The organism is Paenibacillus mesotrionivorans (assembly GCF_046098205.1).
GTDB lineage: Bacteria > Bacillota > Bacilli > Paenibacillales > NBRC-103111 > Paenibacillus_AR > Paenibacillus_AR mesotrionivorans.
In genome coordinates, this window is sequence record NZ_JBJURJ010000025.1 from 1 (window position 1) to 57,671 (window position 57,671).

The window sequence follows — 57,671 nt, forward strand, 5'->3', positions numbered from 1 at the left end:
CGTTTATTTGCTCCCGCGCCACGTGCTCCGACCCTGCTAAACCGGAGGGCTTGACAAAAACGTTCATAGCAACGAATCTCAGCAGCGCTATTTGTCCGAAAGGACGCCGAAAAGTCCCTCCAACTGGCGAATAGTGTGTAACAGATTCGTTAGATTTTTATATGGCCCATTTTTCGCGAAATAGCATGTGACAGATTCATTAGGTATAAATGAGGTGCTTTTATTGATTCTCGGCAGCACGATAGCGAACCGGCTCCTGCTTTTTTTCCTGGGAGACGCTGTCTTTTAGGATATATAAAGGACGGTTTTTGCTTTCCTCGTAAATCCGTCCCACATATTCTCCCAGAATCCCTATCATCAGCAGGATAACCCCATCCAGCAGCAGGGTTATCCCCATCAGGGAGGTCCAGCCTTTAACCGCCCGGTCCGTAAACATGGCCAGACACAGAATGTAGGCCAGATAAACAAAACCCGCTGCAGACAGCAGCGCTCCCGCATATCCGGCCAGCTTCAGCGGCTTGGCGGAGAAGGAGGTGATTCCGTCCAGGCACAGCTTGATCATTTTGCGAAGGGGATATTTGGTCTCTCCAGCCAGCCGTTCATCCCGTTCATATTCGATGGCGGTCTGTTGAAAGCCTACCCAACTGACCAACCCCCGGACAAAACGGTTCTTCTCGGTCAGACGGCTCATTTCCGCAACAACCTTCCGGTCCATCAGCCTGAAATCCCCGGTGTCTACCGGAATCGGAGTGTCCGTACAAGCACGCAGCACCCGGTAGAAGGCGCTGGCGGTGGCCCGCTTGAACCAGGTTTCCCCCTTGCGTCTGAGCCGCTTTGCATATACAACGTCATATCCTTCCTTCCACTTGGCGATCATTGAGGGAATCAGCTCGGGCGGATCCTGCAGGTCCGCATCAATCAGGATCACCGCATCTCCCGCTGCATGGTCCATTCCGGCGGTGACTGCCACCTGATGCCCGAAATTCCGGGAAAATTCCAGAAGCCGGACGTTGCTGTCCCAGAAGGCGTATTCCCGGATCATCTCCGCACATCTGTCCCGGCTGCCATCATTCACAAACAACAGCTCGTAGGATTCGCCGACTGTGCTCATCGCCATTTTCAAACGGCGGTATGTTTCCTCGATGACCTCCTCCTCGTTATACATGGGAATTACAATGGAATAACGGGGCGTTCCTGCCATACGGCTCATCCTCCTTCAGATTCTAGAGTCACCTCGTACAAGGTTCCGCTGCTGCCGCCATATTTGCTCTCCGGGATGGCCTTGCCGTGGGAGGCAATCCATGCCGTCAAAGCCGAATTCCCTCCTCCCGGCCCGCCGCTATTGGAGATCAGGAAATACTTCACTTTTCCTTCGGCCACCATGGCTCCAAGGGATTCTGCCGTCAGTATGGGGTCTGATCCGGAGTAACCGCCCATGGCCATCACCGCCGCACCTTTTTCGATAATATAGGGAACTGCCGTATTATAACGGGTTGTGGCAAACAGGAAGGTCTCTCCGTTTTGGTGCTGCAAAAGATAGTGATACAGCCCTTCATCCACCGTGGATGTGCCGCCCCCTCTTCCTCCCCCGTCTCCTCCGCCGAAACGGCTGGAGGTGTCCGGTCCCGCTTGGGGCAGCTGGGCGCTCTGGCCGTAGGTGATTGGTGTGGCGGACCAATACAACGGGCCAATGAGGAGCACCATGAAGGCCAGCACGGCTGCTGCCGCCGGCACGGCTTTGCGCAGGAGCTTCGCCAGGATCAGAAAACCGGCTGCTGTTCCTCCGGCGGCGGCAATGACGAAGGACCATCCGCTTCCTATCTGCTTGTCGTACGGATGTACGAAATACCATTGGAGTGCGGCTGTAGACGCTATTGCAGCAGGGAAAAGCCAGGCAGTCCAGCCCGCATTCTCACGGTATCTGCGCCACAGCTCCATCCAGCCTGCCCCGGTCAAGGCTGCAAGAGGCGGCGCCAGCATAATCAGATAATAATGGTGGAAGAATCCGGCAATGCTGAAGAATATCATTCCGGGAAATAGCCACGCCAGCCAGAAGAGGGTTTCCTTGTGGGCGGGAGTCACCTGTTTTCTCCGCACACTAACCAGCACTCCTGCGGCTCCTACGAATGCAAAAGGGATCAGCCAGCTGGCCTGACCGGACAGCTCCTTCTGGAACAGCCGGAACACTCCTTTGGTGCCGGTGCCGAACATGCCACCACCTTGGCCGCCGCCGTCTCCCCGGTTCATCAGGCCATCCTGGGGCAGCTGGCCTCCTGCGTCAGGCGGCGTTTGATCTCCTTGCTGCGGGCGTTGGTTCCCATCCTGACGGAGCTGTCCGTCCTGCTGCGTCCGGGCAGCGTTCGGCTGGGTCCGTCCGTTCTGGGGAGCCTGCCCGGAGCCTTGTCCGGATTGTCCGGTTTGCGGCAGCTGCATACCGTCACCGCCCCGGCCGCCGTTTCCGCCATCTGCGCCGCCTTCTTGGCCCCCGTCGCCGGTCAGCCGGGAAACGCCGTTGTAGCCAAAGGCCAATTCCAGCACGGAGTTCGTTTGACTGCTGCCCACATACGGCCGTTTATCCGCCGGCACCATATCCACGATCAGGGGCCAGGAGAGTGACACCATCACCAGCGCCGCCGTTACCGCAGCCAAACCTGCCAATCTTTTTGGCCAATGGACGCGGTATCCGATCCAATAACACAGATAAAACGCCGGCAGCACCAGATAGGCTTGCAGCATCTTCATATTAAAGCCCAGTCCCACAACGGCAAAGGCTGCCGCCAGCAGCCATAAATTGCTTCTGCGGACGCCGCGAAACAACAGCCAGGCTGCTGCCAAGAGAGTAAACACCAGCATACTGTCGATATTGTTGGTCCGGCTTACTGCCGCGGCGATGGGCGTACACGCCAATGCCAATGCGGCCATCCGGGCTGCCCCTATGCCGAAGGTTGGCTTGACCATTGCATACAGAATAAGCACTGAACCTACCCCCGCCAGCGCTTGCGGCAGGATCACACTCCAGCCATGGACGCCGAACAAGGCGGCACTGGCTGTTTGAAGCCAGAAGACTACCGGAGGTTTGTCCACCGTTACGAATCCGCCGGGGTCGAAGGAGCCGTAGAAGAAATTGTGGAAGCTCTGCAGCATGCTGGCCACAGCAGCCGTGTAGTAGGAGTTGGCGTATTGCTCGTTCCAGATGCCGTAGCCGTTCAGGAAAGCCGCAAGCAAGGCGATAAGCGCCAGCGGAAGATCCCCTTGGGTTTTGCGAAACCACTGCATACCGTCCCCGCCCTTCTTTTTTGAAATAGCCGCAAAAGGTTCTGATATAATGTTGGTGCTGATTGTTTTCTATTCTCCTCTTTTTATCTGAAGCCGTCATGAAGGCAGGCTGAATGTTGCCTGAAAATCCTTTGGGTTCCCCCAATGCCGCGCTGTTCAGCACAGCTTCAGCAGCTCTTCAGACAATCTTCAGCTAATGCTTTTATAATGTAAGAATAATCCCTGCCTATAGGAAAAGATGAGAATTTACGCTTAGGAGAGACCGCCGATGAAAATGACCAAAGGTGTCAAAATACTGCTTGTGGATGATGAGCCGCATATCCTGCAATTTCTTGAGCTGGGGCTGGTGAATGAAGGGTTTGATATCCGGACTGCCCCTGACGGGCTGATGGCGGTGACTACAGCCGCTGATTTTCAGCCCCAGGTGGTGATACTCGATGTGATGATGCCCGGAATGGACGGGTTCGAAGCCTGCCGGATGATGCGCAAAACCGGAATCAATGCCGCCATCATCATGCTCACCGCCAAGGATGAAATCGAAGACCGGGTGAAGGGGCTGGGGCTGGGTGCCGACGATTACCTGGTCAAACCCTTCAGCTTCGAGGAACTGCTGGCCCGGATTCACGCCAGATTGCGCAACCAGTTCCCGAGCCTGCTGGGTGAGGTGAACCAGGGGCCCTTCCGGCTGGACGACCGGCGCAAGGAGATCAGCTACCGGGGACAGGTTCTGGAGCTGTCTCCCACGGAGTATGAGCTGCTGCACTACCTGGTCATTAACCACGGCATTGTGCTGAGCAAAGCGAAGATTTTGGATTCGGTTTGGGGCTATGATTTCGGCGGGGAGGAGAACATTGTAGAGGTGTATATCCGCTCTCTCCGGGAGAAATTGGAGGATAAGGAGCATAAGCTGATCCGGACGCTCCGGGGTTCGGGATACCGGGTTGATCTGCCATGAATACCCTGGCTCAACGGCTGCGCAGGCTGGCTGTCCCCCAATCCCTGCGCTACCAGCTGGTTACCCGTTCCCTATTGATTATGGCGGTGCTGCTTTTGTCCATCGGGGTGTTCCAGTATTGGTTCATGAAGAATTTTCTCTACAAAAATCAGGCGGAGGCCATGTTCACCCAAATGAACTCGGTGCCCCGGGAACTTGTGGGCGCCGATCCCATGCCCGAGCGCAAGGACAGGCAAAACCAGGGCCAGCGGCCGGACAAACAGTCCGGGAGCAGCGGAGGTGGAGCGGTGCAGAACCCGCAGGCCTCACCGGCGGATTCTTCTGCGTCGCCGGAAAGCGGGGAAAATGAAGCCACAGCCAACCAGCCCCGGACTCCGGGTTCTGCGGATGGACGGCGTCCATACTTTTTTTTGCCGGATACAGCCTTGGCTGTGGTAGATGCGAATGGCAATGTGACCAGGCTCTCCGAGGAAGCGGGCCACCCCATGCCCTCTATCTCCAAGGAGCAATATGCGAAGATTCTGGCGGAGGTGCAGGCTCATAACAAACCCCAGTATTGGGTGGTGGACGGCAGCGGCGGCTCAGGCCAGCAGCTGGTGGTATTCCGCTCCACCATGGGTGCGCCGGGACGTGCGGGGGATACCTTCATTCAAATGAGCATGCCTACCGCACCGCTGGATGATACGGTGCTGCAGCAGCTGATGATTTTTGCCGCTTTGTCGGCGGCGGCGCTCCTGGCTGGCATCGGCTTGTATTTGCCGGTGATCCGGCGTACGCTGGTGCCCCTGTCACGGATGGTCAGCGCTGTACAGCGGACGGATGCGGGGACCTTGAAGGAACGACTTCCCACCGGGCAAGGCCAGGAGGAAATTGACCAATTGGCCAATTCCTTCAATGGCATGCTGCACCGCCTGGACGATTCCTTCCGGGCCGAACGGGAGGCCAAGGAGCAGATGGTCCGGTTTATTGCGGATGCCTCCCATGAGCTGCGGACCCCGCTGACCTCCATCCACGGCTTCCTGGAGGTGCTGCTCCGCGGCGCCATGAACAAACCAGAGCAGCTCCAAAGCGCTCTCTCCAGCATGCATGGGGAATCCAAACGCATCAACAAACTGGTGGAGGATCTGCTGCTGTTGGCTAAGCTGGACCGTGCGCCGCAGCTGACCTTCAAGGATACCTCCCTTGATGAATTAATTCGGGAAATGGAACCCCAGCTGCGGATGCTGGCCGGCAAACGGGAGATTCTCATCTCCTTGCAGCCTCAGGTGAGAGGTTTGTATGATCCGGACAAAATAAAGCAGGTGGTGCTGAATCTGTTCCACAACGCGGTCCAGCATACCGATCCGGACACCGGCCGGATTTCGCTGATTCTGGCCGCCCACAAGGACACGGCCGAGCTGAGTGTGCGCGACAATGGCTCCGGCATTCCGGAGGAGCATCTGCCCCATGTATTCGACCGGTTCTACCGGAGCGAATCCTCCCGTACCCGCCGCTCTGGCGGCGCTGGCTTGGGGCTGTCCATCTCCAAATCCCTGATCGAGGCCCATGGCGGCGACATTCGGGTGGAGAGCACCCTTGGGGAAGGCACCACCTTCGCCTTCCGGCTGCCGCGCAAGCAGGGCTGAGTTTTTTTGCAGGATGGAAGCAGATGAATTGGGCTTGCGGTAAGCAGCAGTTGAATCTGTATTTAGCTTAGCAACAGCTGTATCTAACTCGGCTTAGTAACAGCTGAATCAATTCGGATTAGCAACAGCTGAATCTATTTGCGGCATAAAAAAGCAGCTGGACGCGACAAAACCCGCTGGAGACAAAGCTCCGGCGGGTTTTGCTGTGTTATCAGGGTTGTAGGTATGTTTCTCGACTGAAAGTGTGTGTCTAGAGTGAATGTGTGTTCTCAGCTGTACGTGTGTTTTCTTATCTGAACGAATACTTCGAGGCTGCAATCCACTTGCTTACTAAAGTGTATGCAGACATCACGAAGCCCGCTATCCTGCAAAAGTGCAGTTATTTTCAGCCAATACGCTGCGTTGGACGAGTTATCCTGCAAAAGTGCAGTTATTTAGGGGTGTGACCTCCCCGGAAGGGCTGAATCCGCAAAATAAATGTATTCTTGCAGGATAAGCCCTGCCGGATAGCCTTGCCCGCGGAAATAACTGCACTTTTGCATTTCGCGCTCCCGGAAGCCTAGCTCATCAGCTTTGGAAGTCCCCGCCCCAACTCCAGCTTTACTTCAAAAACGCCTCGATTTCCTCCAGCACCCGGCCATAGGAATGCTTCACAACCTTCTGGTGCTGGGGCTTCTCGAACAGTCCGGCAATCTCCGGCGGGAAGCTCTGCTCAATGCCGCACAGCCGCACGGACTCGTCGAACTTGGCCGGATGGGCGGTGGCCAGAGCCACACAAATCTCATCGGTGCCCTTGCCCACCGCTTCATAGGCCGCTACGCCGCAGGCGGTGTGGGGATCCAGCAGATAGGCATATTTCTCCCAGGCGCCGCGGATAGTGTCCAGACACTCGGAGCCGCCTACGCCATAAGCTGCAAAATCCGCCTGGGCCTGCTCCAGATCCTTGCCGCTGACCCGGATCGCCCCTTCCTTCTGGAAGGCGGTCATCAGGAAGCGCACGGTCTCCGGGCTTTCTTTGTACATATAATACAGGTACCGCTCGAAATTGCTGGCAATCTGGATATCCATGGAAGGGCTGTAGGTGGTGCGGAACGCACCCGGCTCATAAATCCCTTCATTCACGAAACGGGCCAGGATATTGTTCTCGTTAGTGGCAATCAGCAGCCGCCCAACGGGCAAGCCCATTCTTTTGGCCAAATAACCGGCGAAGATATCCCCGAAGTTGCCTGTGGGTACGCTGAAGCTGACGGTTTTGCCAGAGCCGGCGCCAACCGTGCGGAAATACGCATAGAAGTAGTACACCGTTTGAGCCAGAATACGCACAAAGTTAATGGAATTGATGGCCCGCAGATGGTACTTGCCCTTCAGCTCCAGATCGGAGAACATCTCCTTGATGATCCGCTGACAGTCGTCGAAGTTGCCCTCCACGGAGAGATTCAGCACATTCTGATCGTCTACCGTGGTCATCTGCAGCTCCTGTACCTTGCTGACCTTGCCGTGGGGATGCAGGATACAGATACGGATACCTTCCTTGCCCCGGACGCCGGCAATGGCCGAAGCCCCCGTGTCCCCTGAGGTGGCGCCGAGAATATGGATGATTTCGCCGCGGGTTTTGGACACATACGCATAGAGATTGCCCATCAGCTGCAGGGCGATATCCTTAAACGCAAAGGTAGGGCCGTGGAACAGCTCCAGCACATACAAGCTGTCATCCAGCTTCTTCACCGGCGTAACCTCCGGGTGGCGGAAGGTGCTGTAGCTGTCGTTTATGATCGTTTTCAGGTCCTCCCGGGGGATTTCACCATTGGTGAACAGGCCGAAGATTTCCAGCATCAGCTCCTGAAAAGAAAGCTTCTCCCAACCTTTCAGAGTATCCGCGCTTACGGACGGTATGGCGTCAGGCACCATCAGGCCGCCGTCATCGCCAAGCCCCATCAGAAAGGTCTCGATGAAGCCCGCTTTCTTCACATTTCCTCTTGTACTGACAAAATGCATGGTGATTGCTCCCCGCTGTTTTTTCCCTATTATATCAGAACTCGCCGGTTACACAACCTTTGAAACCGCCCGTTCAAACACATTTCGCCATTTGTCCGCGGATGGCGGACAGGACAGCCGGAACAGGGGGTTTTCCCGGACTCTGCCCAGGAAAGCCGCTTTATTCCTGCTTCACGAACTTCACTGCATCGGCGATCACATAGGTGCCGTTGGCCTGGTCCGTCAGCTCCACATATCCCTGGGTCCCCGCCTGAAACTCATAACTTCCCAAGGAAAGCCAGCTTCCTCCCGGCACCGTCTGCTGATTAATCCGGACCTGAGTGCTTCCCCCGTTATGAAAAACGGTGAAGGGGGCATTGGTGGAACGGCCCGTATTGCCGTCCGGCAGCCGGTAATAAACGGTATAACGTCCCGCCTCCGGCAGCACCGGAGTCCATCTGACCGTATCTGCTCCAGTCCCCGAATTGCTGTAGAGATAGTCGGAGCCGTAATAATGGGGCAGCACTGAGGAGGCCGTCCATGCGCCTGTAATCTGTGCCTCCGTGTTGTCCACAATGACCTCCGCAGGTCCGTTCAGATTAAAGGCCGCCTTGAAACTCCGGCCTTTGGCTCCGTTCACATTCACCTCAAGCTTAATGTTGGGAGACAGTTGGGTAACGGTTACTCCCGGGTCCGCTGCAGCCAGGCTTGCCGCGCTGCGGTTGATCTCAATGCTCACGGTGCCGGTGTTCAGTTGCGTCGGATCGGAAACCGCCACTTCGACACTGCCTGCTGTCTCCTGGAGCATCACGGATGACTTTTGACTGCTGGAGAGAAGGTTAACCCCGTCCTTCTGAATCCATTTCAGCCCGTCCGTCCAAAACACCGCCCCCGTCACCCCAAGCTGCTTCTCATATACAGCCTGGGCAGTGTTGGAGTTCTCCAGCACCAACATATCCGGATCTGCAGCATAGCTGCTTGTCTGGGCCGGCGTTTTGCCCGGAAGCAGCACATAAGCGTAGCTGCTTCCTGTAGGATTGGTGCCGTGGTCAAACCACAGCTGCTGATAATGATTCGTCGCACCAGCCGTGGAGCCGTTCACATTGATGGAGCTCCAACTTCCTGTGCGCACCTCCCGCAGCCCCTTCACCACCGCTCCTCCCGGGAAAAAGTAGCCGATATCCGCCCCGGCCCCGCTCCCCGCCAGATGGGCCCAGCTGACGCCGGATTGGCTCCAGCTGGGTGTGGCGGTTTTATTGCTGCCGTTGACCAGAAGGGAATTGCTGCCGCTTGCGTTCAGCTTGCGGTTCTCAACGACCGTCTCCACCCTGCGCGGCGTGCCGTCCCAGCCGTTGCCCGTTTGACCGGAATCGGTGATGCCGGCACCCAGGGCCACTACCTCGTCATCGAACATAAACCAGGCCTTTCGGGCCCACAGATTATTGCTCCAGCCGTCCAGCGACATGGCGGCGGTGCCGTAGAGTCCCTGGATCTCCGTCCCTCCCACCAGGGTGGCGGAGCTGCGGTAGCCTTGCCCGGAGCTGTCCGCCCGGGTCATGGTATCCACCGTGGTGCCCGGCAGTCGGTACGGATTGACCGTAGGCCAATAATCCCCGCTGTACTGGGCCAGGTCCCCGTTGTAGAGATACGTCATTCACTCGCCGGTATACCAGCCCTTTTTGTTCTCCCCGTTGATAGATTCATAATTGGCGATGCGGCTGGAGGACATGCTCACCGCAAAGCCGAAGCCGGGCCGGAGATGGACGGCTCGGTCCATACTGTTGAAGGGTTTGTTGGCAACCAGTTCCCCCCGGGGTGTGACGGCAGGATCATTCATGATACTCTTGGCCAAAACGAGAATAGGCAGAGGGCATTCCTCATAGAAGCTTCTGTAGGTATCCTCTTGAATCCAATACTTAACCATCCTTTTGTAGGCTGCCGCATCGGCAGCGGGAGCGAAGCTGGACAGCCGGACAATAAACTGGATCAGACGTGCTCCCTTCTCGTGATCCTGGCCCGCCTCCCGGGCAATTTCCCGCCCGCGGGTCATATCCATCAAGGCCCCTTTATACACGAAGGGCTCGTAGGAATCGTACACCCACTTGTACACATTGGACACATCCGGATCGGTTACCGCCCAAGTGGATCCGTTCAGCAGATAAATCAGGTTGGCCGTATCCCCCAGAAGCGCACTGCCGTACCCGCCGTTATAGGAGTAATATTTATGCTGAATAAAGGAGCCATCCTCATAATACCCGTCACCGGAGGTGACATAATCGAATACCTGGCTGAGGGCGTTGCGGGCGGCGGCTACCTTGGTGCTGTTCTTCACAATCACTCCCCGCACCCCTACAACCGTTGCCATCCACACCCGGTTAGCGCCTGTGGAGTTGCCTACGGAGGGCGTGAACTTTTCCACGGCGTTCATATAATTGGTGATTTGAGCGGCAGTCAGCTCCGGGTAAACAAGCACCACCGTCTCCAGCAGCCGGAGCGGGGCGCCGATCTGCCAATCCCACCAGTTGCCGGATTGAGCCTTGGTCTGGTTGTAGCGGTTCTGGTGCATCCAATCCAGTCCCAGGATGATATCCTCCTTTAACGCTGCGCTGTTATATAGCGATGAAGTATGGGTGGCATAAGCAAGCGCCATTTCCTTCAGCCGTGTATAGGCGCTGGTTATTTGGGCGGAGGCGGTAGGGTTGGCCAAATCGCTCCACAGGTAGTCCCCGGGAGTTTTGCTCATACTGTACCAATTGGCTTGAGCCTTGGCGGTAATCGCCGCCACCTGAGCGGCAATATCCGGGTCTGCGCTGCTGTAGGACGAATCTCCGGCAAGCAGCTCCTTCCATTTCACTCTGAGAGTATCAAACTCATCTGCCGCATAAGCCAGCTTTGATTGTATGGGTGCAAGCAGCGCCACCAATAAAGCAACAATCAATAAAACGCTTACATATTTCCAGGAAAGAGCAAACATAATCAATCCCCCTATTCAATAATGGAATCCATCCGGCACCCGCATCCGGAACTGCAACACCAAAGAAGCCCCGCCGGTCCGGGCAGGAAACTGCGGGAAAACGGACTCCTTTCCTCGCAGTTCCCAAGTCTCCAGATCCGGCAGAGCTGTCACTTCGCCTTTATGAGGTGCCTGCTATACCTCCAAATACGCTCCCTGCTCCTGCAGAAGCGCCTGCACCGCCTTCACATCCAAAGCGGTAAAATCCGCCTCCTGCCGGGCTGCCAGTCCTGCCGCCGCCCCGCCTGCATGGCCGATGGCTCCGGCAATGGGGGTCACCCGAATGGCGCCCTGTGCTTCGAAGGTGGTGGAAATGCAGCGTCCCACCGTAATCAGATTTTTTACCTGGCGGTTTATCAGGGAGCGGAAGGGAATACTATAGGTTTCCCCTTTGCGGAAATGCCCGATGCCGGAAATTTGCGCCCGCAGCTTCTTGTGGGCCTCATCCTCCTTGGGGGGATGAATATCTACCGGATACCCGCCATGTGCAATCACATCGTCAAACCTCACGCAATGTACGAGATCCTCCAGGGTGAGCACATATTCCCCTTGAATATGACGGGAGCTGCGGACGCCGATTTTTGGCCCTGAATAATCAATAATACACTCCTCGAAGCCGGCGACCCGCTTCTTCAGGAAGGTTTCTATCTCCCGTACCTGCCGCCTGCCCTCGATCTCCGCGTAGGACAAATCCCAAGGGTCCGTACCGTCACGGCCCACTACCCGGGTGGAATTAACAATCACCTCGCCGGGATTGTTGGTTTCGAACAGAAGCAGCTCCTTGCGTTCAAAATTCAGCTCCCCCTTATCCAGCGCCTCCTGAAAGGTCACCACAAAACCGCCAATAGACAGCCGGGGAGAGCGGTCCACGATCTCCAAATCCCCTTTGAGCCGGGGAAATTCCTCATTATGGGCTTTAATATAGTCCTTTACCTTGGCTATATCCACATTGCGAACCTTCACATTCATGGTCATGGGCTGGCAGGCTCCGTCCAGCTGGCGGCCCTTGATAAACTCCACCCCCGCCCAAGCGGACAAGTCAGCATCGCCGCTGCCGTCCACAAACACCTTGGCCTGCAGCTCGCTGATGCCCGCTTTATTGCAGATCCGGATGGCCGTAATCCGGCCGTTCTCCGTCTCCACCCCCGCCAGCATGGTATGGTACAGGATGCGGCCGCCGCTTTCCAGGAGCATCATCTCCAGCTCATGCTTCATCCCTTCCGCGTCGAAGGGGGTCACGGAGTAGGTGTAGCCGGTGGTATCATAGATATGGCCGGGGCTTTTGCCATGCTCCTGCATCCTGCGGATCAGCTCATCGGTAATGCCCTGCACCGCCAGCTTTTCCCCGGCATGGAAGGTCATCATTGGCCCCACACCCGCTGTGGTCAGCTGTCCGCCCAAAAATCCGTATTGCTCCACCAGGAGCGTATTGGCTCCGGTCCGGGCAGAGGCGATGGCGGCAACCGCTCCCGCGATCCCACCTCCGACTACAATGACATCATAGATCATGGCAATCTCTCCTTTGCAAAATAGCTGGGTCCAAGCGGCAGGCGGCTACTTGGCCGCTTTGATGGCTTCGTCGGCCCGCTTCTTCATATTTTCCAGCGCTTTATCAACAGACTGGGCGTTCAGGAAGTACCTTTCCGCCTCCTCCATAAAGGCCTTGCGGATTTCTGGCTGGGCGGTGGTTTTGCTGAACACCCGGTAAGTCACATCTGCCTTCAAAGTGCTGACCAAGGATTCCTTGTCAAAATATTTGCCTGCATCTCCGATCAGCTGGTCGGCGATTTTGTTCATATCGGCCTTTTTGTTGGAGGGAATCCGTCCGCCGGGAATCATATCCTGGTTGCCCTCGGTCAGATACCAAGCCAGGAACTTCATGGCCGCTTCCTTATTGGCGCTTTTCGGGTTGATGGACATGAAGTCTCCGGGGCCGCCGGAATTCACCTTGGTTCCCCGCTCATACTGCGGAATCGGAGCGAAGGAAACCTGGAAGTTGCGGTTGGGATACGCCTTGTCATCCTTGACGTACCGGATCAAATACGTGCCGGTGAAGACCATGGCGGCCTTTCCGTTAAGCAGCTCATCCTGCGGCTGCAGCTTGTTGGTGGCTGCTTCCGCATACGGATAGGTAGCTTTGGCATCGATCAGGGATTTTTGCAGCTCCAGCCCCTTCTTGAAGGAGGGCAGCGACATAAAGGTGGACAAGCCGTCATCGCCGTAATACACATCCGTAGGTTTGGCGGTGATGGACATATCATACGCAATCGGCTCCCAGCCGGGGATAAAGAAGGCGCCGTATTGGCCGGGTTTGTTCATCTTTTTGGCAAGGGCGGCAAAATCATCCCACGTCCAGCCTGTAGTGGGCACCTTCTCTCCCACCGCATCCAGAGAGGCCTTGTTGAACAGGACAATCTGCGGGCTGACCGCCGCCGGCAGGTAATGGATTTTGCCGCCGGACTTCATGATATTGCCGGTTCCAATAACCTCTTCTACGTTAAAATTGGCCTTCGCCATCAGTTCCTCCAGCGGCTCGGCCATACCTGCCTTGGTGCGGCGGTCCACATTGGCAGCGCTGTAGGATACATAGAGATCAGGGGCATCGTTGGTGGACAGGAGAGCGGTATCCAGCTTGGTATTGCCCTGCTCGTCATTGACGAAGCGGATATATTCCACCTGAATGTCCTTGTTGGCCTGGTTCCACTTGTCGATTACGGTCTGCGGTCCGGATTCCGGCGGCACCCCTCCCCAGAAGCGGAGCTTCACCGGCTCCGAGGGTTTGGCGGCGGAGCTGGCGGCGGGCGAGCCGGCAGGAGCTGCGCTGCCATTGCTCTGTGCCCCGCCTTCATCCTTGCCGCAGGCGCCCAGTATAGCCGACGACACCAGAAGTGTGGCCAGGGTGAACGGTACAAACTTTTTCATACATAATCCCCCTCAAAATATATTTGATGAATGTCTGTGAAACCGTTGGAAGCAACTCAGCCCTTCAGCCCGGTGCTGGCGATCCCCTCCACAAACCAGCGCTGGCAGATGGAGACGATGGCGATAAGAGGCAGCAGCGCCGAGCAGGAGGCTGCCATGATCAAGGGATAGTTTGTGCCGTTTTCATCCATATAACTGGTGAGTCCCAGGGGAATCGTAAATAATTTCTGGTCCCGGAGCAAAATCAACGGATTCTCGTATTCGTTCCAGTGCCAGGTGAAGGTCAGGATCAGGAGGGTAACCAGCGCGGGTTTGGTCAGCGGCAGACAGATCTGCCAGTACATCCGCCAGTAGCCCGCACCGTCCACCTTGCTGGCCTCCAGCAGCTCATTGGGCAGGGTGCTGAAGAATTGCCGCATAATAAAGGTGCCCAATACCGTAAACATCCCCGGCAGAATAATCGCCAGATGGGTGTTCACCAGCCCCAATTGGTCGAACAGGATAAAACGCGGAACAAACAGCACCTGTGGCGGAATAATCATGGTGGCCAGGTAAAGGAGGAAGATACCTTCCTTAAACTTGAAGTTCAGCTTGGCGAAGGCGAAACCCGCCAGAGAGCTGGTTACCAGGGAGCCCAGCACCTGGAAGAAGGTGATTTTGATCGAATTCTGATAAAAGATGGCAAAGGACGCCCTGCCCGTCCACACCTGCTGGTAGTTGGTCCAGTTCCAGCTTTTCGGAATCCACTCTATGGGATACTTGAAAATATCCGCCGAGTTTTTGAAGGAGGCGGAGATCATCCACAGGAAGGGAAGCACCATCAGAATGCCCACACCGAGGAAGACAAGGGTCAACACGAGCTTGACGAGACGCTGCCGCTCCGGCTGGGAAATGGCCCGGACCAGCGGCCTTTTTTCGGTCAGAACTGATCCTGCCATTTTTTCTGCCCCCTCCACTGGATCATGGTTACTACAAAAATCATCAGGAACAGCACCCAGGATACCGTCGCCGCATAGCTCATATGCTTAAATTCAAACGCCTCCGTATAAATGTGGAGAGCCAGGACGAAGGTGGATTTCATCGGTCCGCCGTTGGTCATCACCTGTACGGAGGCGAATACCTGGAAGGAGGCGATGATCAGGGTGATGGCAATCAGGAAGCTGGTGGGCTTCAGAAGCGGAACGGTAATGGAGAGAAACCGCTGCAGCCCGGTGGCCCCGTCGATCTCCGAGGCTTCGTACAAATCCTTGGAGATGCCCTGAAGCCCTGCCAGATATAGCACCATGGCGTAGCCGATGTACGTCCAGACAGCCATGACGATAACGGCGAACAGGGCGTATTGGGGACTGGACAGCCAGCCCGGCGGATTCTCCCAACCGATGGATCGCAGGAAGGCGTTGATCGGACCCTGGGAAGGGTTGTACAGCACCCGCCAGACAACGGAAACGGCCACCAGACTGCTCATATACGGCAGAAAAATCAGCGTCCGCACCAGGCTTTTCATATACACATATTTGTTCAACGCTGTGGCGAATACAAGCCCCAGGAGCATGGCCAGCGGTACGCTGACGGCGGAGAAAATCACATTGTTCTTCAGTGATTTCAGCACCAGCTCATCCTGCAGCACCCTCTTGATGTTGTCCAAGCCGGTAAAAACCAGTCCCTCCAGCCCCTTCAGATAGTTCCAGTCCGTAAAAACCAGAATCAGGCTGAATACCAGGGGCAATAATATAAAAACTGCAAAACCCAGAAGATTGGGCAGGATAAACAAATACCCCGCCATGTTTTCTTTCGAACGGTACGTCCAATTCACTAGTCTCATCTCCCCTCATTACCAGTATAGGGGAGGTTGACCGCCGTCACGATGGCATAATCTCAGCAAAAGCCGTGAATTCCTTCGAAAAAAACAGAAAAGCGGCACTGCAGGACCTTCCGTCCGCCGCCCCGCTTTCCTGTATCCGGGTTGCCCGGATTATTTGCCCAACGCCATTTTCCGAAATTCCAGAGGAAAGACCCCTTCGATTTTCTTAAAATATTTGCTGAAATGGGTGGAATCCGTATATCCCACCATTTCCGATATTTCGTAGATTTTGAGTCCGGGATCCAGCAGGAGCGCCCGGGCTTTTTTCATACGGACGGCAGTCAGCGTGTCCACAATCTTCTCCCCGGTTTCCTTGCGGAACAGCACACTCAGATAGTTCTCGGCAAACCCCACCCGCCGGGCAATGTCGGACACCTTCAGCTGGGTGTGGTACTCCTCGTGGATGATGTCCAGCACCGCCTGGATTTCCGGGCGCAGCCTAGCCCCGGCGGCTTCCTTCACATAGGCCATGGTTTGCGCGAGCCAGCCTGCGAACCATTCATAAATGCCGGAGAGGGTTTCGCTGGTGCGGATCACCTCGAAGGGGTACTGGTCCAGATAGGCGGGCACCGAATAAATATCCTTGCCGGCGGATTCCAGGGAGCTGTTCAGCAGCACCAGCAGATGGAGCCATTCATCCCGCACCTCCGCAGGCGTCAGCTCCTCCGCTTCTACCCATTGGCTGTGCCAAACGGCAAGCTCCTGCAGAATTGCATCCGTCTGCCGGACTTCAAACAGCTTCAGCCAGCCTGCCGCATTGGCTGCTCCCAGCCGGACCGGCTCCGATGTGGCCCGGCGGGGCGGGGCATCGGCGGTTAATATCGTTCCGCCGCCCCGGAAAAACCGCTTCTCCAGCATCTCTCCCGCCTCCGCAAAGGCATGGTGCAGCCCCTGCATCTCCCTGCACTCCCGGGAAACCCCAAAGCTCAGGGTGACCTTGGCATAGGTCTCCGCCACCTGCTGCAGCTGCTTTAACAGACCCTCCGTCACAGCCGAGGACAGCAGGGCAAAGCGCCCGCCTCCTACCTCCACCAGCTCACCACCGCCATTTTTGCGGACCATTTCGTTCAAAATGTTGACGACCGTGTAATTCAGCAGCTGCTCACTCTGGTAACGGTCCTCCTCCAGCACCTGCTCGTACCGGTCAATAGCCACCGCCGCCACCCGGAAGCGGGAGGTGTCGAAGCCGAATTCAAGCCCCTTCAGGGCATTGGCCAATTCCAGCCTGCTGGTATATTTGGTCAGCAAATCCCGCAGCAGCTTCTCCCGGGCTTCCCGGGAAAGCCGCTCCAGCCGGAAGGCGGTCCGATGCTTCTCCTCCTCTTCCTGGCGGAATTCGGATTGCAGCCGTTTGCACTTCGCAAGAAGCTCCTCCGGCACCCAGGCCAGCTTCAGCAGATAATCCACTGCCCCCAGCCGCAGCGCCTTCTGCACATACTCAAAGTCGTTGTGATTGGACAAAATCAGGCAGCGGGTAAACGGCCATTTTTCGCGGATGCGGGAAATCAGCTCCAGCCCGTCCATATCGGGCATGCGGATATCCGTCAGAACGATGTGGCAGGGATCCTTTTCCAGCAGCTCCAGCGCCTCCTTCCCATCCCTGGCCTCGCCCACAATCTCAAAGCCGTGCTCCTGCCAGGGGATCAGGGTTTTCAGGGACAGCCGGACTAGCATTTCGTCGTCCACAATCAAAATTCGTGTCATCAGGGTGCCTCCTTCCGCAGGGGAAATGTGATGATGGCCTCCAGGCCTCCGCTGTCCACCCGGCGCAGGGTGACGCCGTAGCCTGTCCCGAAGTACAGCCTGATCCGCCGGTCCACATTGGAAATGCCGATGCCGCTGTATTGGGCATGGGATTGCTCCAGCCTGTCCATGATCTCAGCCAGCTGCTCCTCTGTGACTCCGTTACCGTCATCCCGGATGAATACCCGGAGCTCTCCGTCCTCGGCTTCCGCATGGATGGCAATATGCAAGGGCAGCTTGCCTCCGTGGACAATGCTGTTCTCCACCAGCGGCTGGAGGCTGAATTTCAGCACGTACATCTCCTTTAATTCCTCCGGAACCCGGGCTTCAATGTCGATCTGGTCCTGGAAGCGAATTTTCTGGAGGGCCATATACAGCTCCAGATACTCCAGCTCCTGTCCCAGGGTCACAAACCGCTGGTTGAACTTCATGGAGAATTCCAGCAGCTTGCCCAAGGCGGTTATCATATTGCTGACATTGCGGTTGGTGTTGGACAGCATGGCCATCAGCTTGATGGAGTTCAGTGTGTTAAACAAAAAATGGGGGTTGATCTGGGCCTGCAGAGACTGGAAGTTGGCCTCCTCCTTCAGCCTTTGCTCCTCCTCCAGCCGCTTAACGAGCTCTGACAAGCGGGTAACCATGCGGTTAAAATTATTGCCCAGAAGGGCGATTTCGTCGTTCCCCTTCACCTGCACCGACGTGCGGAAATCTCCGGCCCCCACCTGCTTCATGGAGCGGAGCAAAGCGGCGATGGGGCTGGTGAACCGGATCAGGAACAGCACGAAGATTAGAATACCCACACTGAATACGGCCAAAATGGAAAAGACCGAGCGGTTCATCCGCTTCTCCAGATCCTCGAGAAATTGCTTCTCCGGGACCGGACGCAGAATGGACATGCCCAGCTCGGGGATTTCCGACACATTGACCATATACAGCTGGCCGTTTGCGTCGCGCAGATGCTTAATGGTCTGGGGGTCCCCTTGCAGCTCGGTCAATTCGGCGCCGCTCAGCTCGATGACCTTGTTTCCCTGGGAATCGCTGACCGTATGGCGGCCGTCCCAGAGCAGCAGTTGGGGAAGCAGTCCGTCCTGTCTGGCAGAGGATTGGGCAAAGGCGGTTTCCACGGGTACGCCGATGAGGGCCACGCCAAAATCGTAGGTGACCTTGGGATCATGGATGGAACGGGACAGAGCCAGATACCCACCCTCCTGACCGGTTCCCGTATACCCGATCTTGCGGTCCAGCAGGAACGGGAGGAACCATTGGGGAAAACCCTTGTTTTCCTTTCCCTGAAGATACCAGGATTCTTCCTGGAAAACTGTAAAATTTTGTATCATATCAAAGGTATTCAGCGTGGAAACGGCCAGCTCCTTAAAATCGGAGAAAATAAGAAAGGAACCGGAATCCAGGAGCAGGTCGCGGATGGTGGACATCCGTTTTTGCAAGGTGGCAACCTTGTAATAGTTCCCGTAATCGGTGGTCCAATCGGAAATGCCGTCTCCATAATATTCCTGCAAATCCAGCTCCAATAATGAGAGCGCTTTAATCATTCGGCCGGCCACATCGTTAGCGGATTGGGCGGAACGGTCCACCAGCTCCTGGTTGGCGGAGTAGACACCTTTGGCTACCGCCTCCTTGGACGAGCGGGCGTAGCTCCAGAAGATGAGCAGGGTGGGGATGATCACAAAAAACAAAAACGCCACCATCAGCTTTCCGCGGATGGACGTAAATGGTTTGGTGCGCAGCGCCATCGTATCCCCCCTTCAAGCAACATTGCGGAGCTCTAAGGTGAAGTCTATCAAATCTGCCGCAGAAATCAAGGCAGATTTGCAGGGAACATCCCCCTGGCGCTAACGGAACTCTGCGACTCTTAGAGCAGGAAAATGGGCTTGCTGGGCCGCTAACGGAACGGAGCGACTCTTAGAGTAAAAAATTCGGCTCAAAGGGCCGTTCTGCTCCGGCTAACGGTCTCCTGGTTCCGTTAGAACGGAAACCATCCGGATTTTGGGCGCTAAGCGTCGCATATTTCCGTTACACCTACACGCGGCGAATTCTCCGTCCCAATTTGCGTCTTCCCAACCGTTCGCCAGACTGGTACTAAACTTGCCACCCAGACTGGTCGCCTGGGCTTCTCCGGGTTGGGTTAATACAAAAAAGCTCCAGTCCCTTCCCGCAGGAAAAGGCTGGAGCCGGAGCATGTACCTTGTCGCACGAACCTGCGCTTACTTACCCTGCACCTGCCGCGCCAGGATCCGCACGCCGTATGCGGAAAGCTCCAGGCTGCCGCCGCGGAGCGTCTCCCCACTTTCTACATCCCGGTAGGTCTGCTGGTCCAGCATAACCTGACGGACCGTGCCGTTGAAGTTCATCACAAACAGGTACTCCTCCGTTTCGCTGGAACGGGCCTGAACGGAGACACCTTCGGGCAGAGCCGGCAGCAGCGGCTCCACCCCCGCCTCACGGCACAGCGCCTGGTAGTAGTCACGGTAGAAGGGGTCAGCAGCCCGGGTCGCCAGGTAATAAGCCCGGCCTTGACCTAACTTGTTCACCGTCAGCGCAGGCCGTCCGGCATAAAAATCATCCCGGTACACCCCCAGCACCTCCGCGGTTTCTGCGTGGACCAGCTCGCACAGCTGCACGGAATCGTATTCCTCCGCCAGTCCAGGCAAGACTCCCGCCGAGGAAGGCTGCAGCACAATTCCATTTTGCTCCCCGTCATAAAGAGCGTCCATTTCCTCCGCCCAGATGCCCAGCACTTTCCGTAGCGGACCCGGGAAACCTCCCAGATGGCACAGATCATGCTCATCCACAATGCCCGACCAGTAGGTGGACGCCAACATCCCCCCATCCCGGACAAAACGCTCCAGCTTTTCCCCCGTTTCCTGCGTGCAAAGATACAACATGGGAGCGGCCACAAGCTTGTAGCCCGTTAGATCATCCTCCGGTCCCACGATGTCCGCTGGAATCCCCAGCTCCCAGAAGGCACGGTAATGCTGGATCACGGTGTTTTCGTAGTGGATGCCCATATTCCGCGGCCCTTGTGCATCCTTCACCGCCCACCGGTTATCCCAATCGAACATTATCGCCACCTTGGCGTCAGTGCTTGTGCCCAGCACCTCGTGGAGCCCCTCCAGAGTTTCGCCCAGCTCCGCCACATCCCGGAACACCCGGGTATGCTCATGCCCTACATGGTCGACAACGGCACCATGGAACTTTTCGCTGGAGCCGCGGCTTTTGCGCCATTGGAAATATTGAACCGTTTCCGAGCCATGCGCAACCGCCTGAAGAGAGGACAGCCGGTGCATCCCCGGCTTCTTCAGCTTGCTCACCGCCTGCCAGTTGGTCAGGGAAGGCGTGCTTTCCATCAGCATAAAGGGTTTATGCTTGAGGCTGCGGAACAGATCGTGGTTAAAAGCGAAATGGACCGCCTGCCCCAGCTCATCCGGCGGCTGATGCCAGGTGGGGTACGCATCCCAGGAGACCACGTCCAGCACCTTGGCCAGCTTGCGGTAATCCAGCCCCTCGAACAGATCCATCAGATTGGCTGTGGCAGGCAGCTCCGGGTTCACCTTACGCAAAGGCTCAAGCTCATGCATATAAAATTTGATCGTCTGATCGGTGACAAACCGCTTCCAGTCCAGATTCTGTCCGTGCACCATCCGCTCTCCGTGGGGTGCTGGGGATTCCACCTGGGCCCAATCCGTATAGGTATGGGACCAGAAGCTGGTCCACCAGGCTAGATTCAGAGCCTCAAGCGAGCCGTATTTCTTTTGGAGCCAAAGCCGGAAAGCCTCCTGGCAATACGGACAGTGGCAATCGCCGCCCAGTTCGTTGGAGATATGCCAGCCCACAACAGCAGGATGATGCGCGTAGCGTTCCGCCAATTTGGCGTTCATGATGGCCGTTTTTTCCCGATAGACAGGTGAGCTATAGCAGTGGTTATGACGCATGCCGTGGAGGTTGCGCACCCGGTTGGCGCCTACCCGCAGCACCTCGGGATACTGATGGGACATCCAAGTGGGACGGGCGCCTGTGGGCGTGGCCAGCCAAGCGAAGATTCCCTCCTCGGCAAAACGGTCCAGCACCCGGTCCAGCCAGCCAAAATCAAAACGGCCCTCCTCCGGCTCCAAGGCGCTCCAGGCAAAAATGGCAACGGACATCACATTGCAATGGGCCAGCTTCATCAGCCGGATGTCCTCCTCCAGCACGTGGGGGTCATGCTGCCATTGGTCCGGGTTATAATCGGCTCCGTGCATAAAAACCGGGAGCTTGTCACTGATAGGGGGAAAACGCTTGCGCATCGGATTACCACTCCTCCAAAAATTATACTATACTCGTATTATAACTCTCGCCCAAGCTAAAACCGTATAAGGATTGAAGTATTGTTATAGCATATAATGAACATTTTCTTGTAAAAGGAGCTCCCTATACATGGGTCACCTGCCCGATTTTCTTACTTTTCTGCTGGCCCCCGGTACGCCGGATTCGCTGCCGCTCCGGCTGCAATCCCTGGGCCGCCATGACCAGACCTATATTCACCGTCCGGAAGGGTTCCCCCACAGCCAGCTGCTATGGTCGTCAGCGGGCGACGGGCGCTTTGAATTTGCGGAGGCAGGCAGCTTCAGCTTGCCCGAAGGCTGCGCCCTTTATCTTCCCGGCGGTGTCCCCCACGAATATGGCCCCCGGTCCGGCCCGTGGCAACTCTCCTTTCTCAGCTTCGACGGACCAGCGGCGGAGACCATCGCCACAAGCTGCGGTATGGCGCCTTGTACGCCTTTTCCGCTGGAAGGAGCCGGTGAAATTCTCCGGCAGGGACTGGAGGAGCTGTGGCAGGACATCCACCATGGTGCGGAAGGCGGCGAACGCCGCTATTCGGGCCAGCTCTACTCCCTGCTGCTGGCAGCCGGGGAAGCGGCTTCCGCCAACCAGCCCACGCCCAGGCAAACCAGTCCGGGTCCGGCCGGCAGCACCATACCCCTGGCCGCCTCTCCCGCGGAGTTGGCCTTCCGCCAGGCGCTGCGCCTCATGGAGCAGCATTATACCGAGCAATTGGACATGTCCAACCTGGCCAGGACCGTCGGGTATTCCGTGCAGCATTTCCAGCGGATTTTCAAACAAGCCTGCGGCATGCCTCCCCATGTTTATCTGCAGCGGCTGCGCCTTCACCGCTCCCTGGAATGGCTGATGGAGGAATCCTCGCCCTCCGTCAGGGATGTAGCTGCCCGGCTGGGCTGGGAGGCTAACTACTACATCCGGGTGTTCCGGGAGCATTACGGCATGGCGCCCGGACAATACCGCCGCTCTGCCGGGCCCGGCAGGCAAACCAAAAACCCTTCGCAGCTCCCGGACGTGGAAGAGTGAAGGGTTCGGTTTCGAATGTGAATTTGGATGCAAGTTTTGATACAGAAATATATTTACAGCTCCCCTGGCGGCTCAAACTCCGTTGCCAGACTGCTCCTTCAGGAAGGCTTCAATATCGGCAAGCTGCGGAATAGCCGGGATGGCTCCCTTGCGGAGTGTGATCAGTGCTCCTGCCGCGTTGGCGAAGGCCGCCATGGACTGGGCCGCAGCGGCGTCCAACCGCTCCACCGCCCCTCCCCATTCCATTAGCTTTAGCAAAAAGCCGGCCAGATAGCAGTCTCCCGCACCTGTAGTGTCCACCGCTTGGACAGCACGGCCGGGCACCCGGCGGCATTCCCCACCTAGCCGGAAGAAGGAGCCCTCCGCCCCAAGGGTGACCAGGATAATCGGAGTCTTAAACTCCCGGTACAGCTGCTCCGTGCCTGCCTCCAGGTTCTGTTCGCCGGTGAGGAATTCCAGTTCTTCCTCGGAAAGCTTGACGATATGGGCCAGCTCCAAACCCTCCCGAATCCGCAGCTTGGCCTCGTCCAGGCTCCTCCACAGCGCCGGCCGGAGATTCGGGTCGTAGCTCACCAGCTTGCCCAAGCTCCGGGCCAGCCGGACCGCATGCAGCGTGGCCGAAGCGGAGGGTTCATCCGTCAGGGAAACAGAGCCAAAATGAAGCAGGCCGGCCTCGGCCACAAGGTCTTCCTGTACTTCCTCCGGGGTAAGCATCATATCCGCTCCGGGACTGCGGTAAAAGCTGAAGGAGCGGTCCCCGTCCGGCTGCAAATGGACAAAAGCCAGGGTAGTCCGGTATGGCTCCGAAAGCACCAGCCCCCGGGTATCCACTCCCGCCTGCTCCAGCACCTGCTGCAGAAATTCCCCGAAGGTGTCCTTCCCCACCTTTCCGATAAATCCGCTTTTGCGGCCCCACTTGGCCAACGCCGCCATCACATTGGCAGGGGCTCCGCCGGGATTGGCCGAAAAGCTTTGAAACCCGTATTCATTGGACCCTGCGGGTGTAAAATCGATCAGTACCTCGCCTACAGTGATAGCATCCAACATCCCCATCTCCTCCTTAGAATTAGGTAATCGATTACGTCATTATGCTGCCCGGGCTACATTCTATCCGGACATGGTGGTTCCAGCCACTGCAGCTCCCAGTCAGTCTCCTTCTCAGCGCGCGGCTTGGTCCGCATGAGGCTGTCAAACGCCTGATGCGGCCAGAGCAGAGTCCCCTTGCTACACCGAAGCCCGCAGCACCAGACGGGTGGGCAGGCGTACCAGCTCCGGTTCTTTGTCAGGCTGCACGATCCGGTCCAGCACCATCCGTGCCGCTGTTTGGCCCAGCTTAAATGCCGGCTGCTTCACCACCGTCAGGGCAGGTGTGGTAATCCGCGACCAGTCATAATCGTCGAACCCCACCAAGGCCATTTTGCCCGGAAGAGAGACTCCCGCCTCCTGAAAAAAGCACAAGGCCCCCATGGCCATCTGGTTATCCCCTGCGAACAGCGCCGTAACGCCACCTTCCTCATAAAGCCGACGCGCCAGACGATAACCGCTGTCGAAGCCGTTCTCTCCGGGTGAAAGGGCAGCCGCCAGCTCCGGGAGGAAGGGTACACCCGCCTCCTCCAGCCCCTGCCGGTAACCCTGGAGCCGTTCCTCCGTGGAGGAGATGCCCGGCACCGGCGACAGAAACCCGATCCTGCGGTGGCCCTGCCTAATCAACAGCCGGGTAGTCTCCAAGGCTCCACCCATGCCATCCGCCAGCACACAATCCCCGCTGAGGCCTTCGGGACGGCGGTCCACACAGACCACAGGAATTGCATGGCCTACCGTTCCGTCCACGAAGGTATGGTCCCCGGGAGCCGGGGCCAGAATCAACCCGTCAATCTGCTGCGCCAGGAAGAGGCGGAGCTGCTCCTTTTCCACCTGCACACTTTCCTTGGTATTCCCCAGAACCAGATTGTATCCGTTCTCCATCAGGACGCTTTCAATCCCCTGGGCCACGGACATAAAAAAATAATTGGAGGAATCCCCCGGCAGCATCGGCACCAAAAGCCCGATAATCCCGGATTTTTTGCTGCGCAAATTCCGGGCGACGAAGTTGGGGGTATAATGCAGCTCTGCCATGGCCTCCTGCACACGGAGGCGGGTTTCCTCGCTGACAAAACGGGTGCCGTTAATCACATGCGAGACTGTAGCGGTGGACACCTGGGCCGCTTTGGCCACATCCTTAATATTGGGCATACAGGCTCCCCTTTTTCACGTAAACGATTACGTATCCGGTATTACATTCATTCTACTGTTCTCTGTATATCGCAGTCAATATGGAAAAATTCGCCGGAACCTAAAAAAAGCCGGCCGGATATTTGTCCGGCCAGCTTTCTTTGAAGCAGCAGTACACCGCTGTATAAGCGACTCATTTTCAACCAACTGTCATATGCCGGTAGCTGTTGCCCACGAACATCGGCTCCAGCCCCTGTTCAACCCGTTCAATATTGGCAAAAGCCTGGGTGTATACGTGGATCAGCGTATCCCGTGTGCCACCGCCGATATGCGGAGTGGCAATCACCTGCTCCAATTGCAGCAGCGGATGGTCTGCCGGAACAGGCTCCTGTTCCCAAACATCCAGTCCCGCACCTTTGATTTCGCCTGCCACCAATGCCTCGTATAGGGCCTTTTCATCCACAACTCCGCCCCTGGCCACGTTAATCAGCACCGCATTGGATTTCATCAATTGCAGACGCTGCCGGTTGATCAGATGGCGTGTGCCGGGAACCAGCGGAACGTGGACGCTGACAATGTCAGATTGGCACAGAAGCTCCTCCAGCCCGACAAACCGGGCTCCCAGCTCCTTTTCCTTTTGCTCCGGAAGAGGCCGTTGATCATAATACAATATATCGGTACCCATCGCCTTGGAGCGCACAGCTGTTTCCCAGCCTACATAGCCCATCCCGATGAGACCGTGGGTTTTGCCCTTCATCTCGTAGGAATCCGGCCGCAGGGCCCAGGTCAGCCACTCTCCCTGCTTAGTGCGGGTGTTGGCATACGGAAGCTTGCGGTACAGGGACAGGATGAGCATCAGGGTCAGCTCTGCCACACAGACTGCATTGCAGCCGGGTATGTTAGAAACGGAAATTCCTCTTTCCGAAGCGGCCGCCATATCGATATTATCCAGGCCCACACCGCATTTTTGAATATGTTTGGCCTTCTTGGCTTGAGAGATCAGCGCTGCCGTAACGGGAAATACCGTCGCCATCAGATAGGAGGCCTGGCCCAGCTCCTTTTCCTTGGCTGCTTCGTCGCACTGGTCCCAGAATACCAGCTCATACCCTCTCGGCATCCGTGAACGGAGAAGCTCCTTCATATCCGCTGTCATCGTATCGAAGTATAAAATCCTTTGGCCTGTCATGCTGTGCGCCTCCTAAGAACATGGGTAATGATTCCCTCGGTCAAGATTACTGTATTAAGGTACCACCCCGGAGGTAGAGCGTCAATCGGGTATGTGATGTTTTCTGACATTTTGCGTGATGGAACTTTTTTCGAGTTTTTTCTTGTCTGATAAAATATAATTATGCATCAATAAAATTTGCATATAAAAGTGTGTCTGACCATCTGATCCCACTCCGGATGCAGCCAAACCGTTATAATAAAAGGAGTTCTTATGTAACCAATAGGAGGGGTTTTCTTTGAAGCTCCCTTGCCAAACGGTCGGCTTCCGGTTCGGGGAAACATCCAGCCGGACGGAGTTGTTCCAGCTATTCGCCTTGGGCTACGATCAGGTTACCTCTACCGGCTACCAGTGGGACGGGCTGACCCGAATCGACGGGCCCTTGTGCCTGTTCCAATACACCGTTTCCGGCTCCGGCTGCATTGATATTGGCGGCAGCGTCAGGACCGTGGGACCCGGAGAGGCCTTTCTTGTGGATATCCCTGGCCAGCACCGGTATTTTTTGCCCGAATCCAGCCCGTACTGGGAGTTCTGCTTCATTCTGTTCCGTCCGTGGGGCTTGGAAAAACAATGGGAGCAGGCCTGCCGGAGATTATCTCCGGTGTGCACTATTCCCGCTGAAAGCCCGCTGCTCCTGGTGCTGGAGGATATGGTCCGTTCGGGACTGTACAACCAGATCGGGGATGGGTATACCGCCTCGGCGCTGGTTTACCGGTTTATGATGGAGCTTCTCCGTTACGCTTCGGGAGGGGGAACTCGGCAGGAAAACTGGCCTGCTGGTGTAGTATTGGCGGTGAAGGAGATGGAGGCCAATGCGGCACGCATTGCCGGTGTGGAGCAGTTGGCCGAGATGGCGGGGCTATCCAAGTATCATTTTATCCGGCTGTTCAAGCGGCATACGGGCGTGACCCCTCTGGAGTTTCTCACCAAGGTGCGGATGAGGCAGGCAGTTGCCCTTTTGCGGGAAACGGAGCTGACTGTGGATGAGGTGGCCAAAGAGGTGGGTTATGCCGGCAGCAGCTATTTCATTAAGGTGTTTCACAAATGGGTGGGCTTCACACCCGGAGAGCTCCGCCAGCACCGGAGTGTGGTTGGAATGGAGCGGATCACCTTTTAATGCGCAATATTTTACAACCAGGGGCAATTAATTGTCGTAGACCTTGGGCCGGACATTGCCTATGATACCTGTATAAAGCCACAAAGTTGACTAAAAGGAGATTAGGAATATGTCCGGTATAGGTGTACACAAGGCGGCACATAAGCAATATGCGGCAACGCCTCCAATGGGCTGGAACAGCTGGGATTGTTACGGGGCCAGCGTTACGGAGGAGGAGGTGCTGGGCAATGCCCGGTATATGGCGGAGCATTTGAAGCCCTTTGGCTGGGAATACGTGGTGGTGGATATCCAGTGGTATGAGCCGGGTGCCCTCTCCTCATCTTACCGCCCCTTTGTCCCGTTGGAAATGGACGGATATTCCCGGCTGGTTCCCGCAGTCAACCGGTTTCCCTCCTCGGCAGGAGGCAAGGGCTTTAAGCCCCTGGCGGATGTGATTCATGGTTTGGGCCTTCAGTTCGGCATCCATATCATGAGAGGCATCCCCCGGCAGGCTGTACACGCCAACACTCCGATTCAGGGCACGGAGCGCCGGGCACGGGAGATCGCCGCCAACAATATCTGCCCCTGGAACTCGGATATGTATGGGGTGAATCCCGATGCGGAGGGGGCCCAGGCCTATTACGATTCCCTGTTCCGGCTTTATGCGGAATGGGAAGTGGATTTTGTGAAGGTGGATGATATTGCCGCCTCCCGGCTGTACCACATCCACCATCGGGAAATTGAAATGATCCGAACGGCCATTGATCGCTGCGGGCGCCCTATGGTGCTGAGCCTGTCGCCGGGAGCGGCTCCCCTGGAATATGGCGGCTTGCTGGCGGGTAACGCCAATATGTGGCGGATGACCGACGATTTCTGGGATGTATGGCCGCTTCTGAAGGACATGTTCGGACGCTGCGAGCAGTGGTACCCCTTCGTTGGCAACGGCTCCTGGCCGGATTGCGATATGCTGCCCTTGGGCCATATCGGGCTGCGCTCCGTGGACGGTGGCGCCAGCAACCGCCAAACCCGGTTTACCCCGGAGGAGCAGCAGACGATGATGACCCTGTGGAACCTTTTCCGCTCCCCTCTAATGTTCGGCGGTGAGCTGCGGGACAATGATGCGTGGACCTTATCGTTGTTAACCAACGAGGAGGTGCTGGCGGTCCACCGGGACGGCCGGGGTGCCCGGCCTCTATACCGGCGGGAGGATCGGACGGTATGGACCTCGTTGGCTCCAGACGGCGGCGTGTATGTGGCGCTGTTCAATCTGGGGGATGCGCCGGCTGAGGTGAGCGCTGAGCTGGCGGAGCTGGGTCTGGCCCCCGGGACGCGGGAGGCCCGGGATCTGTGGGCACGGCGCAGCCTGGGCCGGGTGGAGGACGGGCTGCGGTTTACGCTGCCGCCCCACGGCAGCAAGCTGGTGAAGCTGGCGCCGGAGGGTTAAGGGGCGGCACTCGTAACGCCCGTTAACATGAACAGTTGGGATGACCTCCTGCTGGTGGGTGAATTGGTTTAACTAGCTAATATTACTGGAAGGCGCACCTCGAGATGTACCGATGGGATGACCTCCTGCTGGTGGGGGAGCTGGTTGAACTAACTAATGTTACTTGAAGGCGCACCTTGAGATGTACCGATGGGATGACCTCATCCTGATGATGGAGCGGGTTGGATTAGCTGGTTTTTCGATCACCATCCAAGCTGCGGTGTGCGGATAGCGGTTTAACGTTGAGCAAACGCGGATAGGGGAAGGCAGTTGTCCGCTATCGTCTGCGCTGTAGACTAAAAAGAGGAATAACGGAAGGCAAGTTTCCGTTATTCCTCTTTTTGCGCCTCTGTGGTGTCCTGCAGCGGGCAAATAGCGGAACCCAAGCTGCCGCTATAGCCCGAAATGCGGCAATGCAGGCCCAATAGCGGACATTAGGCTTCCGCTAACCGAGCAGCTGATGCCTTGGCTGTGGCCGGCCGCGGAATAGCGGAAGCTTTTTTCCGCTATAGGCTGCGCAGGACTGCTAACGGATGGATTAGCGGAAGCCATTTTCCGCTAATCCGGCAGCCTGCCCGTATTGGCTGGGGGTAGAGGCTGGATAGCGGAAAACTCTTTCCGCTATCGCCTCCTGCACCGCCGCGGCGAGCCAATAACGGAAGTTTACTTCCGTTATTCCGTTCCCTTTACCCACACCTGCCCCTTTTACCCCCATCCCCATCACCCACCCTCCTGCTCTTCAGGAGCACTCCGCACCTGTCGTCTTCAGCAGCACACCGTATCTGTTACTCCTCAACAGCACCCTCCCCTCCTCTTCTGCCGCCCAAACGCAAAAAACCGGGACCCAAGGCCCCGGCTACGCAATCCATTGTCCACAAACTAATGTGGCCACCCTACTACCTTAAAGCAAATTCCCCTGCCGCTTCATCACACGGTACATATACAGGCAGGTAACTGCGCACAGCAGCGCCATTGCCGCGATAAAGCCGTACCCGGCCTGCAGGCCCAGCAGCTGCGCATCCCCGCCACCGGCAAGGGCGGCCACTCCGTCGATGATCCACCCGATCAGCGCATTGCCGATAACACAGGCTACCCCCATGGCCGTAACCGTAAAGGTAATGGCCGTCTCTGTGCCCTGGGGATACCGCTTGGCCAACAACGCCATCACCGTAGGATAAACCGGGGCAATTCCCGCTCCTGCAACGGCAAACAGCCACGCGGCGGGTTCCCCCAGCAGGATAGCGGCTAGGCTGCATAACCCGGAAAAACCGGCGAAGATCATAACGGACAGGGTATATCCGATGCGGTCCGTAACCGGTCCCAGCACCAGTCTCGCCAGCATAAAACACAGGAAGAATAAAGACAGCATGCCGGATGCGCGTTCTGTAGTCCAGCCATAGGCTTTTTCCAGGAAATTCACCAGCCAGCCGCCTACTGCCAACTCCGAAATCACCCCGAAGGAAAGCACCGCCACTATCAGCCATGCCACCTTATCGCGCATCAGCAGCCGGAACGGCACCCCTTCTTGGCCGCCCTCCTCCTCCCCCCGGGGGAAGGAAGCAAGCAAAGAGGGAATCACAGGGAGCAGCGACAGGGAGAGCATAAACAGATACATCCCCCGCCAGCCCCATTCTCCTCCTCCGCTAAAATGCCAGCCCATCATCGAAGCCCCGATAATCGGCGCCACTGTCGAGCTGAGCCCATAGAAAAAATGGGCCAGATTCATCATAAAGCCGGTATTTTTAGTGAAAATCCGCGCGGCCATAATGGCCAGACCGATCTCCAGCATCCCGTTGCCGATATACATCAAAAAATAGGACGCCGATAAAAATTGGTAATTGGCCGCCAAATACATCAGTACCCCGGAAGCCGCCATCAGCACAAAGGCGAGAATCCCCGTCAGCTTGATGCCGATCCGGCGGGACAAGGCGCCCGTAAACGAGCAAGCCACCAGATATCCCAGAGAATTAAGAGCAAGAAGCAGTCCCAGTTGCGTGTCTCCCAGGAAAAAATCCCCCTGAATCCGGGGGATGGCGGGTCCTTTGACATTTTCCGAAAAGCCGAAAACCAGAAACCCGCCGAATACGATGGCCAGCAAAAAAAACCTGTTCATTCTGCCCCGCATGTGGGTTACAGGTCCGTGTCCTTCACCACAGTTTGGGTACGGGCCGCTTCAAATACCGTCTCAATCAGCCGGAGCACACGCAGCACCTGCTCATTCTTCACCGCTTGGGCGGAGCGTCCGTCCAGGAGGGCGGCGAAATTTTCATAGAAGCTTTGCGCAGGGGGAGTAGCCTTCTCCACAGGCAGGCGCAGGGTTGATTTCTCCGAGGGAGGGGCCATGGTTTTGGTCAAGCCGACTCCTGCCTGGATCGGGGTCGGCTCTACCTTGGCCACGTCCGGGTTGGTGCGGACAATCTCACCCTCCAGGCTCCAGTCGCGGATCACCGCCGTACCCTCCGTACCCTTCACATACCAGCGGGGTAGCTTGATGTAATTGGTGGTTCCCACTTCAATGACCGCAGTGAGTCCGTCCTTAAACCGGATGGTGGCCGTAAAGCCGTCATCCACCTCAGTGCCGAGAATAGTGCTGAGATCCGCCTTTACACTTTCAATCTTACTGTCCGTCAGCAAAAGCAGCTGGTCTAAGAGATGCACGCCCCAATCCAGCAGCATGCCGCCACCGTACGCCGCAAGCTGCCGCCAATCGCCGGGGATGCCGTTGGCCCCGTGTACCCGGGATTCCACATGGAAGACCTCGCCGGCTTTTTTCTTCTCCACAATCTCTTTGACAATCAGGAAATCCGGATCCCACCGGCGGTTCTGGTGGACCGTAAATACGCGTTTTGCCGCTTCCGCACTCGCTGTAATCTCCAGGAAATCCGTCGAGTTCATCGTCACCGGCTTTTCGCAAATCACATGTTTGCCCGCTTGGAGGGCCCGGATGGCAATCTCCTTATGGGAATCATTGGGTGTGGCAATCAGCACCACATCCACCTCCGCATCCTCCAACACATCCTCGAGACTGCTGTAACCCCGGAGCCCCTGGGTTGAAGCCAATTCCATACGGTAGGGCAGAATGTCGTAGACTCCGCGGACCTGAAGCTGGGCTACCGGCTGGATCAGTTGGGTATGGTAGCTGCCCATTCCGCCAAAGCCGATAATGGCGATTTGATAGATAGTTTGATCCATATGCTCATTTCTTCCCCTTTCGGTAAAGACGGCTGTGTGGAAAATATTGCTCTTTCTCTATTTTACACGCGATTTCCCGATTGCGGAATATGAAGTGCGGGTTCTGTGTTTCCATCGGACAAACGCCTAGAAAAGCGGCTTCAGCACAAAGCGGTTGGTGTACGTCCGGTCAGCCGTCAGGGTGAACTCCGGGTGGACATGGGCGCCCCAGCTGTCGTCGCCGCCGACACCCATTTGCCGGGCGTTAATCCGGACCACCGTACGGGTTTGCCGCGGGAGTTTGTAAGCATGATCAGCCTGCTCCAGCTCCTCCGGTGTAAAGGGCAGCACGGAGAGCTCTACGGCAGGTGCGCCTTCAATGCGCAGCCCATGTCCGCCTTCATCGCGGATTTCCGCCCAACGGACGCCTGTTTTGTTGCCGCTCTCCTGGGGACGCAGATACGGGGTGAGCTGCTCCTCCACCTTTCCTTCGTACACGCCCAGTCTGGCTCCTGCCACACGATCGCAGTAATTTTCGTGAGGCCCCATCCCATACCAGTTCAAGTGGCGGAAGGCCGGCTCCATCGTGAACAAAAGGCCAACCACGGGAATCTCCGGCAGATTGGCGCCTGGGGTGAGCACCTGCTCCACGGTAAGGGAACCCGCAGCATCAAGGGTATAACGTACGGTGCAATGGGACCGGGGAGCAGTGGCAATCCGGTATTCCGCTTCCACCGTTACTCCTTCAGCCGCCGCTTCCGCCTTAAAGGACAGCAGCCTCCGGTTCAGCCCTGCCTCCCGCCAGGTTGTACAGCGGACGGGATGTTTGTTGCCACGGTCATTGTCTGTTACTGCCCGCCAGAAGTGAGGGGCCGGGCCGGTGGCCAGAAGCTCCAAGCCGTTTGCCTTGTAGGAGGTAAGTTGGCCGGTTTTTTTAGAGAAGGTTACCGAGAAATTTCCGCCCTCAGCTGTCAATGCCTGCTCTGTTTCCGTTACCCGCAGGCTGACGCCGGGGACATTCCCTGCAGCCGCTGCTTCCGCTACCGGCACAGGCAGGATAAACTGGCCAAAGGCGATTTCATGGCCCGCCGAAGCCCAAACCTCGTCTTTGCGCAGAAGCAGGGTCAAAGTCAGCACCGCCTCCTCCCCATGGAGAAGTGATTGCGGCAAGGTATAAGGAACCTGCAGCGTACCGGAAGCCAGCGGCGCAACTGTTGCAGCCAGAATTCCCTCCTGCTGGGGCTGCCCGTTAACATCCAAACGCCAGTGAAGATCAAACTCCTCCAAGTTGGTGAAAAGGAAGAGGTTCTCCAGCTCCACTGTGCCCCTGCTCAAATCCGCCGCCCGGAAACGCACGCTTTGGTAGCAGCCCTTCACCTCCGCCAGCTTGGGCGTCACCGCACCGTCGGCAAAAATCAGGCCGTTGCCGCTGAAGGTGCCGTCATTGGGGAAATCGCCGAAATCGCCGCCGTAAGCCAAATAGATTTCCCCATCCGCATTCTCCGTCCGGATCGCCTGATCCCGCCAATCCCAGATAAAGCCCCCCTGAAGCACCGGGTACTTGTCGAACATCTCCCAATACTTGTACAGATCGCCGCAGGAATTGCCCATGGCGTGGCTGTATTCACACAGGATAAAAGGCTTGGAGGGCTGGCTCAAGGCATACGTCTCCAGCGTTTCCACCTTGCTGTACATATGGCTTTCGATATCCGAAGCGGCATCCGTGGCGCGGAAATGGAAGATCCCCTCATAGTGGACAACCCGCGTCGGGTCCTGCTCCCGCAGGTAGTCATGCATCCTCTGGAAGTTATCTCCGCCGAAGGACTCGTTGCCCAAGGACCAGATAATAACGGACGGGTGGTTCTTGTCGCGTTGGAGCATGGAGTTGCAGCGGTCCAGCACATTGGCCGTCCATTCCGGCTTGCTGCCCGGCAGCGCCCCCTCCTCCTCCTGCTGGCCGTAACGCCAGCTGCCGTGGGTCTCCAGATTGGTTTCGTCGATGACATACAATCCGTATTCATCGCACAATTTGTACCATTTGCGGTGATTGGGATAATGGGATGTACGCACGGCATTGATGTTGTTTTGCTTCATCAGGAGAATATCATGGAGCATGTCCTCGTCCCGCACGGCCCGTCCGGTATCGCAGCCGAATTCATGGCGGTTTACTCCCCGGAACATGATCCGCTTCCCGTTGATTTTCATGAGACCGCCTTCAATTTCGAAGCGGCGGAAGCCGATTTTGCAGCTTTGGGCCTCGAGCAGCTGTCCTTCCCCGTCGCGCAAGCAGATAACCAGCGTGTATAGATGCGGCGCTTCGGCGCTCCATAAGAGGGGATTGTCCACAGCTGCAGAAGCGGCCAGAACCAGCGAGTCCTCCTCCACGGTGAAAGAGCCTTCCAAGAGAATTGGCTCACCGGTTACAGCCTGGCCGGAAGCATCCAGCAGGATGGCTTCCACGGCGACCTTTTCTCCGGCGGAGGGAAGGTAGCGGGTAACCGTGGTTTTGAGCTTCAGTTGGGCTTTGGTGAAGCTATCGTCCAGCTCCGTAACAGCGGAAGCATCGCGGATATGAAGCATAGGGGTGCTGTACAGATACACCTCGCGGAAGATGCCCGACAGCCGCCAGAAGTCCTGATCCTCCAGCCAGCTGGCGTCGCACCAGCGGTAGACCTCTACGGCCAGCTTATTTTCCCCGTCAATAAGGTAAGGGGTCAGATCAAATTCCGCAGGCGTGAAGGTATCCTCGCTGTAGCCTACCAGATCTCCGTTCACCCATACATAAAAGGCGGACTCTACTCCTTGGAAGCTGATATATACCGGACGCTCCCGCCAATTGTCGGGCACAGTGAAGGTCCGCACATACGAACCCACCGGGTTATAACGCACCGGGGCAAAAGGCGGCTCCAGGTCCTCTTTTCCCTTCCAGGGGTAGGTGACATTGGTGTATTGGGGGTAGTCGTAGCCATGAAATTGCCAATGGGCTGGAACAGGTATGGTGTCCCACTCTGTGGTATCGTAATCCGCACGGTAAAAGTCAGCGGGACGCGCTTCCGGATTATCGGCATAATGGAATTGCCATGTGCCGTTCAGGGACATTTTCCAGGGAGACGCCCCTTCCTGACCGGCTGCGGCTTCTTCGGGAGTGGAGTAAGGAATATACGCGGTGGCAGCGGCCATCCGGTTTACTTGGAAGATGTCCGGGTTATTGTTCCATTCCGGATACCCGTTGGCAGGGGGCGTATAGCGGAATTTAGGTTTCATCAAAGCACCTCTTTTATCGGGAAGTAAGAGCATACTTTGATTATAGGCGATGAAAAACCCAGTGAATATAAGAGAATATTCGGAACGGTATAACAATATGAATGTCCCCATCAACAAAAAAACCGCCGGGACAGCATCGAGCCTCCGGCGGTTCATAATGATCCTATTAGTCCAGCTTGATCTTGTCCTTCAACGGCGTATCCAGCACAGCCAGCTCCTCCGCCACCAGGCGGGCGACGCTTTCCGCACCGTATTCGTTCAGGTGGGTATTGTCCTGGCTGCCTTCCGGATAGTTGGGATTTTCCCCCGGCTTCAGCCAGGTGAACAGCTGCTCGGAATCCACGCTGCCCAATTGGCGGAGCAGAACGGCGCTTTTGGCGGTGAGATCAATGAAGGCCACCTTTTCCCGTTCGGCCAGATCCTCCATGGCCTTGGGGTATTCCCCGTGGGTGTCCACCAGACGGCCGCTGTCATCGAAACGGCGGCGGCAAACGGAGGAAATCAGCACCGGCACCGCTCCTTTTTCCCGGGCAACGGCAATATATTGGGCCAGATGCTCCTGATAGGTACTCCACGGCTCGGTCCGGCGTTCCTCATCCTCCTTGCTGTCATTGTGGCCGAACTGAATCAGAAACACATCCCCTTGGCCGATGGCTTCGCGGATAGGCTCCAGCCGTCCTTCGTTAATGAAGCTTTTGGAGCTGCGGCCGTTCATTGCATGGTTGACGATCTTAACGGTGCCGTCCAAAAAAAGGCCCAGCTTGGCACCCCAGCCCAGCATCGGCAGCTTTTCGGGAGGATAATCCGCCACGGTGGAATCTCCCGCAAGAAATACAGTCAGCTCACTCATTATGCATGTTCCTCCTTCAAGGGGCTCCAGCCATCCTGGCCGGACAGAACCCGGTTCAAATCATATTTACCCGCTTCTTCCTCTGTCAGAATCTTCGCCCACGGCACCCGGCTTTCCCGTTTGCCCGCTCCGGGGCCGGTGCTGCCGAATTCCTCATACCGGGCAGTTTCCTCCCGCTCCGGCTTCCAATAATGCCAGCCCTCCGGCTTGATATGGGCACCCATCCAGCAATTCAGGAAAACCGTATGGCCGTAATCCCGCCAAGGGCGGCCCAGATATACGGTGTGCTCCGGCGCATCACCGGTCAGCCGGCAGTTGGAGAACACATAACCATAAGGAACGTCCTCATCCGTAGAGGCGGCGGTTATGTACCCGTGGATGGTTTTTTCTCCCCCTTCGGGGACAAGGCGCTTCTTCGAGAAAATCTCGCAATCCGTGAAGACCGCAGTAGCGCAGCCGAAAATAAAGTCCACATCTCCCGCAATGTAGCAGCGGTCATACAATTGGCGCAGGTTGCGCCGCGGCGCTGCATCTCGGGGCCCGCCAAAGGTGGCCCGCTCTACCGGCTTGGGAGGCAGAGGCGCGGTAAACAGGGTGTCCTGGCTGGCCGTAAACCGGCAGTTCCGGAACACCAGCCGGTCGCCGTCGGCATAAACCGCCACCGCTTGGCCTACCTTGTCCCCGCTGCCTGCCGTATTGGCAATTGTCAGGTTCTCGGCTTCGAAATCATCGACGCCGATCAAGAAGGATTGGGAGTTGAAGGTGCCGTACTCCCTGCCGTCGGGGAAGGTTTTTTTGGCGTAGTCATCAAACGTGAGGACAGTGCCTTCCACGCTTTCGCCCACCAGCTTCACACGGGGCTTCAGGATTTCCAGCTTTTCCTTGTATTCGCCGTTCTTTATTTGAATGACTGTCCAGCCCTGTGCATTCTCGGGGATGGCGTTCACCGCTTCCTGAATGGTTGTAAAATCGCCGCTTCCGTCTTTGGCCACGATCATGTTGTTTCCTCCTCATCGCTTTGCCCTTATGGCGTGTTTGCAAACACACCCTAGGCAAAGCCGTCGTAAGTATAAATTCCATATGCTTGGCTGCCGGGTCATGCACTCTTCCCTCTAACGGCGGCCAGCGCCGTTATTCGCCTCCAAAACGCCCTTTCCGATTTCTAACGGCGGCAGAAGACGCTATTGGTGACAAATCCGCTGGACCGGACCTAAATGGAGCTTCATAAGGTCGCTCACTTCCGTTAGAATACGCAAGCGGCGGTTTCTGCCAAAATAGAGGCTCCCCTGTCCGTCAGATTCGCCCACCCGCGCTCTAGTCGGTCGTTATCCCCTTCTATTCCAACCGGCGGAGCCACTGGTATGCCTTCGCTCCGCTGATTTCATGCCCGCCGGTGAAATAATCCACGGCAAGCTCCTCTTCCGCGCCGGCCGCTTCATAAATCATGGCCAGCTTTTCCATAGCCTTCATGGCGCCCTCCCGGGGGAACACCCGGTCTGTATCACCGGATTCCACCAGCAGGCTGCGGGGGGCGATCAGGCCGATCAGCTCGGGCATTTCCGCATCCTGGAGGATGCCGGGAATGTAATTGTCCAGGCAATGCATCCGGGACAGGATGCTGCCCTGGAAGGTATTGGCATAGCCGCTGACTACGGTTGCCCCGATACGCTCATCCAGCGCAGCCGTATAAGCCGCCACCAGGCCGCCGCCGGAAATGCCCATACAGCCGATGGCTCCGGCCTTCACATCCGGACGTGACAGCAGGTAGCCTACGGTCTGCATAGTCTCCGCCACCCGGACGCCCCCGATATTGCGGCCCAGCAGCATCAGCTGCGCTGAAATCCTGGCGCAGGAGCTTTGTTTGGGGCCTGCAGCGATATCCTCCGGCAGCCTTCTGTCACCAAAAGCCAATAGCTCCGGCGCAGCCACCACAAACCCCTGTTTAACCAGCGCCACGGCAAAATCCTTATGCAAACCGGGCTCAGCCCCACGCTCAGCGCCGTCCGGCTCCAGTCCGACAATTTCCCTGCTGCCGTAGCCATGGCCGTGAATGGCCACAACACCCGGACGGGGTTCCGTAACGCCGTCCGGAATCAGCACATAAACCGGCATCCGCATGCCGTCCATGGTGGTCCATTCCACCCGTTCCCGCACATATCCCTGACACTGTACCCGCTCCAGCACAACAGGCGGCTCGTCAGAGGCGAAGGAAGCCCCTGCATAAACCGGTTCATCCGGGGTTGTCCGGCTGTAGGCCTGCACCGGGTGAAGCCCCAGTCTCCGAGCCAGACGTTCCTTCAGCCCGCTGCGCCAAATTTTCCAATCGGTATCCGCCGTATAGGCAAAGGCCGGTCTGTTTTCCTCCAGAAGCCTTTGCAAAAAATCGTTTGTTGCCGTCATCGCCATTCCCCCATCGTTCAATCTTGTACCGGGTGATCCTTTAAACACACTCTATCCATTTTAGAATAATAGCGCAGAAAAAACTTTAAAAATACTTGTCATAAGCGCTGAAAATTATATATATTTGATCATTCCGGTTACGCAAAAGCATCGCTGCCAGCAGTTTTGCGGCAGGCTATATAGCGATCATACACCTTCTCTCGAGAAAACGCACACGTTTGCAAAAGACACTGTATAAAAAATCCATCCCCCCTGTTCATAAAGCTTTCCCTCGATGCAATAAAAAAACCGCAGCCATTGCAGCTGCGGTAAACCCTCAACCCATTCCCTATTCTTCGATGTCAATGGACCGGCTGACTGGAGCAGCCTGCTTCTGCCCTGTTCCGGCAGGCTCACAGCATTCCGCTGCCCGCCCGAGAAGCGCCGAAAAACCCAGACGAGCCTCCCGGCGTGAAGCGGCGAAATGCCTCCGTGCTTCTCCCGTACCCGTTAAATCCGCAAGACTGTCCTTCAGCACCGCCAGGTTATCCCATACCTTTTCTACTGCCTGTTTGTCCATACCCATGATCATTCTCCCTCCGGATTCAAATTGCCAAACTGTATCACCAGCGCCTTCCCGGCAAAACGGGCCGACACAATTGGCCTTCCCATCAGCGCGCGGGGCAAAAGCACCTTCCGTTTGTACGGCCCGGCCTGTACGGTCAGTTCCTCTCCCCGCTGGCTCAGCTTCAATTCCTCCTTTTCCACAAAAGGAAGAGTTAGCTCCAGCACATAGCCTTCCCCCTCCCGGCGGATTAACTGGGTCAGGCCACGGTGCAGCACCCCGCCGGCGGCACAGCTGTGAAAAGCGGCGTCACCCAGCCGCTTCAGCATGGACAGCCCGCAAACCTCCTCCGCCATCATCGGAATCCGCAGAATGGGCAGGGGCTGGAAGGAGCTGGCGATCTCCTCCTCGTATTTGCGGTGGATGTCCAGCCAGCCTGCCCAGTACCCTGTTCCCGCCTCCTCGGGCAGCACCCGGTTCACGATTACGGCATCCGTATGAAAGCCGTACAGATTCAGATAGGTAAACGCCCGCCTGGCTTCGGCGATGACCATCTTCTCCGGGTTCACCACCAGCCGGACGGAGGTGACATCAGGGTCTGTCAGCAGCTTTTGCAGCTCCTTCAGCTTATCCGCCAGCTGGCCCACACTGTCCAGCACCCGGTCATCCGGCAGCTCCAAGCCCCCGGCCACCAGCTTGGCGACAGGACGCACCACCTTTAGCAGCCGGCGCTCATGGGGAAAAATTTTCTCCAGCCACCAGTCCAGCAGGTCGGGGTAGCTTAAGAGCCGCAGGGTTTCACCTGTTGGCGCACAATCCACTACAATAGCGTCATACGCATCCGACGATGCGGCTCGGAGAATCTCCAGAAGACAAAACAGCTCCTCCAGACCGGGAAACACCAGCATTTCCTCCGAGGAGATATCGTCCACATCCGCCCAAGTCATCAGCCTGGAAAGCCAGCCCTGCACGGCCCCCCAATGCTTCTCCGTTTCCCGGAGGCTGTCGATTTCCTGGCCCCACAGCCGGTCACTGACCAGTACAGGCTCACTGCCCAGCGGCAGATCGAAGGAATCCGACAAACTGTGGGCCGCGTCCGTGCTCACCACCAGCGTCCGAAGCCCCTCCGCCGCCAGCCGCACCGCCGTAGCTGCAGCCGTGCTGGTTTTGCCAACGCCGCCTTTGCCGGTATAAATAATAATCCGCATGATAATACCCTCCCATTAATACGATTTCGTAATATTAAGCCAAAGATAAACGCCTTACGGCGTCATCTGATTTCGTAACGGCCTCTGACTTCGTAATAGCCTCGCTTCATTCGCCAATCTCAATCTGCCTGAGGGCCGGCTTCTGCGCCGACTGCCCGTTCCCGTCTGCGGTCTGCAGTGCCTTCGCCGCCTTCAGCACCAGCCGGATAAGCTGCTGCAGCTCCTCTGGGGTCAGCGCCTCCCCGATGCGGGACAGCGACTGGTTCAACAGCGCCCTGGCCGCTTGGGCCAGCTCCGTGCCCTCCTCCGTCAGCCGAAGGAGAATAATCCGCTGATCCTGCTCGGACTGCAGCCGCCGGAACAGCTTTTTGGCGGTGAGCCGTTTGGACAGACTGGTCATGGTGCTTAACGGCACACCCAAGGAAGCGGCCAGCTCCGAGGTGGTCATCTCCCCATGATGATGCAGCATCACCACCGCCGCCAGCTCGGAACGGTTCAGCCTCTGCTCCAGCCCCTCCCACTCCGGCACCAGTGTCAATGGCTTCAGACCATGCTTCACAAGTAACTCGAACAATTCATCCATTTTCCCGAAACTCCTCTTGCATAATCACCATCTGCCTTTAGATTACTACGATTTCGTATTAAACGCAAGAGGGGCTGAAGACATTTTTCCAAATATATCAACTCCTATCTATACACATAAGCTTTTTTCCCCTTATAATAAACACATCCATGAGAAAAAGAGGTGAGCGGATGTTGATCCGAACTGTTCGAGGTAGGTAGTTTTCGGGCCGGGCAAAACGCGTACCGGCTGCCAAGGGAGAGCTCTGCCCTTTTTTGGCCAAACGAAAACGAATTACCTGGAACGGTGTTGGAAACAGATCCGCTCTTAGAGCCTGAAGACACCCGTTGTCTTTGGGCTCTTTATTTTTTCTCCGGGAGGCTTAATCTGTATGTTAAAAAAAGCAATGCTCATGTACAAATGGACCATATTCATTTATATCCTCATGGGAGTCACCACCCAGTTTTTGGGCACGGCAGGAATCCGTGTGTTCCAAAAGCTGCTGGACCATATCGCCCAAGCCACTGGACTGCGGGATGGTTTTACTCTACTTTTCCTGTACGGCGCCATGCTGATCGGGGCAACTCTGCTCCATTATCTGCAGGAATATCCCCATACTGTTCTTTCAACAGGCATTTCCGAACAGCTGAAGGTGATGGCGCTTGGCAAAGTGTCCGGAATGGACTATGCCGCTTACCAAAACACCGGCACCGGAGATTTAATCAAGCTCATCGACAATGGCGCGCATGCGGGGAAAAACATCCTTCATTCCTTTTTTCTGCGCATTCTCCATGAGCTGCTGCCCGGTTTGCTGTTCAGCCTGTTTTTCATCAGTCTCTATAATCCACAGCTTATGCTGGTCATCGGCATCGGCTATCTGGCTGTTTTCCTGCTCAGCCAGCTGCTGCTGGGCAGGCTGTACCGGATCAAGTCCAAGCTTCTGGCCAACCAGGAGAAAATGTCCGCCTTGTCCGTCAGGGGATTTATGGAGCTGGCTGTATTCCGGCTGAATAGGAGATACAAAAAAGAGCTGGAGCTGCTCCAGGCTACTGCGGGGGAAATCGTCAGGAACAGCGTCCGGATCAGAATGATCCACGAAGCTTTTTTTGCCCTGTTTGCCCTGCTGGTTATTATGATCAAGCTGGCCGTTCTGGTGTACGGCGCCCGCAGTTTGCTGGCCGGCCATTCCTCCATCGGCACTCTTGCAGCCATGATCATGTTTGTGGATCAAATTTATTCGCCCATTGCCATCTTCAACGTGCTTTATGTGGAATACAAGCTGAACGCAGTGGCTTACCGGAGGTTTGAGGAAACTTTGAACGGGCCGGAGGACGCCAATTTGCATGTGGGAAAAGAAGTGGATCTTCTGCGGGGAAAAGTGGATTTTCAGGATGTCTCCTTCGGTTATGAGGGCCGCGGGGTTCTGAACCATGTGACGTTCTCCATCGAACCCGGCTGCTCTACCGCGATTATCGGAGCCAGCGGCAGCGGCAAATCCACCATCATCAAGCTGATGCTGGGGCTTCTGAAGAAATCCTCCGGGCACATTCTGGTGGATGGGACCGACATTGACAGCCTGAAGCTGGACAGTCTGTACCGCCATCTGTCGTACATCTCCCAGGAGGCTCCGGTATTCGACACCTGTATCCGGGAAAATATCCTGTTCGATGAAGAGCGGCCGGATGAGGAGATTTATCGCATGTTGGAGCAGGTGCAGCTTAAGGAGAAGGTGCAGGCTCTTCCCGAAGGGCTGGAAACTAAGATCGGAGAAAAAGGCATGAAGCTGTCCGGGGGCGAAAAGCAGCGGCTGGCCTTTGCCAGAGTGCTAGCCCAACAGCGGAATCTGGTCATTCTGGACGAACCCGTCTCTGCCTTGGACAACAAAACAGAAAAAAGCCTGATGGACACCATCCTGAACCAGCTTGCAGGCAAAACCCTGGTCATCGTCACCCACCGCCTCCGCTCCATCCGGCATGTGGATACCATTATTCTGGTCCGTAACGGAGAAATTGCCGGAATCGGGAGCTTCGAATCCCTGATGGCAGGCAGCCCCTACTTCCGGGAGCTGTGGAGCCTGGAGGAGCCGGCATCATCGTCAGATGCCGGGTAGCGGTTGATTCAATGTCCTGTTCACTCGTGCTCGCGCATATATTCCCGTTTAAAATCTTCATAGATTACAAATACATCCGTTAATAATGCTTTCAATTCTTCGTAATTACGGAATACCGGCTTTCGTAATTGACCGTTTTCAAGACCATCCAGCTGTCTTTTTATGATTCCCCATGTCCCGCCAACCGTAAGCTCAGAATGCTTCCATACCGACCATATCAATTCGGCTGCACCGTATCTTAACGAGATCACAAATTGAAATTTATATGGATTCTGCGTTTCTACAATCTTAAAGAACCTTTCCTTCTTATTTACTTTACCGTCCCCTTATCCTTTATTACTCCGCCCCCTGGGCGCAGGCCTCCCGGTACTGGGAGGGGGTCTGGCCGAATTTTTTGCGGAACTGCTGGGTGAAATGGCGCATGTCCTGGTAGCCTACCCGCTCGGAAATTTCCGCCAGCTTGAGCTTCGGGTCCAACAGCATCCGTTTGGCCTGCTCCAGCCGCAGCGTGATGATATATTCCTTGAAGCCGCTGCCTGTTTTTTGCTTGAACAGCTGGCTGAAGTAAACCGGGTTCAGGTAGACCACAGAGGCTACCTTCTCCAGGGACAAATCCTCATGGAACCGGGCCTGGATATACTGGAGGCCCACCTCCACCGCCCGGTCGCTTCCCCCTTCCACGGCGGTATAGGATTGGGTGGCGGAGGCCTGGCGCATCCGCTGCACCTCGCCGGGCACTGCATTGAAGTCCTTCAGCTCCGCCGTATGGAGAATCTGGAAGGGAATTCGCAGGTACTTGGCCAGATGCCGCCTCAGCTCCTCCAGAAGCTCCTCCAGACCGCCTGCCTCGGGAAACTGCACAATGGCCAAAAGGCTCATACTGTCATGGATGGTCACGAAGCCGCTGCCCAACCGGTTGATCAGCTCACCCAGCACATTCTCCACGATGAAATGCTCCAGCCGTACGCTTTGGCTGCTGTCCATCCGCACCATAATCAGATGGAAGGAAGGGTACGATTCCACGAAGGGCCGGATGTCCAGCCCGCCGATGTCGAAGCCCGAGGCCCACCGCTGGAAGACCGCCTCTCTCAGGAATCGCTGGTTTTGCTTCAGCAAAAACGCCTCCTGGGTCTGCTCCAGCTCCCGGTCCACCTCCTCCCCCAGCTGCTCCACCATCCGCACCAGGGCATCCTTGCCGATGGGCTTCAGGAGATAATCCTTGGCTCCCAGCCGGACCGCCTCCTGGGCATAGCTGAATTCGGAATAAGCGGAAATCACCACCCACTTCACGTGGGGATGGGTTTTCTTGGAGAGGGCCATCAGCTCCAGCCCCGTCATACCCGGCATCAGAATATCCGTCAGCACCGCTTGAATAGGGAACTCGCGGAGCATAACCGCTGCTTCCCCCGGCCCTGCAGCCAGATGAATGCGGTATTCGGGAAAATGATGTGCCAGTGTGCGTTTGATGCCGTCGCGGATTACCGCTTCGTCATCCACGATGAGCAGTTCCATGGGCTTCCCTCCTTACCGTCGGAATGGGCAGGGCAATGGTTACCGTGGTGCCCTGTCCTTGAACGCTGTCGATGCGCAGACCGTACTCCTCCCCGTGCTGCAGGGCCAGCCGGCGGTGCACATTAGGCAGGCCGATGCCCTTGCGGCGGGCTGCAGCTGGCAGGACGGGAGTCCCGCCGTCCATTTCCGGAACCGAAGGGGATTCCTGCGCGGGTCTGCTTCCTCCAGCTGCACCGCCCACATGCAAGGCCTCCCGCAGCCGGGCCAAAGTACCTTCATCCATACCGACTCCGTCATCCTCCACCACAATCTGCAGCTCCCGCTCCGTCGTCCGGGTATAAACCCGGATGACTCCGGGTCCGGCTTTGGGCTCCAGTCCGGACTTCACCGCATTTTCGAAGATAGGCTGGAGAGTCATCTTGGGAATAAGGGTGCCGAGCCACTCCTCCCCGATGTCAATCTCCGTGCTAACCCGCCCCGCCAGCCTGTTTTCGATAATGGTCATGTAGTGCTTCATCTGCTCCAATTCATGGCGCAGGGTGGTTTTGGACGCTTCCTCCCAGTCGCTGCTGTAGCGGAACATCTGGGAGAGGGAGAGAATCACCCGGCCCAGCTTCTCACTACCCCGTTCGTCCAGCATCCAATAGATCATATCCAGCGTATTGTACAGAAAATGGGGATTCACCTGGGATTGCAGGGCGGCCAGCTCGGCGTTTTTCTCACTGACGGAGGCCAGGGTAATCCGCTCGATCAGCTCGTCCATCCGGTTCACCATCCGGTTGAAGGAGGTGACCAGGTAGTTGATTTCATCAAAGGAGCGGACATTCACCGAACCATGAAAATCCCCCGTTTCCACACGGCGCATCTCCCGGACCAGAAGGCGCAGAGGCGAGGACAGGGTGCGGGAAATCACCGTGGCGATGGCCGTGGACAGCACCACCAGCGCCGCAATGACGGCAATGAGGTACTGCCGGGTCTGGTCGATCCGGGCGCTGATATCCGAGCGCGGCGTCATGCTGATGACGCTCCAGTCCGCCATCCGCGGCTGTGCGGAGACAACCAGGTTGTCCCTGGCAGAGATGGTGTCCGGGTCCAGCACCGGTCCTGTGGCCAGCTCATCGGAGGACATGGCCCAGGAGGCATCCATTTTGGTGGAGGCGATGATCCGTTTGTCCTTGTCGGTAATATACACCTTGCTGTTGGAGCTGATGGAGGCATTGGACAAGGCGGACATAATGGCCTGGGGATACGTCTCGAACATGACGATGCCCACCGAACGGTGGTCCGTCAGATCGTACAGCTGGCGGCCGAAGACAAACACCGGCTCCTCCTGCTGGAGCTCGTTCATGACGGAGCCGCGGTACAGCCCCAGCCAGACCATCTCCCCCGCGGAGGCCTTCAGCTTCCGGTACCATTCCTTGTGGGCGTAATTGGCGTCCACAACGCCGGCGAATTTCCGCTCGTAATTGTACATCACTCCGCCGTTGGTAATGATGTAGATGGCGGCGATATCGTCCCGGGAATAATAGATGGCGCCGATGTTATTGGTGATGGTCCGGTCATTGATGACCTTGACGGCGGGATCGCTGTCCCGCTCCTTCATCAGCCGAAGCATCTCGTAATTGCTGTTGAGGGACTTGGTGATGCTGTCATATCCCTTCAGCAGGAGATCGAACAGATCCACGGTCTGGGAGATATTCTTTTCCGCCATTTCCCGGGTCTGGCTGTGAATGATGCCCGTCAGCTTATGGTAATAAGCCATGCTGAACACCAGAATCAGCACCAGCATACAGGAGAGAATCAACAGAAACAGCCGCATATACAGCGTGTTCAACTTCCGCATGGGAGGTCCTCCGAAAAAGCACTGCTTTGTAGCTCTATTGTAGCATGAACCCCTCGTGCTGCGGGAGAGACGGGACAAGCCGGCCGAACTGACCGGAGGCCTCGCTGTAACGTTCCGGCCGCCTTACCCTTTGACCGCCCCGGCAACCATACCCTTGGTTATTTTATCCGCCAGCAGGAAATAAATGATCACCACCGGCAGCGCCCCCAGCACCAGAAAGGCACCGATGGCCCCGTAGTTGACGGAATACTGGCTGACGAAGCTGTTCACGCCGAAGGGCAGCGTCTTCAAGGCCTGCTTGGAGATAAAAGTGGCGGCCAGAATATATTCATTCCAGACATTAATGAAGGTGAGGATGGACACAGTCATCATCGGCGGCACCGAAACCGGCACGGTGATGTGGAAGAAAATCCGGAAGATGCCTGCTCCGTCCACTACCGCCGATTCCTCGATTTCGTGGGGGATGGTCTTCATGAAGCCGCTTAGAATAAAAACGGCGATGGGCGTCTGAAAGGCAATATACGGCAGAATCAGCGCCCAGTGTGTATTCAGTACCGAAATTTGCTTGAACATTTTCATCAAAGGAAGCAGCGTGGCCTGCATCGGGATCATCATCCCGATGAGGAACAGCACCATTACTGCCTGCCCGTAGCGCCAGCGGAACCGGCTGATGGCGAAGGCCACCATGGAGCTTAACAGGAGTACGCTCCCCATAGTAATGAAGGTAACCTTCACACTGTTGAACAGGTACCGGAAGTAGCTTCCAGCCTCAATGGCATTGCGGAAGTTTTCCCACTGGGGCACATGGGGCAGGGCGAAGAAGCTCCCCGACAGGATTTCCTCGTTGGTTTTCAGCGAATACAGCACCAGCCAAACCAGCGGATACAGCTGGGTAACCAGCAGAATGCCAAACAACAGGTACACAAGCAGCTTAACCGGCGACAAGTGTTTCCTGGTCCGGGAAGCAACAGGCTTCACTGTGGCGGTTGCGGCGGAATTCATAGGCGTTGCCTCCTTTTATCAGGAATATTTCCGCTCGAGGCGGTTGAACAGCATGTTGATAATGACGGTGGCCCCCAGACACAGCACCACCAGGAAGGTGGCAATGGAGCTGCCGTAGCCGTATTTCATGGACAGGAAGGACATGTTGTACATATGGGTGGAGATGACGTCCGTGGCATGGGCCGGTCCTCCTGCGGTCATAACCATAATCATGTCGAAGGCCTGGAGGGAGCCGATAAAGGCCAGGACAATGGATATTTTGAAAATCGGAATATTCATGGGCAGGGTGATATGCCAGTCCGCCTTCCAGCCCTCTGCGCCGTCAATCCGCGCAGCCTCGTAGATATCGGCAGGGATATTCTGGATGCCGGTGAACTGGATTAAGGTGTGGTAGCCGAGATATTGCCACAGGGCCACAAAATAAAGGGCGATCATGGCTACCGACGGGTCGGTCAGCCAGCTCCGGGTCAGGCCCGACAGCCCCACCAGCTCCAGCAGCTGGTTGAGCATGCCTCCCATGGAGGCAGGATTATAGATGGTTTTCCACAATTGGCCGATAATGACCACCGACAGAATAACCGGCATAAAATAGCTGGACACGAGAAAATTCGGCTTCTTCACAAAACGGTTCAGCAAGATGGCCAACAGCAGCGCCACGGGAATTTCCGCCATAGAGAAGAGGGCGAAATTCAGGGTCCGTTTCACCGCCGGCCAAAAGACGGGATCGTGAAACAGCAGGGTCCGGAAATTGTCCAGCCCCACAAAATGCGCCTGGCCGATGCCGTTCCAGTCCAAGAGCCCGCTGTAAATGGACACCCCGATGGGCACAAACACCAGGCAGCTGTATAGGAGCAGACAGGGCAGCACAAACAGTCCGATGGTCAGCTTGGATACGCGCAATACGTTCATATGGTTTCCCTCCTCGAACAGATAGCGGTGGAAGAGGTCCGCTCCCCCCTCCACCGCCTTTTTTTGCTGTCTCTTATTTGTTGTTGGACTGATACGCGGTTTGATGCTCCTTGGCGGTTACCTTGGAATCCATCTTTTGGACAAACAGGTTCTGGATGCTTTGCAGGTGCCCTTGGGCTGTGCCCGGGTTCATGGTGTTATCAAAGGCCAGGTCGCCGCCCTTCACATCCTTGAACAGATTCATCACTTCGATGGCCATGTCCGAATAGCCGTTGGCCTTGAAATCGCCCTCCACCTTTTGCGCCAAACCTACGGCACCCTTCACCTTAAAGGCTTCCTTGGGGAAATTCAGCATGAAATAATTCAGGAAGTCCTTGGTTTCCTTCAGGTGTTTACTGTTGGCGGAGATGGCGAAGGCGCTGCCCGGTGCCAGCATAAATTCATTGGCATTGCCCTTGCCGTTGATGGTCGGGAATTTGAACACCCCTACCTTGCCGTTGACGGAGGAGGTTTCTATGCCGCCGGTAGCCCAGCTGCCCATAAAGTACATGGCCGCTTTCCCGGTTTTGAACAGGTTTTCCCCTGCATTGTAATCAAAGGAGGTGGCGCCCTCCTGGAAGGCCCCTGCCTGCACAAGGGATTGGAAAGCATCGATGGCTTCCACAAACGCCGGGTCCTCGAAGGTTCTTTTGCCGGCAATTACGTCGGAGAGGAAACCCGGTCCGTTATTGGTGCGCAGCAGCATGTTCATGAACAGGAAGGAGCCCGTCCAGGTATCCTTTTCGCCGATGGCCATGGGCGTGATTTTCTTCTCCTTGAGGGTTTTGACCGCACTCACCATTTCCTCAAAGGTGGACGGCACCTTGACTCCAGCTTGAGCGAACAGCTCTTTATTGTAGAAGACGACTGCGATGTTATTTCCGTCCGGCAGGGCGTACAGATTTTTGTCGAAGGTGTAATAATCGAGAATGCCTTCCTGGAAGGTGGCCTTCAGGCCGTTTTGCTCCACCATGTCATTCAGGGGGGCCAGCAGCTTGGCATCCACATACGGCTTCATCTGTGCCGACGGGTTCACGATGGTGATGTCCGGCACCTCGTTGGAGGCTGCCTGGGTTTTCAGCTTCAGCTTCTGCTGGTCGGTATTCAGGGAATCCAGTTCAATCTTGATGTTGGGGTGTTCCGCCTCATAAGCGGCGACGATTTTCTTCATCAGGCCGTTTTTGGGATCGGTGGGATCGGGATAAATGTTCTGGAAGGTAATGGTGATTTTGTCTCCCTTGGACCCGGAGGAGGCTTCCTTGGTGGCAACCGGTGCCTTGGTGGCATCCGGGCTTGCACTGCCTGCGCCGGAGCTGTTGCCGCCGCAAGCGGCCAACCCCAGAGTCAGGGTGCCTGCCAGCGCCAGATTGATCCATTTGAACCGATGTTTCATAAACAAATCCCCCTTATGCTTTGATACGGTCATTATCCCTTTTCTTGTAAGTGTTTACAATGAGGCGGAATTTAGAAAACAGGTTGATTTTTTATAGATGATATATCCTTTTTGCCGAATTCTATATACAATACATATATATCTTTCAAGCTCCCCATCATTATCTTCTGGCAGGTGATCCCCCCATCCATGCTTTCCCTGAGCCGTCCATCTCTTTATCCCTTCAAGCTTAAGCTCGGACTTCTGCTGTTCAGCGTCGTTCTCCTCATGTCCGGTCTGATGGGCGCCTTCCAATATTTCTTTGTGAAACATCTGCTTGAGGATAACTTCAGACAGAACCGGAGGATGATTGAGGAGCGGATCAGGAATACCGTGGCGGATGCCGACCGGATGAACCTGCTGGTGGAGCGTCCCATGGAAGAGGAAGCACGGCCCATACTGGAGGCGGTACGCAGCCACTATTCCAGCACGGGCGGGATCGGCTTTGATCTGCAGCCTTTTATTGCGGACAAGCCGGATATGGATCTGTATATCATTGACCGGAGCTATACGGTTATCGCCTCCACCAATCCCGGGGATATCGGGCTGAACTTCAAGCCGTACAGCGACTTTACCCGCTATCTTGATGGTGTGGTGCGGGAGGGCGGCTTCGCCGGATCGCGGATCAGCCTCTCCTTGAACAAGTCCAATTTGACCAAATTTTGCTATCTTCCCTCCGGGGACGGCCAATACATTTTTGAGACGGGCACCCTCATTGACCCGCGCCTCCTCATGCTAAAAACCAGCACCTTCGATAACTTCGAAACGGCGGTTGTCCAGGAAAATCCGTTTATCGACAGGGTGATCCTCTACGATTATCTGGGGGTTTCCTACAAGAAGGACGGCAACGGGCTGAATTACCGGGTGGAGGGAACGCATCTCCCTGCTTTTGCCCAGGCCAAGGATACCTTGGAGACAGTGGAAACAGAGGCTGTTTACGGGGGAAAAAAGGCCATTCACCAATATGTCCCCTACCGGCTGGTGAATGCCTCAGGGAGCAATGAAATCAACGTTATCGAGATTATCTACAACGAGGACAGCCTCCGGCAATCCCTGTTGAGGAATCTTCTTGTATCGACCATATTGGTGCTTGCAGCGGCTTGTATCGCCGGCAGCTACGGCTTCTACCGGTCCCGTGCCATCACCAAACCTATCCAGGCCATTGCCTCCGGCATCCAGAAAATTTCCCGAGGCGATTATGAGGTGAGCCTGGACATCCGCTCCAATGACGAATTTGCCCTGCTGGGCAGAAAAGTGGAGCAGATGGCCGGCGAAATCCGGGAGCTGCTGGAGGAGCGGGGCCGCATCCAGCATGAGCTGGAGAACAGCCTCCGGGAAAACCAGAGCAGTTATTTTGAAACGGTCCGGGCTCTAGTCAACGCTATTGAAGTCAAGGATGCCTATACCCGGGGCCATTGCGAACGGGTCATGGATTATTCCCTGGCCATCGGACGGGCCATGAATCTGAGCCGCCAGGAGCTTCACGATCTCCGGTTCGGCAGCATTCTCCACGACATCGGCAAAATCGGTATTCCCGAGCATATCCTGAACAACCAAGGCAGCTTTGGCCCCGAGGAGTTCGAAATGATGAAGCGGCATCCCGCCATTGGGGACAAGCTTCTGGAGGGTCTGCATTTTCTGGATAACAGCCGTAAAATTGTCCATGAGCACCACGAACGTGTGGACGGAACCGGTTATCCCCGCGGCCTTAAGGGCAGCGAAATCGGACTCCTGTCCAAAATCGTATCCGTAGCCGACGCTTATGACGCGATGACCAGTGTCCGCCCTTACCGTAAGAAGGTCATGTCACCGGAGGATGCCGTCCGGGAGCTGGAGCGTCAGTCCGGCACCCAGTTCGATGCCCGCGTGGTGCAGGTATTCGTGATGCTGCTGGCCGGCGGGCAGGATCAGCATAACCACGGGGCCGGATAACGGAACACTTAGGACGTGTTTTTCGGCAACATCTGCTCCCTTCGGAGTTTGTAAGCACGCCTTAGAGGAGGATTTGAATTTCCCCTATGACTACCTATACCATCTTCTCCCTCACCGCGTTTGTGGTGTATCTCTTAGCCGGCATTTATCCGGTAGCCAAATATAAACGGAACGCCGTCAGCATTTTGTTTTCGTTGACGTGTTTGAGTCTGGCTGTTTGGTCGTTTGCTTATGCCTTTGTTTACATGGAATCTTCCGTGTTCTGGATCAAGTTGTCCTCCGTGGGCTGGTGTTTTTTCAGCGCGCTGGTGCTCCATAGCGCCCTTCGTTTTGCCCGGAACCCTTTGTTTATGAAGCCGCTCCCTCAAGCGCTGCTTTATGTGGTTCCGGTTGTCCTTCTATATATGCGGGTATTCATGATGGATACCGGATCAGGCACATCCGGAATGACCGGGCTGGTGTTCCAATGGCTGGACAACAGCTACGATGTGGTTTACCAGTTGGCAGCGCTGGGGGTTATCCTCCGTATGCGCCTGCAAAGCGCGAACCGCCGCCAGCGCAAGCAGCTGAATCTGGTGCTGGCCAGTGCCGCCCTGACCTTTGCGGCCAATTTTGTCTCCCAGTTTATTCTGCCGGCCATGGGCTACCCGGAGTGGTCCACCTCCGGCCAGCTTTTTAGTTTGATCCTGATTCTGGGTATAATTGCAGCCAATCAACGCTATGGGCTGTTTTCGTTATCTGAGCATGTTCTGTATGACGAGATTCTGACGGAAATGATGGATTCCTTCTTCCTGCTTTCGACGGAAGGCCGGATCCAACGGATCAACCGCCGGACAGTGGGGCTCCTTGGATACAGCCAAGAGGAGCTGAGCGATCTGCCCTTACGAGATTTATGTGTGGAAAAGGATGTGATCGACACCATTGTGCATGGGCAGACTGCCTCCGATACTACCGCCTATGCAGAGGTCAATCTAATGGGCAGCACCGGGCGGATGATCCCGCTGCGACTCTCCTTCTCCCGGATCAGGGACAAAAGCAGCTGCGATATTCTGGGTATTATGGTGATCGGACAGGATATCGCCGTGAAGAACCGGCTTCAGGAGGAAATCCGCATCCATCAGGAATTCGAGCGGAAGCTCCGGGAAAGTGAGGAGCGCTTCCGGGCCATGTTCGACAAGCATTCCGCGGTTATGTGTCTGGTGGACCCGGAGTCCCTGCAGATTTTATCGGTGAATAACGCAGCGCTGGCATTCTACGGTTATTCCTTCAAGGAGTTCGAATCCATGAAGCTGACCGCTCTGGATGGCACCAGCCTCCAGGAGGGAGTGGCTATGGCCCGCCACATTGTGCAGGAGCAAAGCGCTGTATTGCACATGAAGCATAAACTGGCCGACGGTGATATCCGGGATGTGGAGATCCACTCCTCGGCCGTTCCCTTCGGCAAACGGTCCATTATCTATTCCATTATTCATGACATTACGGAGCGCAAAAAGGCGGAGGATTATATCAGCTTTTTGGCCTACAACGACAGTCTGACGGGTTTGTCCAACCGGAAGCTGTTCTATGAGCGGGTGGAAAAAGCCATCGAAGCCGCCAAGGCCGCCGGTGGAGTATTCGCCGTCATTTATATCGATATGGACGATCTGAAATTTATCAATGACACTTACGGCCATGAGGACGGGGACATTGTGCTCCGGGAGCTGGGCAGGCGGATGAATGAGCTGACCCGGTCGGGTCTCTCCGCCGCGCGGCTGGGCGGGGACGAATTCGCCATGCTGCTGCCGGGCATCGGGACCATGCAGGAGGCTCTGGCGGCGGTGGAGAATATTTCGGAGCATCTGCGCAAAAGCATTCAGATGGGCGCCCGGGAAATTAATGTTCAGGCGAGCATCGGCATTAGCCTGTATCCCTCCGACGGGGAGGATGTGGAGTCGCTTCTGAAGACGGCGGATTTCAAAATGTACGCGGTGAAGAAGGAGCGCAAGTCCTCGAAGCGCTTGTGGGCGGCTTCGGAGAACCGGTAGCGACGGTCTGAAGGCGGCAGCAGCTTGCATCGGGCTAATGATGAGCTTCATGAAAGGGGGTGCTTACGATGAGTGCAAAGGAACAAGTGCTGGATGCCATGAAGGCTGCTGGCAAGCCGGTTACAGCAGGCGAAGTGGAAAAAGCCACCGGCCTGGACCGCAAGGAAGTGGACAAGGCCTTCAAGGAATTGAAGGCGGACAATGCGATTGTTTCTCCAATCCGGTGCAAATGGGAACCGGCTCAATAAGCAGGGGTTGAAAAAAAGAAGCGGCGCGATGCCGCTTCTTTTTTTGTGGGCAGGGGCGGGCTTCGAAAATAGCGTCCCCACACCGGTTGTTGGGTGATGATTCTCAACGGCTGGCGCTAACGGAACTCAGAAGCCGTTACAGGCCAAAAATCACGGGTTTGCATTTCTAACGGAACAGAGAAGCGCTTAGAGGAGAAAATACGTTGTATCATGACGGATTACGCCCGCTAAGCGTCTTTGAGTTCCGTTAAACCAGCAAACCCCTGCTTTTCGGCGGCTAACGGACGCTGAGTTCCGTTACAGCATCCGCCGTTGGCAGACACAGCCGGCTTACTCCCGGAATTCATGGTTCTCCCGCCGGTATTCGCCCGGTGTCATCCCCATGGTGGCGCGAAAGTTGCGCATAAAGGCTTTATACGAGTTAAACCCTGCCTCCACGGCAATATCCATCCCGGTGAGGGAGGTGGACAAAAGCAGCCCGCAGGCATGCTGAATCCGGATGGAATGGAGCAGCGCCAGAAAATTCATGCCGGTTTTCCGCTTGATCTCCGCGCTCAGATAAGGAATACTGAAGCCAAATTCCTTGGCCAGACCTGCCAGGGTCAGTTCCTCCCGGTAGTGGTACTGGATGTGCCGGATAGCCGGCCAGACAGACCCGCGCTCCGGCAGCTCCCCGGTCCGGATAATTCCCCGGGGGCCGCGGAACCGGTCGAAGCGGATCAGGAGCTCCGACAGCTTCAAGCGGACCATCTCCCTGGACCACCTGCCGTTTTCCGCCACCTCCCGCTCCATGCTGCCGAACAGCGCAGCAATCTCCGCTGTTTCCTCCTCCGACAGCTGGACGAAGGCATTCCCGCCTTCCTCCCGGAACAGCAGCTTGCCCAGAAGCCCTCCCCCATTCATGCCGAAGGTCAGCCACTCCCGGTCAAACATGCAGTTATAAAGCCGGAGAACCTGACCGGGAGCAACCCCCAGCTCATGCACCTGGAACGGAAGCAAAAAGGTAAACGTCCCCGGTGACATCTCATGCCGGATGCCATTCACTACCTCCCAGCCTTCTCCCTCCAGCACCAGCGAACATTCCAGAAAGTCATGGCGGTGGGCGGGAAACGGGCGGGTCAGCTCATTTATGCTCAGGAGAAAAGGGAACTCCCCTTGAATTTGCGGGTAATCGGTCAGCTGCTTATTTGCGGGGTAAAGGGTCAATGCCAATCCCTGCCTTCCATCATGCTTTTCTACTTGTACTATAGCATAAAACAGCGGGCCAAGCAGGCAGGGTATTGCGGGCGGGAGGGGAATTTGATATGATAAACATGTAAATTATTTTCTTAAAAATATGTAATTTTCGTAAATAAATTTTCGCAAACGTGAGGGAAGCTTATGAGCGGCATCTTGCATTCGATTCAAGAGCGATTATCGGAGCTCAACCCCAAGGACCGGGAAATCGCCGCTTTTATTCTGGAGCAGCCGGAGCTGATGATCCGTATGGGCATCAAGGAGCTCTCCGAAGCCGCCAATGCCAGCACCGCCTCCATCTCCCGGTTCTGCAAGCTGATCCAGACCAACGGCTTTGCGGACCTGAAGATGAAAATCGCTGCCGAGCTGGCCATGAAGCCTCTGCCGGAAACCTACCAGGACATTGTTGCCGGCAACAGTCTTCCCGGCATCGTATCCGCCATTGAGGCCAATCACATCCACTCCATCTCCGACACCACCCGTCTGGTGGATTACCGTCAGCTGGAGGCCGTATTGGAGCTGCTGCAGACCGCCGAGCGGATCGATCTGTACGGGGTGGCCACCTCGGGGATTGTGGCCTCCGATTTTGCCCAGAAGCTGATCCGCATCGGGAAACGGGCCCAGTGCTTTACGGACCCCCATATGCAGATTACCTCGGCCTCCAACTTGGGACCGGGCGATCTGGTAATCGCCGTCTCCTACTCAGGGGAAACGCCGGAGATCATCGACTCCGTCCGCTGCGCTAAGGAAGGCGGGGCCAAAGCGGTGTCCCTGACCCGTTACGGGCCCAACACCTTGGCCGCCGCGGCTGATATCCCCCTTTTCACCTCATCTCTGGAATCAGGCATGCACCGGGGAGATATGGCATCACGGATCGCCCAGCTTCATATCATTGACATTCTGTTCACGGCTCTCTTGAGCCGGCAGTTTGACGAGCATGTGCCCCATTTGGAGCGTTCCTTCCAAATGGTCAACAAATACCGCCGGGAGAAAGGATCGTACCTATGAACATTTTAACCTTCCGTACCAATCAAGAGCTAAACGCTGCAGGAGCAGGCATTATTACCGGCCTGATCCAGACCAACCCCCGGGCTGTGCTGGGGCTGGCCACAGGCAGCACTCCCATCGGCATTTATGAGGAATTGGTCAGCAGCTTCAAAAAAGGCCTGGTGAGCTTCAAGCTGGCCACCTCCTTCAACCTGGATGAATACGCGGGTTTGCCTCTGGACCATCCCGAAAGCTACCACGCCTATATGGACCAGCATCTGTTCCGCCACATTGATATGCCTGCAGCCCAACGCCATATTCCCAACGGTACGGCAGCCGATTTGGAAGCGGAATGCCGCAGGTATGACCTTCTATTGGAGGAGGCTAAGCAGATTGACCTGCAGATTCTGGGTCTCGGCCATAACGGCCACATTGGCTTCAATGAGCCGGACCAGTCGCTGAACAGCGGCACCCATGTGGTGAAGCTGCGGGAATCCACCCGCCAGGCCAATGCCCGGTTCTTCGATTCCATCGAGCAGGTGCCTACCCATGCTTTGACTATGGGAGTCGGCATGATCCTGAAGGCCAAAACCATCCTCCTGGTGGTCCGTGGAAAAGACAAAGCGGAAATTGTTCACGAGGCTCTGACCGGCCCCATCCGGACGGAAATTCCCGCTTCGCTCTTGCAAACCCATCCCAATCTGGTCGTTCTGCTGGATGAGGAAGCCGGGAGGTGCTTTCATGGCAAACAATAAGTCTGAACCGGGACGTACGGTCCTACAAGGAGCGACCGTAATCACAGAGGAAGCTGTTTTTGAAGATGGCGTCGTCTGCTTTCAAGGAGAGCAGATCGAGTTTGCCGGCACCCGGGAGGCATTCGCTGAAAGTCCTTTTGCCTCCGGTTCTGCCACTGTGATTGAAGCCGCCGGCGGTTATGTGGTGCCCGGTTTTATCGATCTCCATGTGCATGGCGGGCATGGCAGCGACTTTATGGATGCGGAAGCCTCTGCTTACGACAATATAACAGTGCACCATGCCTTGAACGGGACCACCACCATTCTGGCCACCACTGTCACTGCCTCCCGGGAGAGCATCAACCGGGTGCTGGAGACGGCATGGGCCTACCGGAGCGGCCCTATGCCCGGTGCCAAGCTGGGCGGTGTTCACCTGGAGGGGCCGTTCATCAGCCCCAAGTGGCCCGGAGCCCAGAACCCGGCCTATATTATGCCGCCCCGCCGGGATTGGCTGGAGGCCTGGGAGGCCCAGTATCCGGGCCTCATCCGTGTAGTAACCCTGGCCCCTGAACGGGAGGGGGCCCTGGAGATGATCGGCTGGCTGGCCGATCACGGCATCGTGGCATCCGCCGGCCATACGGATGCCACCTATGACGAGATCACCGCCGCTGCCGATCATGGGCTGACCCATGCGGTGCATACCTTCAACGCCATGAAGGGGCTGCACCACCGGGAGCCGGGCACTGTAGGCGCGGTTATGACGGACAGCCGGATTCAGGCGGAGGTTATCGCCGACGGGCACCATGTCCACCACTCCTGTATCCGCCTCCTGGCCCAGGCCAAGGGTCCGGACGGTCTGGTGCTGGTCACCGACTCGATGTCGGCCTGCGGCCTTCCCGCGGGCGACTATAAGCTGGGT

Annotated in this window: 42 protein-coding genes and 1 pseudogene (1 of these 43 running past the window's edge); 12 read left to right on the forward strand and 31 right to left on the reverse strand. The window is 56.4% G+C overall.

Annotation, left to right across the window (positions count from 1 at the left end; genetic code table 11):
• Positions 1-220: 220 nt before the first annotated feature.
• Together ACI1P1_RS27365 and ACI1P1_RS27370 are read right to left on the reverse strand one after the other, a co-directional pair.
• Positions 221-1,201: a glycosyltransferase family 2 protein gene (locus ACI1P1_RS27365; protein ID WP_416219730.1), complete on the reverse strand. Its 981-nt coding sequence runs from the start codon at positions 1,199-1,201 to the stop codon at positions 221-223.
• 5 nt (positions 1,202-1,206) lie between these two features.
• Entirely contained in the window at positions 1,207-3,276 is a 2,070-nt protein-coding gene (locus tag ACI1P1_RS27370; protein WP_416219731.1) for a glycosyltransferase family 39 protein, read from the reverse strand.
• A 268-nt stretch (positions 3,277-3,544) separates the two neighbouring features.
• Here ACI1P1_RS27370 and ACI1P1_RS27375 point away from each other — a divergent pair, with 268 nt between their 5' ends.
• Together ACI1P1_RS27375 and ACI1P1_RS27380 are read left to right on the forward strand one after the other, a co-directional pair.
• Positions 3,545-4,231, forward strand: coding sequence for a response regulator transcription factor (locus ACI1P1_RS27375; protein ID WP_416219732.1), 687 nt, complete (start codon positions 3,545-3,547; stop codon positions 4,229-4,231).
• A complete protein-coding gene (locus ACI1P1_RS27380) occupies positions 4,228-5,856 on the forward strand; it encodes a sensor histidine kinase (RefSeq protein WP_416219733.1) in 1,629 nt (542 codons plus the stop codon). The genes ACI1P1_RS27375 and ACI1P1_RS27380 overlap by 4 nt, the downstream gene beginning before the upstream one ends.
• 600 nt (positions 5,857-6,456) lie before the next feature.
• Here the strand turns inward: ACI1P1_RS27380 and thrC are convergent.
• The 10 genes and pseudogenes from thrC to ACI1P1_RS27430 all read right to left on the reverse strand — a co-directional run bounded on the left by thrC (position 6,457) and on the right by ACI1P1_RS27430 (position 21,670).
• The gene (gene thrC / locus ACI1P1_RS27385; protein ID WP_416219734.1) at positions 6,457-7,851 is read right to left on the reverse strand and encodes a threonine synthase; all 1,395 of its coding nucleotides are present in this window, start codon (positions 7,849-7,851) and stop codon (positions 6,457-6,459) included.
• A 160-nt stretch (positions 7,852-8,011) separates the two neighbouring features.
• A complete protein-coding gene (locus ACI1P1_RS27390; RefSeq protein WP_416219805.1) occupies positions 8,012-8,785 on the reverse strand; it encodes a golvesin C-terminal-like domain-containing protein in 774 nt (257 codons plus the stop codon).
• A 51-nt stretch (positions 8,786-8,836) separates the two neighbouring features.
• Positions 8,837-10,804 (reverse strand): annotated as a pseudogene (locus ACI1P1_RS27395) (polysaccharide lyase 8 family protein); the annotation flags it as partial.
• A 174-nt stretch (positions 10,805-10,978) separates the two neighbouring features.
• Positions 10,979-12,352 (reverse strand): FAD-dependent oxidoreductase, encoded by a 1,374-nt coding sequence (locus ACI1P1_RS27400; protein WP_416219735.1) that lies wholly within the window; start codon positions 12,350-12,352, stop codon positions 10,979-10,981.
• Positions 12,353-12,397: 45 nt separating this feature from the next.
• Positions 12,398-13,765, reverse strand: a complete 1,368-nt coding sequence (locus ACI1P1_RS27405) for an ABC transporter substrate-binding protein (RefSeq protein WP_416219736.1) — start codon at positions 13,763-13,765, stop codon at positions 12,398-12,400.
• Between the two features lie 56 nt (positions 13,766-13,821).
• A complete protein-coding gene (locus ACI1P1_RS27410) occupies positions 13,822-14,703 on the reverse strand; it encodes a carbohydrate ABC transporter permease (protein ID WP_416219737.1) in 882 nt (293 codons plus the stop codon).
• Positions 14,685-15,578: a carbohydrate ABC transporter permease gene (locus ACI1P1_RS27415; RefSeq protein ID WP_416219738.1), complete on the reverse strand. Its 894-nt coding sequence runs from the start codon at positions 15,576-15,578 to the stop codon at positions 14,685-14,687. The genes ACI1P1_RS27410 and ACI1P1_RS27415 overlap by 19 nt, the downstream gene beginning before the upstream one ends.
• Positions 15,579-15,737: 159 nt before the next feature.
• Positions 15,738-17,330: a response regulator transcription factor gene (locus ACI1P1_RS27420; protein WP_416219740.1), complete on the reverse strand. Its 1,593-nt coding sequence runs from the start codon at positions 17,328-17,330 to the stop codon at positions 15,738-15,740.
• Complete coding sequence (locus ACI1P1_RS27425) at positions 17,330-19,120, reverse strand: sensor histidine kinase (protein ID WP_416219741.1); 1,791 nt, start codon at positions 19,118-19,120, stop codon at positions 17,330-17,332. Before ACI1P1_RS27425 ends, ACI1P1_RS27420 begins: the two co-directional genes overlap by 1 nt.
• 471 nt (positions 19,121-19,591) lie before the next feature.
• Positions 19,592-21,670 (reverse strand): beta-galactosidase, encoded by a 2,079-nt coding sequence (locus tag ACI1P1_RS27430; RefSeq protein WP_416219742.1) that lies wholly within the window; start codon positions 21,668-21,670, stop codon positions 19,592-19,594.
• Between the two features lie 130 nt (positions 21,671-21,800).
• Here ACI1P1_RS27430 and ACI1P1_RS27435 point away from each other — a divergent pair, with 130 nt between their 5' ends.
• On the forward strand, positions 21,801-22,730 hold the full coding sequence (locus ACI1P1_RS27435) for an AraC family transcriptional regulator (RefSeq protein ID WP_416219743.1): 930 nt from the start codon (positions 21,801-21,803) through the stop codon (positions 22,728-22,730).
• Positions 22,731-22,802: 72 nt separating this feature from the next.
• Here ACI1P1_RS27435 and ACI1P1_RS27440 read toward each other — a convergent pair whose 3' ends face one another.
• The 3 genes from ACI1P1_RS27440 to ACI1P1_RS27450 form a co-directional block, all read right to left on the reverse strand.
• Positions 22,803-23,777 (reverse strand): carbohydrate kinase family protein, encoded by a 975-nt coding sequence (locus tag ACI1P1_RS27440; RefSeq protein WP_416219744.1) that lies wholly within the window; start codon positions 23,775-23,777, stop codon positions 22,803-22,805.
• Between the two features lie 177 nt (positions 23,778-23,954).
• Entirely contained in the window at positions 23,955-24,962 is a 1,008-nt protein-coding gene (locus ACI1P1_RS27445) for a LacI family DNA-binding transcriptional regulator (protein ID WP_416219745.1), read from the reverse strand.
• A gap of 178 nt (positions 24,963-25,140) precedes the next feature.
• Complete coding sequence (locus ACI1P1_RS27450; RefSeq protein ID WP_416219746.1) at positions 25,141-26,127, reverse strand: 2-hydroxyacid dehydrogenase; 987 nt, start codon at positions 26,125-26,127, stop codon at positions 25,141-25,143.
• 277 nt (positions 26,128-26,404) lie between these two features.
• On the opposite strand from ACI1P1_RS27450, the gene ACI1P1_RS27455 reads away from it, so the two are divergent.
• Both ACI1P1_RS27455 and ACI1P1_RS27460 read left to right on the forward strand, forming a co-directional pair.
• Positions 26,405-27,283: an AraC family transcriptional regulator gene (locus ACI1P1_RS27455; RefSeq protein WP_416219747.1), complete on the forward strand. Its 879-nt coding sequence runs from the start codon at positions 26,405-26,407 to the stop codon at positions 27,281-27,283.
• Positions 27,284-27,392: 109 nt separating this feature from the next.
• Positions 27,393-28,706, forward strand: a complete 1,314-nt coding sequence (locus ACI1P1_RS27460; protein WP_416219748.1) for a glycoside hydrolase family 27 protein — start codon at positions 27,393-27,395, stop codon at positions 28,704-28,706.
• Positions 28,707-29,283: 577 nt separating this feature from the next.
• Here the strand turns inward: ACI1P1_RS27460 and ACI1P1_RS27465 are convergent.
• The 10 genes from ACI1P1_RS27465 to ACI1P1_RS27510 all read right to left on the reverse strand — a co-directional run bounded on the left by ACI1P1_RS27465 (position 29,284) and on the right by ACI1P1_RS27510 (position 40,765).
• On the reverse strand, positions 29,284-29,466 hold the full coding sequence (locus ACI1P1_RS27465; protein ID WP_416219749.1) for a hypothetical protein: 183 nt from the start codon (positions 29,464-29,466) through the stop codon (positions 29,284-29,286).
• A gap of 180 nt (positions 29,467-29,646) precedes the next feature.
• Positions 29,647-30,858: an MFS transporter gene (locus ACI1P1_RS27470; RefSeq protein ID WP_416219750.1), complete on the reverse strand. Its 1,212-nt coding sequence runs from the start codon at positions 30,856-30,858 to the stop codon at positions 29,647-29,649.
• Between the two features lie 17 nt (positions 30,859-30,875).
• Positions 30,876-31,937 (reverse strand): Gfo/Idh/MocA family protein, encoded by a 1,062-nt coding sequence (locus tag ACI1P1_RS27475; RefSeq protein WP_416219751.1) that lies wholly within the window; start codon positions 31,935-31,937, stop codon positions 30,876-30,878.
• A gap of 126 nt (positions 31,938-32,063) precedes the next feature.
• Positions 32,064-35,180 (reverse strand): beta-galactosidase, LacZ type, encoded by a 3,117-nt coding sequence (lacZ, locus tag ACI1P1_RS27480; protein ID WP_416219752.1) that lies wholly within the window; start codon positions 35,178-35,180, stop codon positions 32,064-32,066.
• A gap of 166 nt (positions 35,181-35,346) precedes the next feature.
• A complete protein-coding gene (locus ACI1P1_RS27485; RefSeq protein ID WP_416219753.1) occupies positions 35,347-36,030 on the reverse strand; it encodes a rhamnogalacturonan acetylesterase in 684 nt (227 codons plus the stop codon).
• Positions 36,030-37,028 carry a pectinesterase family protein gene (locus ACI1P1_RS27490; protein ID WP_416219754.1) on the reverse strand — a complete coding sequence of 333 codons (999 nt, stop codon included), beginning with the start codon at positions 37,026-37,028 and terminating at the stop codon, positions 36,030-36,032. The genes ACI1P1_RS27485 and ACI1P1_RS27490 overlap by 1 nt, the downstream gene beginning before the upstream one ends.
• 337 nt (positions 37,029-37,365) lie before the next feature.
• Positions 37,366-38,430, reverse strand: a complete 1,065-nt coding sequence (locus ACI1P1_RS27495; RefSeq protein ID WP_416219755.1) for a dienelactone hydrolase family protein — start codon at positions 38,428-38,430, stop codon at positions 37,366-37,368.
• A 328-nt stretch (positions 38,431-38,758) separates the two neighbouring features.
• Positions 38,759-38,995 carry a hypothetical protein gene (locus tag ACI1P1_RS27500; RefSeq protein ID WP_416219756.1) on the reverse strand — a complete coding sequence of 79 codons (237 nt, stop codon included), beginning with the start codon at positions 38,993-38,995 and terminating at the stop codon, positions 38,759-38,761.
• A gap of 2 nt (positions 38,996-38,997) precedes the next feature.
• Positions 38,998-40,182 carry an ArsA family ATPase gene (locus ACI1P1_RS27505; protein ID WP_416219757.1) on the reverse strand — a complete coding sequence of 395 codons (1,185 nt, stop codon included), beginning with the start codon at positions 40,180-40,182 and terminating at the stop codon, positions 38,998-39,000.
• A gap of 106 nt (positions 40,183-40,288) precedes the next feature.
• Positions 40,289-40,765, reverse strand: a complete 477-nt coding sequence (locus ACI1P1_RS27510) for a MarR family winged helix-turn-helix transcriptional regulator (RefSeq protein ID WP_416219758.1) — start codon at positions 40,763-40,765, stop codon at positions 40,289-40,291.
• A gap of 370 nt (positions 40,766-41,135) precedes the next feature.
• Here ACI1P1_RS27510 and ACI1P1_RS27515 point away from each other — a divergent pair, with 370 nt between their 5' ends.
• On the forward strand, positions 41,136-42,854 hold the full coding sequence (locus ACI1P1_RS27515) for an ABC transporter ATP-binding protein (protein WP_416219759.1): 1,719 nt from the start codon (positions 41,136-41,138) through the stop codon (positions 42,852-42,854).
• A 336-nt stretch (positions 42,855-43,190) separates the two neighbouring features.
• On the opposite strand, the gene ACI1P1_RS27520 is transcribed toward ACI1P1_RS27515, so the two are convergent.
• The 5 genes from ACI1P1_RS27520 to ACI1P1_RS27540 form a co-directional block, all read right to left on the reverse strand.
• The gene (locus tag ACI1P1_RS27520) at positions 43,191-44,366 is read right to left on the reverse strand and encodes a response regulator transcription factor (protein ID WP_416219760.1); all 1,176 of its coding nucleotides are present in this window, start codon (positions 44,364-44,366) and stop codon (positions 43,191-43,193) included.
• Complete coding sequence (locus ACI1P1_RS27525; protein WP_416219762.1) at positions 44,344-46,209, reverse strand: sensor histidine kinase; 1,866 nt, start codon at positions 46,207-46,209, stop codon at positions 44,344-44,346. Before ACI1P1_RS27525 ends, ACI1P1_RS27520 begins: the two co-directional genes overlap by 23 nt.
• Positions 46,210-46,332: 123 nt before the next feature.
• Positions 46,333-47,211, reverse strand: a complete 879-nt coding sequence (locus ACI1P1_RS27530; protein WP_416219763.1) for a carbohydrate ABC transporter permease — start codon at positions 47,209-47,211, stop codon at positions 46,333-46,335.
• Between the two features lie 18 nt (positions 47,212-47,229).
• Positions 47,230-48,120 (reverse strand): carbohydrate ABC transporter permease, encoded by an 891-nt coding sequence (locus ACI1P1_RS27535; protein ID WP_416219764.1) that lies wholly within the window; start codon positions 48,118-48,120, stop codon positions 47,230-47,232.
• Positions 48,121-48,193: 73 nt separating this feature from the next.
• Positions 48,194-49,552, reverse strand: a complete 1,359-nt coding sequence (locus ACI1P1_RS27540; protein WP_416219765.1) for an extracellular solute-binding protein — start codon at positions 49,550-49,552, stop codon at positions 48,194-48,196.
• A gap of 189 nt (positions 49,553-49,741) precedes the next feature.
• Between ACI1P1_RS27540 and ACI1P1_RS27545 the strand changes: the two genes are divergently transcribed.
• The 3 genes from ACI1P1_RS27545 to ACI1P1_RS27555 all read left to right on the forward strand — a co-directional run bounded on the left by ACI1P1_RS27545 (position 49,742) and on the right by ACI1P1_RS27555 (position 53,795).
• Positions 49,742-51,523: an HD domain-containing phosphohydrolase gene (locus tag ACI1P1_RS27545; RefSeq protein WP_416219766.1), complete on the forward strand. Its 1,782-nt coding sequence runs from the start codon at positions 49,742-49,744 to the stop codon at positions 51,521-51,523.
• An 86-nt stretch (positions 51,524-51,609) separates the two neighbouring features.
• Complete coding sequence (locus ACI1P1_RS27550) at positions 51,610-53,547, forward strand: diguanylate cyclase domain-containing protein (protein WP_416219767.1); 1,938 nt, start codon at positions 51,610-51,612, stop codon at positions 53,545-53,547.
• Positions 53,548-53,615: 68 nt separating this feature from the next.
• Complete coding sequence (locus ACI1P1_RS27555; protein ID WP_416219769.1) at positions 53,616-53,795, forward strand: transcriptional regulator; 180 nt, start codon at positions 53,616-53,618, stop codon at positions 53,793-53,795.
• Positions 53,796-54,125: 330 nt separating this feature from the next.
• On the opposite strand, the gene ACI1P1_RS27560 is transcribed toward ACI1P1_RS27555, so the two are convergent.
• Positions 54,126-55,007: a helix-turn-helix domain-containing protein gene (locus ACI1P1_RS27560; protein WP_416219771.1), complete on the reverse strand. Its 882-nt coding sequence runs from the start codon at positions 55,005-55,007 to the stop codon at positions 54,126-54,128.
• A 168-nt stretch (positions 55,008-55,175) separates the two neighbouring features.
• Here ACI1P1_RS27560 and ACI1P1_RS27565 point away from each other — a divergent pair, with 168 nt between their 5' ends.
• The 3 genes in view from ACI1P1_RS27565 to nagA are tightly spaced (each overlapping or abutting the next) and all read left to right on the forward strand, a layout consistent with a single transcriptional unit that may run on beyond the window.
• Positions 55,176-56,039, forward strand: coding sequence for a MurR/RpiR family transcriptional regulator (locus ACI1P1_RS27565; RefSeq protein WP_416219772.1), 864 nt, complete (start codon positions 55,176-55,178; stop codon positions 56,037-56,039).
• Positions 56,036-56,773: a glucosamine-6-phosphate deaminase gene (nagB, locus tag ACI1P1_RS27570; protein WP_416219773.1), complete on the forward strand. Its 738-nt coding sequence runs from the start codon at positions 56,036-56,038 to the stop codon at positions 56,771-56,773. Before ACI1P1_RS27565 ends, nagB begins: the two co-directional genes overlap by 4 nt.
• Positions 56,760-57,671: the 5' portion of an N-acetylglucosamine-6-phosphate deacetylase gene (gene nagA / locus ACI1P1_RS27575; RefSeq protein WP_416219774.1), read on the forward strand. Its footprint extends 291 nt past the window's final position; the window shows 912 of its 1,203 coding nt (coding positions 1-912); it begins with the start codon at positions 56,760-56,762; its stop codon lies beyond the right edge, outside the window. Before nagB ends, nagA begins: the two co-directional genes overlap by 14 nt.

What these genes read in the sequence shown, in the direction of transcription:
- ACI1P1_RS27375 (WP_416219732.1), top strand. Translation starts at nt 3,545, where the DNA reads ATGAAAATGACCAAAGGTGTCAAAATACTGCTTGTGGATGATGAGCCG.
- ACI1P1_RS27465 (WP_416219749.1), bottom strand. Translation starts at nt 29,466, where the DNA reads ATGGGGATGGGGGTAAAAGGGGCAGGTGTGGGTAAAGGGAACGGAATA.
- ACI1P1_RS27440 (WP_416219744.1), bottom strand. Translation starts at nt 23,777, where the DNA reads ATGTTGGATGCTATCACTGTAGGCGAGGTACTGATCGATTTTACACCC.
- ACI1P1_RS27365 (WP_416219730.1), bottom strand. Translation starts at nt 1,201, where the DNA reads ATGGCAGGAACGCCCCGTTATTCCATTGTAATTCCCATGTATAACGAG.
- ACI1P1_RS27525 (WP_416219762.1), bottom strand. Translation starts at nt 46,209, where the DNA reads ATGCGGAAGTTGAACACGCTGTATATGCGGCTGTTTCTGTTGATTCTC.
- thrC (WP_416219734.1), bottom strand. Translation starts at nt 7,851, where the DNA reads ATGCATTTTGTCAGTACAAGAGGAAATGTGAAGAAAGCGGGCTTCATC.
- nagB (WP_416219773.1), top strand. Translation starts at nt 56,036, where the DNA reads ATGAACATTTTAACCTTCCGTACCAATCAAGAGCTAAACGCTGCAGGA.
- ACI1P1_RS27520 (WP_416219760.1), bottom strand. Translation starts at nt 44,366, where the DNA reads ATGGAACTGCTCATCGTGGATGACGAAGCGGTAATCCGCGACGGCATC.
- ACI1P1_RS27530 (WP_416219763.1), bottom strand. Translation starts at nt 47,211, where the DNA reads ATGAATTCCGCCGCAACCGCCACAGTGAAGCCTGTTGCTTCCCGGACC.
- ACI1P1_RS27420 (WP_416219740.1), bottom strand. Translation starts at nt 17,330, where the DNA reads ATGACACGAATTTTGATTGTGGACGACGAAATGCTAGTCCGGCTGTCC.
- ACI1P1_RS27550 (WP_416219767.1), top strand. Translation starts at nt 51,610, where the DNA reads ATGACTACCTATACCATCTTCTCCCTCACCGCGTTTGTGGTGTATCTC.
- ACI1P1_RS27425 (WP_416219741.1), bottom strand. Translation starts at nt 19,120, where the DNA reads ATGGCGCTGCGCACCAAACCATTTACGTCCATCCGCGGAAAGCTGATG.
- ACI1P1_RS27460 (WP_416219748.1), top strand. Translation starts at nt 27,393, where the DNA reads ATGTCCGGTATAGGTGTACACAAGGCGGCACATAAGCAATATGCGGCA.
- ACI1P1_RS27545 (WP_416219766.1), top strand. Translation starts at nt 49,742, where the DNA reads ATGCTTTCCCTGAGCCGTCCATCTCTTTATCCCTTCAAGCTTAAGCTC.
- ACI1P1_RS27370 (WP_416219731.1), bottom strand. Translation starts at nt 3,276, where the DNA reads ATGCAGTGGTTTCGCAAAACCCAAGGGGATCTTCCGCTGGCGCTTATC.
- ACI1P1_RS27390 (WP_416219805.1), bottom strand. Translation starts at nt 8,785, where the DNA reads ATGTTGGTGCTGGAGAACTCCAACACTGCCCAGGCTGTATATGAGAAG.
- ACI1P1_RS27515 (WP_416219759.1), top strand. Translation starts at nt 41,136, where the DNA reads ATGTTAAAAAAAGCAATGCTCATGTACAAATGGACCATATTCATTTAT.
- ACI1P1_RS27435 (WP_416219743.1), top strand. Translation starts at nt 21,801, where the DNA reads ATGGGTCACCTGCCCGATTTTCTTACTTTTCTGCTGGCCCCCGGTACG.
- ACI1P1_RS27495 (WP_416219755.1), bottom strand. Translation starts at nt 38,430, where the DNA reads ATGACGGCAACAAACGATTTTTTGCAAAGGCTTCTGGAGGAAAACAGA.
- ACI1P1_RS27565 (WP_416219772.1), top strand. Translation starts at nt 55,176, where the DNA reads ATGAGCGGCATCTTGCATTCGATTCAAGAGCGATTATCGGAGCTCAAC.
- ACI1P1_RS27500 (WP_416219756.1), bottom strand. Translation starts at nt 38,995, where the DNA reads ATGGGTATGGACAAACAGGCAGTAGAAAAGGTATGGGATAACCTGGCG.
- lacZ (WP_416219752.1), bottom strand. Translation starts at nt 35,180, where the DNA reads ATGAAACCTAAATTCCGCTATACGCCCCCTGCCAACGGGTATCCGGAA.
- ACI1P1_RS27405 (WP_416219736.1), bottom strand. Translation starts at nt 13,765, where the DNA reads ATGAAAAAGTTTGTACCGTTCACCCTGGCCACACTTCTGGTGTCGTCG.
- ACI1P1_RS27470 (WP_416219750.1), bottom strand. Translation starts at nt 30,858, where the DNA reads ATGAACAGGTTTTTTTTGCTGGCCATCGTATTCGGCGGGTTTCTGGTT.
- ACI1P1_RS27555 (WP_416219769.1), top strand. Translation starts at nt 53,616, where the DNA reads ATGAGTGCAAAGGAACAAGTGCTGGATGCCATGAAGGCTGCTGGCAAG.
- ACI1P1_RS27445 (WP_416219745.1), bottom strand. Translation starts at nt 24,962, where the DNA reads ATGCCCAATATTAAGGATGTGGCCAAAGCGGCCCAGGTGTCCACCGCT.
- ACI1P1_RS27380 (WP_416219733.1), top strand. Translation starts at nt 4,228, where the DNA reads ATGAATACCCTGGCTCAACGGCTGCGCAGGCTGGCTGTCCCCCAATCC.
- ACI1P1_RS27535 (WP_416219764.1), bottom strand. Translation starts at nt 48,120, where the DNA reads ATGAACGTATTGCGCGTATCCAAGCTGACCATCGGACTGTTTGTGCTG.
- ACI1P1_RS27410 (WP_416219737.1), bottom strand. Translation starts at nt 14,703, where the DNA reads ATGGCAGGATCAGTTCTGACCGAAAAAAGGCCGCTGGTCCGGGCCATT.
- ACI1P1_RS27510 (WP_416219758.1), bottom strand. Translation starts at nt 40,765, where the DNA reads ATGGATGAATTGTTCGAGTTACTTGTGAAGCATGGTCTGAAGCCATTG.
- ACI1P1_RS27490 (WP_416219754.1), bottom strand. Translation starts at nt 37,028, where the DNA reads ATGATCGTGGCCAAAGACGGAAGCGGCGATTTTACAACCATTCAGGAA.
- ACI1P1_RS27540 (WP_416219765.1), bottom strand. Translation starts at nt 49,552, where the DNA reads ATGAAACATCGGTTCAAATGGATCAATCTGGCGCTGGCAGGCACCCTG.
- ACI1P1_RS27450 (WP_416219746.1), bottom strand. Translation starts at nt 26,127, where the DNA reads ATGACAGGCCAAAGGATTTTATACTTCGATACGATGACAGCGGATATG.
- ACI1P1_RS27430 (WP_416219742.1), bottom strand. Translation starts at nt 21,670, where the DNA reads ATGCGCAAGCGTTTTCCCCCTATCAGTGACAAGCTCCCGGTTTTTATG.
- ACI1P1_RS27505 (WP_416219757.1), bottom strand. Translation starts at nt 40,182, where the DNA reads ATGCGGATTATTATTTATACCGGCAAAGGCGGCGTTGGCAAAACCAGC.
- ACI1P1_RS27475 (WP_416219751.1), bottom strand. Translation starts at nt 31,937, where the DNA reads ATGGATCAAACTATCTATCAAATCGCCATTATCGGCTTTGGCGGAATG.
- ACI1P1_RS27485 (WP_416219753.1), bottom strand. Translation starts at nt 36,030, where the DNA reads ATGAGTGAGCTGACTGTATTTCTTGCGGGAGATTCCACCGTGGCGGAT.
- ACI1P1_RS27400 (WP_416219735.1), bottom strand. Translation starts at nt 12,352, where the DNA reads ATGATCTATGATGTCATTGTAGTCGGAGGTGGGATCGCGGGAGCGGTT.